This window comes from Dyadobacter frigoris, from assembly GCF_005280585.1.
GTDB classification, from domain to species: Bacteria; Bacteroidota; Bacteroidia; order Cytophagales; family Spirosomataceae; genus Dyadobacter; species Dyadobacter frigoris.
On record NZ_SZVO01000024.1, the window covers coordinates 1 to 57,671 of the forward strand.

Consider the following 57,671-nt stretch of genomic DNA (forward strand, 5'->3'; position numbering starts at 1 on the left):
CCGATGGCTATTGGGGTTACAAAAAATTAAAAGAGGTAATTGCCAAACACAATGTCGTTATTGAGTCCGATAAAAAGAAAGCAGCAAAGCTGTTTCCGTGGGTGAACCGAACCATTAGTAATGCCAAAAGAATGTTAAATGGGGTGCACCATAACTGTATAAATGCCAAATATGTTCAGAACTACCTCGACGAGTTTTGTTATAAGTTTAACCGAAGATATTTTGGCGATAAACTTTCAGATAGACTAATGATAGCGGCAATGGAAAGCACTTGGTATTAATACCGGATAGTCAAATAATCTTATATACCTGGAAAACCGGGTAAATGAATAACAATTCTATTAATCTGTTTCTTAATTGGTATCACTGTTTGGCGGTTGGCCGATTGTGGTCACCGGTTCGTCCGTCATTTTGGCTTTCACCTTTTCGTCGGCAATCGGTCTTTTTTGGATGGTAATCGGCCCCCAAAGCAGCAGCGATGAACCCGATTGAAGCTTTTCGTTACGAATAATAACAACTAAAAACCAAGTAATGAGAACAATCATCCTCGGAGTCCTTTTATTGCTAATCGGAATCATGCTATTTATTTTTAATCATTACGATTTTGTGACTTTCGGCAAGATTATCCATGTTGGTAATCTAAAAATAGCCAGAGAAAATGATCATCTATTAGAATGGTCGCCCTGGTTGGGTATTGCCGTTTCACTCGTGGGTGTATTTACAATGGCTATCGGAATCCTGAATAGAAAATAAAAAACTTCACCATCTAATAAAACCAAAACCATGCTGCGATTAACTATCCCATTTTTTATGATCGGAAGCCTGTTTTCACAAGGTTGCGAACGTAATAATAACACAAAGACTGAAAAAAATACCGACTTATCCATCGGGGAGGAATTAGTTAAAAGGGATACGACGATAAACATCGGTAACGCATATAATGATTTGTTTTTGGATAGCAGTGCTGTTGAGAAATTCATCAAAAGCCAGCAACTCAATGACTCTGTTTCCTTTGTACTTCGTAGTTTTTACAATACCCGTAACTTTGAATATGCCTGGTTTTGCACAGACGGGCTCATTGAGCAGTCGCTCAGCTTCCGGAGTTTGTATAAAACAGAAGACGATCCTGATTCCCTTAATAAGTCGCTTGAGACAAGGCTGGATCGTTTAAGGGTTAGTAAAGATAATTCGGTTAGTGCTAATGACCCCGTAACGATTAAGACAGAATTACAACTGAGCTTGCAATTCATCCGTTATGCACTTGTTCATTTTAGGGACATGGGCATCAGTCCATCTTCCTTAGCTACTTTTATCCCTGTCAGAAAAAAGCAGGTTTTAGAGTTCGCCGACGAAATACTTGATTCGGGCAACACTGACAATAAAAATTACGCGGCCTTCAATAAATCTTACGGTCTGTTGAAAGTTAAACTGGGACAATACAGAGCGATTAAAAACAATGGGGGCTGGCCGGTCTTAGGCAGCGATGTAAAGAAATACCGTTTAGGGACCAATAACGACGAAGTTAGGGTTTTGAAAAAAAGACTTCAATTAACTGGTGAATTGATCGCGACTGACACCAATGGGATATTCAGCACGGAATTAGAAAGTGCTGTTAATATTTACCAGGCAAACCAAGGAGAGAAACCAACCGAGCAAATAAGCTTAAATCTGCTTAAAAATCTGAATATCCCCGTTGAGGCCCGAATTCAGCAAATCATCCTCAATATGCAGCGTATGCGGTGGATGCCAGACCAATCGGAAGCGCTGCTTATCAAAGTGAATATTCCGGAGTTCGTTGTTTATGTGGACAGTGCACAAAAGACTTTGTTTAAGATGGACGTTGTTGTTGGTGTACAAGGTCATAACACGACCATGTTTTCGGGAAATATCAATCAGGTTGTTTTTAGTCCTTATTGGAATATCCCACCCAGCATCGTCCGAAAAGAAATTATACCCGGACTGCGCCGGGACAAGAATTATTTAAAGAATAGAAACATGGAGCGTGTTGGCAGTTCCAGTTTCAGGCAGAAACCAGGGCCAAGGAATGCGCTTGGGAAAGTAAAATTTTTATTCCCCAACAGTTTTAATATTTACATGCACGATACGCCGCAAAAAGGTTTTTTTGACAGGGACAAAAGAAGTCTGAGCCATGGCTGTATACGGCTTAGTGATGCGCGGAAAATGGCCATTTACCTTTTACATAATTACCCGGAATGGACTCCCGAAAAGATAGATAAAGCTATGGATAGCGGGCATGAAAGATTTGTTAAGCTGAAACCGACTGTACCGGTCATTATCACTTACTACACCGCCTGGGTTGATAAAAATGGCTCACTTCATTTTGCCAATGACATTTATCAACATGATAAAACCATGGCTAAAAAGATGTTTACCAATCCACAATAGAAGCGTTATACCTATGGTTTATGCGTGTGTATTTTTCGGTATATATTGTTCCCCTAAGGAGCGGGCTTTGGATGTCGGACCTTGTAATGATAAAAAAACATACTTAGTCTTGCGTAATTAGACACTTTCATAATCATCATTTCCACGGCGCTTTTGTCTTGAATATTAATCTGTGATTCATGCAACTATTCGTATTTGGTTTGTAAATTTTGGTACGCACAGAGGTGCACCTTTGTTGCGTTGAAATAATTCCGTTTCAGTATTAATTTAAATCGAAATGAAAACCAATTCAGAATTACAGACCGACGTTCAGAACGCTATCAAATGGGAGCCTTTAATGAATGCAGCCGAAATTGGCGTTACTGCAAAAGATGGTGTTGTTTCTCTTACAGGAATTGTAGACAGCTATGCTAAAAAGTTGGAAGCTGAAAATGCGGCCAAGAAAGTCATTGGAGTTAAAGCCGTGGCTGAAAATATCGAAGTGCACTTTCCGAATTCATGGTCAAAAACGGATGAGGAGATTGCCACGGAGGTTTTGAGCGCCTTACGATCAAATTGGTCTATCCCTAATGACAAGGTGAGTGTTAGAGTTGAGAAAGGATGGATTACTCTGGATGGAGAATTGCCATGGAACTACCAAAGAGAAGCTGCAAAAACAGCAGTGCATTATCTTAATGGAGTTAAGGGTGTAACCAATAACATCAAAATCAAATCCGAATCTCACAATGCAATTGAGAAAAAAGATGTTGAAGACGCAATTGCAAGAAGCTGGTCAGTGGATGATTCTGACATTAGTGTCTCAGTATCTGGCACCACAGTTACTTTGAGCGGAATCGTTGATTCCTGGTATGAAAAAGAGGAAGCAGGCCGTATCGCCTGGAATACCCCTGGAATCTGGCATGTGAAAAATGATCTGGTAGTGGACTATGATTATGCCATCATTGATTGAAAAAAACATAGCGTTGGCAAGATTCTCGCCAACGCTATGTTAAATATCATAAATATGTTCCAGATTATTCCAAGATGTTTTTGCCGTCCAGAATCCTAAATATTAACTCCTGAATACTTATTTCACATTGCTTATTGGTTTAGAGGGAACTGTAAAATCAAACTTTAGGCTGCATCCTGAATTTTTCTGACCAGTTTGAGAACCCATTCTCTCGGAATAAAACCAACAGCGTCTGCCATAAGATTATTTATAAATCCTGGAATAGCCACGCTTTTGCCTTTTAGCATCGCTTCATATCCATATGCAGCGACTTCTCCGGCAGTGGGCAGTTTGTTATTGTTGAACATTTTACTGTTTTGCATAGACGCCGCTTCCTGGAATCCGCTTTCGGTTGGGCCGGGACAAAGCGCGGTAACGGTTACTCCCTGATGAAGGACTTCATTACCAACCGCTTGTGAAAAACTTAAAACATAGGCTTTAGTTGCGGAATATACCGCCATTTTTGGGCCAGGCTGAAAGGCGGCTATTGAGGCTACATTCATAATTCTGCCGCCTTTTCTGTCAAGCATATCTTTCAGGTATAACTTGGTGAGTAAGGTCAGTGCCATAATGTTCAGATTTATCATGTTCACTTCCTTCTGTAAATCAGTGTCGGAAAAAAATCCAAAATCACCGAAACCTGCATTGTTGATCAGGCAATCGATCTGGATTTTTTCTACTGTCGTCCGGTCATAAATCTTCTTCGCCGAACCTTCAGCGGAAAGATCAATGACAATAATGCTTACGGAAATTCCGTACGTTTGAACCAGTTCGGATTTGAGCTGATCAAGTTTCGCTTTGTTTCTTGCCACCAAAACCAGATCGCCTCCTTTTGAAGCATGGATTTTTGCCAGTTCAAGGCCAATTCCACTGGAAGCGCCTGTGATTAATGCAGTGTAGGGCATTGGTAAACTATAATTTATGATGAATATCAGAAGAACTTGTGCGTATCAGGTTCGGTAAAATGAAATTTAATACCATTGATGTATTTTGTTTGAAAATATTTTCAGCTGTTTGTAACCGCTAGTTCATCCTGCCAAAGATCTAAACTGTGTATCGTTTCTTTGGCTATTTCTTCCAATGCTTCGACAGTTAAAAAAGCCTGATGCGGCGTGATGATTACATTGGGAAAAGTTAATAATTTTAGAAGCAGATCATCTTTGGACTTACCGGAAGGATTTTCACCATAAAAAACCTCCTTTTCAAATTCATAAACGTCCATTCCCAGATAGCCGATCTTTTCCTGAACAAGAGCTTCCGGTAAGTCGGCGGTATTAATTAATGCACCTCTGGCGGTATTGATCAGCATTACTCCGTCTTTCATAAGTGCCATGCTTGAAGCATTTATGATATGTCTGCTTTGAGCTGTTAAGGGCAGATGAAGGGAGATAATATCGGATTGTGCTAACAATGTTTCCAATGAAACCTGCTCTATTTTTTCCAGGTTATCATTGACGAAAATATCTGAACCCAATACACGGCATCCCAAACCGTTAAAAATGGCTGCGGCGGCCTGTCCGGTATTTCCCAGCCCGATTATTCCAACCGTTTTTCCGTAAAAGGTAAATCCGGTCAGTCCGTCTAATTTGAAATTGTAGTGATGGCTGTCTGCGTCGGCTTGTATGAGGTGGCGGTTAAGTGCCATAGCCAATGCAACAGCATGTTCTGCGATTGAAGCAGGGGAATAAGCCGGAACGCTGGCAATTTTTATCCCTCTTCTTTCAGCGGCTTTTTTATCTATCTGGTCTGTTCCTGCTGACCGGGTTGAAATGAATTTTATACCTTTGTCGGATAGTTTGTTGATCACAGTTGCAGAAACATCGTCGCTTGCAGAAACAAGAATGGCTTCTTTTCCTTCTGCAAATCCACAGGTTTTCAAACTTAGTCCATTGGATATGAGTGTGATATCGTGCTTTTTTGCATTGGCCCTAGCCAGAAATTTCTTTTCAAAATTCTTTACACTATATGCGACTACTTTCATTATACGTTTTTTTTCGATTACGCGAATTTACCCGGATCGGTCCGCATTAAGGACAGGCTAAATCATAGAAAAATGTGATGCTCATCAGTTTTTCATTTTTTGCAGCCTTGACATATCCTGAATATAAATCATGCTTCCTTTTTTGTCGATCAAACCTTCGTCTTTAAAATCGGTCAGCGTGCGGCTCACTGTCTCCGAAGCGATACCCGCCATGGCAGCTAGCTCATCGCGCGAAATTTTAAATTCTGTCCGCTGTCCTTGTGTGCTTAACCGGATCAACACATTTGACAAACGTTTCCTGACGGAATGATAGGCAAGAGCCAGTAATTGCTCTTCTTTTTCATGGATGTCGTTTGACAAAATTCTCATAAACTGACTGCCAATGTCCGGAAACCGGTTGAGAAGTGAGATCACAGATTCTTTTTGCAGCATACAAATCGCAGCGTCTTCCAGCGCTTCTGCTGTTTCTGTGAAAGCTTGCTCTAAAAGTAATGCGCTGACGCCCAGATATTCATCCGTTTTGAATAGCCCCGTCATGAGTTCTCTGCCGTCTTCTGATCTTTTCGATGTTTTGATAACGCCATCCAAAACCAGATAAATACCAGTCGGCTGATCACCATCATAATACAGGATCTGCCCTTTTTTAATCTGCCGGATTTTTCGGCCGGAAATCAGTGCTTTCAAATCGGCCGCCCCATTTTCAGAATCCGCTGTAAGGCTTTCCAGTATAATCAGCGTTTTACTATAATGTGCTTTTTGTTTTAGCTCTTTGGCAAGGCGTCCTTCAATTGCTTTCAGGAGCTCCATATCATCAAATGGTTTGGTCAGGTAGTCATCCGCACCCATTTCCATTCCTTTCCTGAAATCAACACGTTCTGCTTTTGCAGTCAGGAAAATAAATGGAATTGAATCAGTCTCATGGTTTTTGCCAAGCATATACAACACACCGTAACCGTCCAGCTCAGGCATCATGATATCGCAAAGAATCAGATCCGGCCTGCTCTGAAACGCAAGTTCAATACCTTTTTTTCCATTATCGGCCTGGGTGACCACATAGCCGGAAAATTCAAGAATTTCAGCCGTGCTTTCCCTGATATCATTATTATCCTCTATAATCAGGATTTTTTCATTCATGGCTCTTTTTGAAATATAGGGTAAATGATGTACCCTGATTTACATTGCTTATAAACTTAACCTCTCCATCCATCAACTGTACATACCGGTTGACGATGTTAAGACCTAAACCTGTTCCGGCAATATTCCCGGTATTATGCGCCCTGAAAAAAGCTTCAAATAAATGTTTCTGGTCTTCTATGGGTATACCAATCCCGTTATCCTGAATACAAATGGTCACCATCGATGGTGTGATTTCTGTATTGAATTCGATGAAAGTATTTTCGCCCGAATATTTGATTGCATTGCTGATCAGGTTGATAATGGCATTTCTCAATAGCGGCTGATCCAAATTTACGGTGGCAGACGTGCCTGTGTGCTGGTAAATAATCTGCTGATTTTGTTTCGCGATCAGCTGCATATCTTCTGTAATTTCTTCGGAGAATTTGACAATATCAAATGCTGTCAAAACCGGTTTGAATTCTCCGGCTTCAAGCCTTTCCAGCGATAGGAAATCATTGAGAACGCCGGTAAGATGAGATACCAGAATTTTGATTTTGGCGGTATGTCTGGAAATGTTGGGACTGATAGCGTCTCCGGAGTATTTTTCAATCAAAATGGAAGAAAGCTGGATTGCACTTAATGGCGTTCGGAATTCATGAGAGGCCATCGATACAAACCGGCTTTTAAGCTGGCCTAGCTCCATTTCTTTTTCCAGTAATTTGCTTACTTTTTCTTTGGCTTCTTCAAGCGCTGTTACCGTTTCATTCAATAAACAAGTGCGCTGCTGTACCTGTTCTTCCAGATGAAAGGCATATTCCTTCAATTTTTCTTCGGCCTGTTTTTCACGGCTCAGATCATGTATGAACCCGGTGTATATTTTGCGTCCGTAAAACTGCACCTCACTGATACCCAGACGAAATGGGAAAACTTCGCCGGATTTGCGAAGACCAGTCACTTCCCGCCCGATCCCGATAATGGATTTTCTGCCAGTCTGGTGGTAATTATGAAGATAACCATCATGCTGGTCGCGGTCGGGAGGTGGCATGAGCATCGATATATTGTTGCCGATCACCTCGCCGGGTTCGTATTCAAACAACTTGCAGGCAGAAGGGTTGATAGTTTCAATAGTTCCCTTACAGTCTATCGTGATGATTCCATCGATCGCATTTTCAATGATTGCTTTGAGCAGTGCTGAATTTTCCATGGATTTACGATAAGTTCAGCGATTGATACGGGGCGCGGAGCAGCTTTGGTCATACCCTTTTTATCTCAATCTATGGGAGTTCATTTTGACTCTGGACATAAACGCCACCAAGTTATTTGACGAACTTTTTGGAACTGTGACCTTCTTCCACCCAAGTCTTGGAAGAAGTTGTTTAAGGAAATGATGGATGTAATATGCAGTCATTTATTTGGTTAAACAATGATTTCATTTTTTTTATCGGTATCTGCCCAATGACGTGTATCAACGTTAACAGGTATCGTTGCTCCGTTTAAGATTCCATCCAATTTTGTTTTCACGTCAGAAACAACCCGGTTATAGCGAATGATTTCGTTTTCCATGAAATCGTCCTTTCTCTGCTTTATTTTTTGTCGTGTACGAGAACCCTTATCTGGAGCGAATAACAACCCTATTGCAAAACCTGCCGAACTGGCGAGAACGAGGCTGCATAATACTTTTCCCATTTTCATAATCCGGTAGTTAAAGTTTACTTAAACAATTCTATCATTAACTATATATAGTATACGTTAATGGGGAATTTGTTATTATTCCTTGTTTAGGCGCTCATTTTTAATTTCATAAAGTTGCACAAATTAAATTCAAGATATGTTACACATAATATTTTAAAAGTTGCAAGTTTTACATGTTTTCGAGCGTATTCCATCGTTTCTGACTTTGTTGCCTGTAAGTCGACGGAGACAAGCCGGTTACTTTTTTGAACTGATTAGAAAGATGGGAAACGCTGCTATAGTGGAGTTTGTAGGAAATTTCGGTCAGGTTCAGTTCTTTGTATTGAATCAGTTCTTTGACCCGTTCAATTTTATGTTTGATTATAAAGTGTTGTATATCAATCCCTTTTGCTTCGGAAAATAGGTTTGATAAATAGGTATAATCATAACCGATCCTTCTGCTGATGTATTCCGAATAATTTGTCTTCGGAAGCTCATCGGTATAATGGACGAGTTCAATGATTACGTTTTTAATTTGTTCAATCAGGATACTTTTTCTGTCATCTAAAAGTTCAAGTCCTGAAGCGCTCAGATTCTCCCTCAGACACCCTCGTTGCGACACAGTTATTTTTGTTATTAATTGAACCATACCCATTTCAACACTGCTGTAGGCAAGTCCCATTTTTGCAAGTTCTTTGGTAACGCTGATCTTGCAGCGCAAACTCACCATGTTTTTAATGTACAGTACCATATCGTCTAAGTTTAAATTATTTTGCTACTGATCTGGCGGAGGTGTCTGATTTAGCCTGATCTTATAACTTAGACGAAAGGTAGGCGCATGAATGCCGCGAATTGGTGATGATCATCATCTTCTGAAATGATTGTAGTTGCAGTACTGGAAATTAAGAATGACTTTTATTTGGATGTATGGTTTCTGAGCGGTAACGCATAAGAAACGAGGTGATGGAAGTCACCTCGTTTCTTTTAATGCTATGAATATCAGTATTATCAAGTCAAAATAAAGAGGTGTAGCTCTTATTACATGGCGTACTCGTTGTGGTAGGTTAAATAGTTTATCACAGCCCTGATCCCAAAAATATCCCTGATACAATTTTGAGCTGATATCCTTTCTTTTTGCAGGTGGACAGTTCCTTCCAAAAATACCAGACGGCCGGTAACGCGTACCCTGATTTTCTCACTGTTAATAAATACATTAGCCTTTAAAGCATTCCATACTTTTATTTCCAGGGTTTTATCGGTTTCAAGTCTGGCAGCTTCGGAATCGTAATCTGGCTCCCAGGATTTTTGGACTTCTGTGATTTTTGACATGATTTAAGATGTAATGCGAAAGAGTTGATTGAAGGGGACAGCTCATTGCTAAAAAAAGTGATTTTGAGAATGGAAATTATAAAACCTTAGGCCTTACTGATCAGGCGAGCGCGATGTTATTTTTAAGCAGGGCAGTTACAGCAAGCGTTCTTTCTGCTCTTCTTGCATTTTTAAGTTGCTTTTTCACTTCCAGGGTAAATAATTTATTTTCCTTCGACAATTTCTTTTTTGCGATGTGCACAAAATCTTCGTAAAGCTTCTTTGCCGCTTTGCTGATCACCTTTTCCTGTTTTGCGGTATCCTTATTGTTTTCATCAATTTTCAGGTTGGCGTTAAGAGCCTGGATGATTTCGGTGACACGTTGTTGTTTTTCTGGTTTCATCTTGTTTCTATAAACTCGGCTTGTCAATGTGGCTGGCGTCCGGTAATACAAAGATGCGCTGATTGTCGGTTTTAAACCTTACACATCAACAACAGGAACTTACACATCTTACATATTTTCAAGATTTTCATTCCGTTTCATTTTGAGCTTTTTGAAATAGGAGGGCGTAAGGCCCGTAATTTTTTTGAACTGGTTGGATAAATGCGATACGCTGCTATAGTGAAGCTTGTAGGCTATTTCGGTTAAATTAAGGTCTTCGTAAAGGAGCAGTTCCTTCACTTTTTCAATTTTATGCAGGATAATGAATTGCTGGATATTCATTCCTTTCACCTCCGAAAAAGTATTAGAAAGGTATGTATAATCAAAACCCAATTTTTCGCTTAGGAAATCAGAAAAGTTGGTTAAGGGTAAATCTTCTTCGTAATGAACCATCTCAATGATTACCGCTTTGATCTTTTCAATCAGGATACCTTTTTTGTCATCAAGCAGTTCAAGTCCTGATCGGAACAGGTTTCTCTTAAGCTCGTCATGTTGCTCCTGAGTCATGTCTTCAAGGATCTCAACAGTTCCCAGTTCGACGATCACATAGTGAAGGCCTAATTGGGACAATTCCTCCTTCACCAGGATCTTGCAACGCAGGCTGACCATGTATTTAATGTATAGTATCATAGGTTATGTGGAGGTGATTTTCGGCAGTTGTGATCAACTTGAGGAATATGCTGAATCTGTGATCAATGCAACTATTGAAAATTGATGTATAACAATTACCCTGTTAAATCCGGCAAGCTTTGTAACAGTAAAGCATTAGCCACTACAACCGTGCCAATACCTTTTTTAAGCATGTCTATTCGCTGATTATAAAGATGGTTAATAGTCTGTAAGAGCTTTTATTTTGCGAAAAAATGTATCTGCTCTTCCTTCCGACAAGGAATGGATGCGGTCGAAAACATAACTACAACTTTAACAAAATTACGCAATGAAAAAATTATCAATTACAATTTTAATGTTCACTTTAAGCACATTCTCATTTGCTCAGACATTTAGTATTGGCCCCAAGGCCGGAGTCAATGTAAGCAATTATTCTGGTGGGGATATCAATTCAGATGCGAAAGTGGGATATCATTTAGGCGGTATGCTCAATTTCGGTTTCGGAGAAATATTCTCTGTTCAGCCGGAGGTATTATTTTCTACCCAAGGCGCCAAGGTTGAAAACGCAGGAAGCAAGAAGGATTTTAAGATCAATTATCTGAATGTACCGATCATGTTGAAATTCAGGATAGCGAACGGATTTTACATAGAGGGCGGTCCGCAGGCTGGTTTCAGACTCTCAGAAAATATCCCGGACCAGACAATCAATAATTTTGCAAAGAACTTGGATCTGTCTGCAGGTGCCGGGTTAGGATACCAATCCGATGCCGGGATTGGGGTAGGGCTTCGTTACATGGCTGGATTGTCGAAGGTAGGGGACTTTTCAGGAAGAGAGATTAGTCCGGACTTCAAAAACAGTGTTATTCAGGCGAGTGTGTTTTGGGTAATCCCGATTGTCAAAAGGTAGGTTATGCTTCGTTGATTGATTGGCGGGAGAAATCATAAAACATGGTTTCTCCCGATTTTTTAGCAAATTATGAAGCTCTCATACTTTTGTAATTTGAGTTCAGTAATATTTAATTTTAGAATTTGTGATACGTTACGATACGACGAAGTGGTTAACGCATTTTATTCACCAAGAAAACAAAGATTTGTCTGGCGATGAATTTTTTGAAGAAATCCTGTCTATTATTAGAAATGGAAATCAAAACACTCCTTTTTTAATTTTAAAGCAAATTTTAACAGATGGGTATCTCAGGTGCAGCTGGTCTGAAAGGAGTGGAAAAAGGACAATTTATGGACTCAGACCTGCAATATGTTTTACAGAAATGCCATTAGGTGCGATTGCAGAATATGTAAAACAGAGAGATAAGAAATATGTCAGTGAATATGGTATTGCATTTTTAAAGGAGGAATTGTTCCGAGCCGGTGCCCGGCCAGTAATTTATGGACTTACTTCCGATCCCAAAGAGGCCAGTGAAGGCGATGAGTTTTTTAGAGATGGTTTTAGAAACTTGTCTAGTGCTTCGGGAATTGGCCCAAGTGAACAATATCGTTATGTCTCAACGAATTTAGGAGGAAATTTAAATCCTATTGATTGGACACATGAAAGAGAGTGGCGGTGGATTGATAATCTGGATTGGCTGGAAGATTTTCTAATCCAAGGACTGCCATTTTCTATCAAGCGCTCTTCTTACACATTCAGTAAAGTTATTATTATGGTAAAAACTTCAAAGGAAAAAGAAGAGCTAACGAATTTACTTAAACAGCTTCCAGACCAGGAATCTGCCGCCGGAGGGCAATTGCAGCATTCGCAAGTGAAATGTGAAAAGATCAAAATTTTGGAATCATCAATATGGGAAAAAGCGCTAAGTGAGAATGAGACAGTTAAACTCGAAGACTTGGAAGAGTTGGGATATGTTTGACAGTAGGATTTGATGCTTGCCGGAATACTTGGTAGTGAAATAAAAGGATGTCTCGACGCTCGATTGACTACGTCGTATCAGGTTGGTGGCAAATAATCCACCAGTTTAACTTTATTCCGTTGAAAAGCTTTTGAAGTAGTTTGATAGTATCGTTTCACATTAACTCTGAATATGTCATATAGTAGTACAAATGTTAAAATGACGACAGGAAAAACGAACGATGTAAATCCGATACGGTGAAACAGAACCGCACCGGCAATCGCCCCTGACATAAAGGAGCAGATAATAAACAGTTTTAGTTTTATTTTCGAACGAATGGCAGACCGGTCTTTGATGTTATTTTTGACCAATTGTGCCAGTTCAATTCCAAGATCCGTAAATGTTCCGGTAAGATGGGTTGTTCTTACCACTGATCCGGAAACCATTGAAACTAGCGCATTTTGCAAACCCATTGCAAACAGTAAACTGCCGGGAAGGGCTACTTTGGAAATTGTTGATCCATCATACTTGTATCCATAAATTGCAGAAAGGACAAGTATTGTTATTTCGATCACTATAGGGATGGAATACGAGAAGCGTTGATGTGCCCCTAAAAGAGATAAGCATGATCCTGACGTAAAAGCTCCCGCAAGAAATAATAGCATCCACAAAATAATAATCTGAGCACTTTGCCAGTTTTGCTGCGCAATTCCTTCGGCTAGTAGTGCAGCATGGCCTGTGATGTTCGTGGTAAGTACAGAGAATCCTAAAAACCCTTCAGCGTTAACAAGCCCCGCCGTAAGACCAAGCAGGGTTGCGAGTTTTAGATTATGATTTGGTGTACGATGAGTACCGGAATGGCTGAACATGATTGAAAGCTCTTATTATTCCCTTATGCTGAGATTTTTAAGTATATCCTCAGAAGCAGGATCAGAAGAAATTCCATAACCCGTCACCAGGATTCCCTTAATTCCATCCTTAGATTCGATCGCATAAACGACCGCTTCATCTGCCGGATCAGAATTACCTTCATAGCGGTATACATCCACAATGGTGAAATCACCAGCTTTTAGAACCCCTTCCGGATGAGTCAAGCTATTATCCTTAAGATTAAAGTCAATCGTAAATCCCTGTTTTCTTAGTTTACTGATTGCAGTGCTTACTGTGTCATAATGTACTTCTGCATCTTTTTCAAAACTTACTTTTTTTATTACTTGGTCCCCTTCAACCGCTGAAACAACCATTTTCCCGATGTTTTCTCCACTAAATAATCCAAGCAAGGCATCCGGCAGCTGTTCAAAACCATGCATGATGGTTTCTTTGAATTTTAATTTTCCCTCTTTTACCCACTGTGATAAATGCTGGATGGCGTCCGGAAATAAATTCTGATAATTACTGACAATAAAGCCCTGCATCAGTATGCTTTTTGTTAATAGGATAGGCTGCACCCTGGGTCCGGAGGAGTTTGCGGTATCGTTGTAAAGAGCAATCTGTCCGCACAGAGGTATGCGCGAGTGTAAGTTCATCTGGCTGATCACCGCATCAGATATCGTTCCGCCAACGTTATCGAAATATATATCAACGCCATCCGGGCATGCTTCGATAATGGCTTTTTCTATATCAGGTGTTGTTTTATAATTAATGGCCTGGTCAAACCCGAATTCTTCTGTCAGCATCTTGGTCTTTTTATCCGAGCCGGCAATACCGATAACCCGGCATCCCTGGATTTTTGCAATCTGTCCAACTACAATGCCAACTGCACCCGCCGCACCGGAGACTACGACCGTTTCGCCGGATTTTGGTTTGCCAATGTGCATAAGTCCGATGTAGGCAGTTAGTCCGGTCATACCGAGCACGCCCAGATAATAACTGGCAGGAGCAATAGTGGCATCGATTTGGTGGATGTCTTTTTGATTGGCAACGCAGTTTTCCCTCCATGGCAAAGAACCCAAAACGTAATCGCCTGTTGTAAATGAATCTGATTTTGTCTCGGTTACTCTCGCTATCACGCCACCTGTCAGAGGCTCGTTCAGCTGAAAAGGCGGCGCGTAAGATTTGGCGTCATTCATTCTGCCACGCATGTATGGATCAACTGAATAGTACAAACCTTGGAGCATTACTTCGCCTTCTTTTATTTGGGGGAGTTCAATACTTTCAAATCTGAAATTATCTTTGGTGGGTACACCTATTGGTCTTGATGCGAGTACGATTTGTCTTGTTTTCATGAATGATTTTAAAAGTCGGAAAGAAAGCACATGACGCCTTCTTTCCGACTTTTCTTTAATGTTAAAAAAATTTCTATTGCTTTAAATCTCGGTGTGATTTAAAAAGGATCGCTTAATTCACTCACCCGAATAAGTTTCTTATTGACAAACTCGTCAATTCCCAATTCGGATAATTCACGGCCATAACCTGATCCTTTTGTTCCTCCAAAAGGCAGGTCCGCCTGAGTCCATGTCGGGTGGTTGATAAAGACCATTCCGGTATCAATCTGATCAGCGATCAACTTTCCTCGTTCAATATCCTGGGTAAAAACAGAACCTCCTAATCCGAAGGGAGAATCATTGGCCAGATCAATAGCAGCCTGATCATCTTTTACCCTGTAAAATGAAGCGACCGGTCCGAATAATTCTTCGTAATAAGCCGGAATCCCCGGGTGTAGATCCGTTAAAATAGTTGGTTCCATAAACGCACCAGGTCTGCTTGGACGTTTTCCACCCAGTAAAACCGTTGCTCCTGCATCCACAGATCTTTGCACCTGGTCTGCCAGCGCAACAGCGGCTTCTTCACTGCTTAATGGTCCCAATTGTGTGGTAGCATCCATCGGATCGCCTACAATCAGATTAGCCATTTTATCTTTGAATTTTGTGATGAATTCATCTGCAATTGATTCGATCGCTATAAAACGTTTTGAAGCAACACAGCATTCGCCGTTGTTATTGATCCGCCCTACAACCGCCCATTCTACCGCTTTATCAATATCGGCATCCTCCAAAATGATAAAGGCGTCACTGCCGCCCAATTCCAGAACGGATTTTTTCAGATTTTTACCTGCTTCGGATGCCACACTCGCACCTGCTGCTTCGCTGCCCGTCAGAGAAACGCCTTTGATACGTGTATCTGATACCAGCCCGGATGCGCGTTTCCCGGAGATCAACAGGTTGGTGTAAATTCCTTTTGGCGCACCGGCTTCTTTAAAAAGGTCTTCGATGGCGATGGCGCACTGCGGAACAATGGAGGCATGTTTTACAAGCACTGTATTGCCTACCATAATATTGGGTGCAGCAAAGCGGGCAACCTGGTAAAATGGGAAATTCCAGGGTTCTACACCCAATAGAACACCTATGGGGCTGTAACGGATGAATGCTTTTCCATATTCAGGAGCAAGCGGTTTGTCTGCCAGGAATTTTGCCCCGTTATCAGCGTAATAATCAAGAATATCTGCGCTCAGCTTAATCTCACCTTCTGCCTGAGCGATAAGTTTGCCCATTTCCATGGTGATCAGCCGAGCAAGATATTGTTTTTGGTCCCGCATCAGGGTGGCTACTTTGTGAAGCAGATCCGCGCGCTGTTCGTAACTTGTTTTTTTCCATGAAGCAAAAGCAGAAACAGCTCCTGAAATGGCTTCATCTACCTGAAAAACACTCATTTCCTCGAATGATTTAAGGAGCTCGTTTGTATTTGGGTCAACTGTTTGAATAGCCATAATTGTGGTTTGTTATATTTATATTGGTTTAGTTTGCTGATGAATTCGGGAAGGAGGAGCAAATGTTTTAGTATTAGTTTTTGTCAAATAATAGGAAGAAATGCGTCCCTGAACCCAGCTGTGATTCCACATGTACCTTTACATGATTTGATTCGAGAATATCGTAAGTAGCCGCCAACCCAATCCCCATGCCGCCTGGCCGGTTTGTGAAATTGGCGTTAAAAATATTTTTAAGATTTTTTTCGCTTATACCGCAGCCGTTGTCCTCGATCTGTACGACGTATTTTCCGGCGATCGACATGGTTACAACTTTCAGTTCCCGATACTGCGAATCCATGGCCTCAATCGCATTGACGATAATATTGGTCAGGGCAATTTTCATTTTCGGACGGTTTAGAGCCACGATGCAGTCTGTGGGATCATATTCTTTGCATACCATGATGTTTTTCAGCAGAATCCTGTCCCTAGCCATTTCAACAACTTCATCCAGAAGGTGGTGAATAGACTGGTTTGCCATCTGCGTTTCATCCAAACTACGGTTTTTGACCATCTCATTGACCAGCTCGTTGATCCTTTCAGAGCTGCGTTTGATGATATCGACATACATTTTCAGCTCATCATCCTGATGCTCTGCAAGCATCAGTGCCAGAGACAGATCAATTGTTGCCAGTGGATTGCGAATTTCATGTGCCAGTGTGGCCGTGAAATCACAAGTCACGGGTACGTCGAATAATGGATTGAATGGATTCATGAGTTGAGATTATTTAGGCAAGATCCTGTCTGCAAAGGTGTTTGTATTCCAACGGGGAAGTTTATACGCAAAGAGGGAATTGTTGCATGAATCACAGATTTAAAAGCGAATGGTTATTCGCTCGTTTTACCATCAAATTTTTCTTCGCTTGATTCAGCCTCTTTCTTCGTGACTTTGACAATTTTGTCCTGGTGATTCGGCGGGCCATAAATGGTGTACATTTTCAGTTCGGTCGCGCTGTCGGTGTTGATGATATTATGCTTTGCCCCGGCGGGCACTACTACCACGTCGCCATCTTTTACTTCGTATTCATTCTCATCAATAATCACTTTACCCGTCCCACTTTCAAACCGGAAAAACTGGTCATTGTTTTCATGAATCTCAGCGCCGATGTCTTCGCCGACCTTTAAAGTCATCAACACCAATTGAAGATGTTTACCGGTGTATAATACCTTTCTGAAATTGGTATTTTCCAGGGTGTCCTTTTCGATATTACTATGAAATCCTTTCATTTGGATATTTAGTTTTAGAATTGAAATTTTAAACAGGGAATTAACCTGGTTTGATAAATCTGTTATTCACCAAGTTCAAGTTCCTGATTTTTCAGCGCGTTTGACATACTCACTGCTGACAAAAGGATTTTGGCTGTCGCTTGCGATGATGCCGGATTTTGCCCGGTGATCAGCAGACCATCCTGCACCGTATGCACGCCCCAATCTGCGCCATTGCTGTAATTTGCACCCAGTCTCTTGAGCTCGGTTTCCAATGAAAACGGGACAATGTCCGCAAGGTTAACTTCTATTTCTTCGGTATTAGAAAAGCCTGTGAGGTTTTTTCCTTGTACCAACGGCAGACCCATGGACGTTTTGACATTTATCAAGGCAGCAGGACCGTGACATACAAAAGCAATAGGTTTTTGATGATTGTAAAAATCTTCGATCAGCTGGATTGAGTTTTTGTCAACCGCTAAATCCCACAGAGGTCCATGACCACCCGGGTAAAACACAGCATCATAGTCAGAATAATTTATGTCGCTGAGCGGTATGGTGTGCGCCACTTTGTCAATCAAATCATTGTCTTTATAAAACCGCAAAGTATCGGGAGTTTGAACATCAGCTGCTTCACTTTTTGGGTCTACAGGTGGTTGTCCACCTTTTGGTGAGGCGATGGTTAGTTCTGCCCCTGCATCAGATAACACATAATAGGGAGCAGCAAATTCTTCTATCCAAAAACCTGTTTTTTCGCTGGTAATGCCCAGTTCACTGTGGGATGTTAGTACGATCAGTATTTTCATTGGTTCTACTTTAGCGTTAATTATTGTCTGCATATAACAATGCAAAGGTTGGGTATTTCAAGCCCCGAACATTATACCTGCCCTGGAAAGAGTTACATATTTCACTGCTTTCGCTAGGCTGTGCTTTGGGTGGTGTATTTAATTTTGCCCGGAAATGAGAAAGCGTGAACTATGTAAGAATTAGACATTTGCATACAATACTTTGTGTTTTGGTATCAGCAACTTTTGAATCCTGTGAAAGCATCATTTCACAATAAAGAAACAGTTATGAAAATCCCGGAAATGAAAAATCATTTATTAATAGCATGTATCCTTTTCCTTTTTGGTAATACAGTAAAGGCGCAGACCGATACCACTGCCGGTACATTCTGGCATCCCAATCCACCCGTTTATGCTGTAAAACACGCCATCGAAGTGGAAAGCCTGGTTCCTATGTTTTTCACAGGCGGATATCATTTCGCTTTGGGGTATCGGTATAAAAAATTCAGGATACGGGCAAGCGTGATCAATGGCGGAACCTATAATGCAGAAACTGCGGGTTTGAAAAATTCGTCATCGGAATTTAAAAGATATTACACCACTTCACCCGGAATTTTCTTTGGCTACAATGTCTGGAAAAACCTGGAAGTCTACAGCTATCTGGAATTTCATACTTTTAAAATCACGCAAAAAAGTACGGGCATAAAAAAGGATCTGAAAAGCGTGGATACCGGCCTGGGCGTGAGCTATCAGTTTTTTATAGGAAAATATTTTTATATACAGCCAGGTTTGCATTTGTATGTAAGGCGAAACAACAGTGTTGATTTCGAAACCGCAACCTATCATATTCCCAATGCGGACATATCACCCGTTATCAGGATCGGAGCCAGGTTATGGAAAAAATATTAATAACCCGAAAACAATTCATATCTATTGCGGCAGGTACCCTTGCGCTGGCGGGGATTACCGGGTATTCCGTGAGTGATAAAAGCAATTATATACGTTCCGAAAGTGAGGCTGATATGGGTAAAACATCGTTGACCGCGGATGAAAGAGCAATTTTATATCTGGCTTCGCTGGCGCCGAGCGGACATAATACGCAGCCCTGGTTTGTGAACTATATCGAACCTTATCACTGGATTATTGGCAACGACAAAAACAAATGGCTGCCCGGCGTTGATCCTACGCAACGTGAGACGATGCTATCCATCGGTGCCTTTTTGCAGAATCTGGAATACGCTGCCGGTAACCTGGGTTATGACTGTGATTTTGTGTTACTGGCTGCGAGTAGCCAGGAAGAAAATGTGATGGAAGTCAGGTTAGTAAGGTCAACTGTACGTGTTTATGATATTGAAAAAATACGGCAGCGCAGAACTGTGCGGTCGCATTACAGGAATGAAGTTTTAAAAAAAGAAGACATCAAATTCTTGATTGGCAATGATGAAGATAATATTCATTTCATACCCAACACTTCAACGCAGTGCCAGTGGCTCAGTGAACAAACTCTTGAAGCAAACCGGATACAATCTTATCGGGATGCAGCACAGAAGGAATTATCAGAATGGATCCGTTTTTCAAGCATAGATGCGGAAAAATACCTTGACGGATTGACTATGGCAGGAATGGAGATCGAGGGGATTTTCGGCTGGTATTTGAGGAATTTTTACGGGAAAGAGGATGTGATGAAAAAAGGGTTCCGGGAGCAGAGCATTGATAAAGTTAGTAAACAAGTGGCGCAGTCTGCGGGATGGATATTGATCACGAGTAAAGATGATTCGGTTGCTTCGCTGCTTGAAACAGGCAAGCGCATGGAGCGGTTGTTTTTGAATGTAAGGGAAAAAAATATAGCACTGCATCCCATGACGCAGGTTTTGGAGGAAGCTTCAACGAATCAGATACTGCCTGGATCCGTGGGATTGAGCCAACCAGTCCAGTTTATTTTAAGAGTCGGATATTTGAAGAATTATCCGGAACCGGTATCACTCAGGCGTCCGGTCGAAAGATTTTTACGCGTTTGAGTTATTATTTCCAATCATGTTCAAATCATTCATACTTATCAAAATGAAACCGTCCACTACCCGAAATCTGCTCATTTTTCTTCTGGCTTTTCTTGGCGTGGGTGCCCTGTTCGGTGGAGGCGTACTGATCATTTCCCCAAGCGGTGAGCTAATTGGAATGCCTCTGTCGATGCTGGATGCTTCTCCGTTTCGTGATTTTCTTATACCGGGAATTTTGTTATTTGTCGTGCTTGGGATCTGTCCTTTGGCGCTGATTTTTGCTTTGTTAAAAAAAGTAGAAAGTCCGTTTGCAGAACAGTTTAATCTTTTTACAGACATGCGCTGGCCATGGAGTTTCTCGATCTATCAGGCCTTTGCGCTGATCATCTGGATTCAGCTTGAAATGGTTTTTCTGCATGCCGTGCACTGGCTGCATACCTTTTACATGTTTTATGCGGTTGCAATGCTGGTTGTGGCGCTGCTGCCGCCTGTGAGGAATTATTATAAAAAATAGATCACATCAAATTGAATGGATGGCATGAAACAATGTCACCATACGCTGAACAACTCCTTTTAACTCAATAAGTGATTGATGCAACTCTTGACTCCTGATGTGTAACTTTTTGTTCTGCCAAATCGCTCCCTTTGTTTAGTTAATTTCTAACCATTAATATTCAAGATTATGAGAACCAACGAAGAATTACAAAAGGATGTGCAGTATGCAATAAAATGGGAACCCTTGCTTCACGCAGCAGAAATAGGCGTCATTGCAGAAGATGGAATCGTTACCCTGACCGGATCAGTCGATACTTACGCCAAAAAGGAGGAAGCGGAAAAAGCAGCGAAGAATGTTGCAGGCGTGAAAGCAGTTATCGAAAAAATTGAAATCAAATATGGCAGTTTCGGTAAAAAAGACGACAGCGATGTTGCCCGGGAAATTATCAATGCTTTCAAATGGAATTGGGAAATTCCTGACGGAAAAGTCAAAGTGAAGGTTGAAGACGGCTGGGTTACCCTGGATGGCCAGGTGGAATGGAACTACCAGAAAGTAGCTGCGAAAAAAGCCGTTACAGGTCTTCTGGGTGTTTTGGGCTTAACGGACAGCCTGATTGTTAAATCCGAAATCAAGGATAGCATTGAAAAGAGAGACATCGAGAAAGCTATTGAGCGCAACGCCACGATTTATGATGAGGAAGTGAAGATCAAAGTCTCCGGTAACATGGTTACTTTGAGCGGAACGGTTCACTCACTTTATCAGAAGGAAGAATGCGGCCGGATGGCATGGAATGCACCGGGTGTAGAGGCGGTTAAAAACGAGCTTGAAATCGACTACGCGTATTGAAATAAGTGAGCGGGGAGATTTTCATCTCCCGCTTTTATTCTGAATTGTCGGCGTAAAATAAATATTGTCTTTACATGGAAAATGAGCAACCGGTTATTTCAATAAAAGGGTTATACAAATCCTTTGGCGATCTGGATGTGCTGAAAGGTGTGGATTTTACATTGCTGAAAGGTGAAAATGTGGCCGTCCTTGGCAGGTCCGGATCGGGTAAATCTGTTTTGATAAAAATAATAATCGGTCTGCTCAAACCGGACCGCGGTGAGGTAATTGTGCTCGGACAGCAGATTGATAAGCTGGCCGGAAAAGAGCTTGACGCTCTTCGGTTAAGGATCGGATTTTCATTTCAGGCAGGCGCCCTGTACGACAGCATGGATATTTACCATAATCTGTCATTTCCGTTAACGATGAATAACAGGAAATTGGGTAAAAAAGATATTGATGCCGCTGTTGAAGAAGCGCTGGAAGCCGTTGGGCTTAAAGAGAAAATGAACCAGCTGCCAACCGATCTTTCGGGAGGGCAACGTAAAAGAATCGGCATTGCCCGGGCACTGATCCTCAAACCGGAGATCATGTTATACGATGAACCCACCTCAGGCTTGGATCCGATTACCAGTACCGAAATTAATGCGCTGATCATGCAGGTACAGCAGCGGTACAACACCAGTTCTATCATCATCACACATGACCTTACTTGTGCAAAAAATACCGGCAACCGTATTGCAATGCTTCTGGATGGTAAGTTTCAAGCGACCGGAAGTTTCGAAGAGGTATTCGGCAGCAAGGATAAGCAGGTTGAAAGTTTCTATGAATATAATTTTATCGATTAAGCGGGTATGAAGCCGGAAACAGGTATGCTAACAAAAGATATCATCAAAAAACTGTTGATACACAGACAGGCTTCGACAAACAAAGGCGATTATGGGCATAGTATCATTTTTGCGGGTAATACAGGCAAAATGGGTGCAGCGGTTATTGCTGCGAGGGCATGTCTGAGATCAGGGACAGGATTATTGACCGTAAATGTTCCAAAAGAAGAAAGGATGATCCTGCAAACGGCGATTCCCGAAGCGATGCTTTCATTCAGAAGTACCTCTGAATATGATTTTAGTAGATTCTCTGCTGCCGGAATAGGGCCTGGCATAGGCACGGATAAAAAATCAGATAAAATGGTTTTCGACCTTCTAGAGCACTTTAATAAACCACTTTTACTGGACGCAGATGCGCTGAATATTGTGGCTGCCCATAGAGAACTTCTAAAAAAAGTAGCTCATTCGACGATCTTTACACCGCATCCGAAGGAATTTGACAGACTTTTCGGGAAACATGACAGTGAGACAGAAAGAAGAAGTGCAGCCATAAACCTGGCAAATGAGCACAATATTGTGATAGTCTTAAAAGGCCATCAAACCTTGATAACCGCCCGGGGAATATCTTGTTTGAATACAACGGGTAACGCAGGACTCGCTAAGGGTGGCTCAGGAGATGCACTAACCGGAATAATTACTGCATTTCTTGCTCAGGGGTACGAGCCATTTATTGCTGCAAAGATCGGTGTATATCTGCACGGACTGGCTGCGGATATTGCGCTAGGCAAGCAAAGTATGGAAAGTATGCTGGTTACTGATGTTATTGATTGTTTGGGAGCAGCTTTTAATCATGTTCAGACTTCCGATTAAAACATAAGATTAATATCTGTGATAGATGCAACTTTTCAGGTTTCATATACAACACTTTCCAAACAGAAGAGGCTCACCTTTGGATTGTTGTGAATAAGGTTAGCCATGAAAAATAAAATGAATACGTCGGGTTCGGAATGAAGTCGATTTTTGAACGTATATAAATAGCAGTTAGTTCTGAAATCGGGTTCCGTCAGTCATTTAATTCTATCTGGCTGCAACTGTAAAGTTGAAAATAATATAATCAAAAAATATGGAAGCGAATATTGAAATTGAACAACAAAACAGCCAAACTGTTGCAACTGAATTGTTAAAACTTTTGGCGGACGAGTATGTCCTGTATACCAAAACCCGAAATGCGTACTGGAATATGGAGGATAATCATTTTTATGAACGCGAAAAACTTTTTGATGAGCAGGCGAATCAGCTGAGCGCGATCATTGACAGCATTGCCAAAAGGATACGCACAATGGAACATTACGCGCCTGCTTCGCTAAAATATTTTCTTGAAATCACGCATTTAGCAGAAGTTGCGCCGGATCAGAATGACAGTATGAGTTATGTAAAACAATTGCTCTCCGATCACGACAGTATGATTATTCATTGCCGGGAAAATACGCATCGTTTTACAAGTGAATTCAAGGACGCATCAGCCAGTGATTTCGCCACTGACTTGCTGGAAAAACATGAGAATATGGCCTTTATTTTAAGATCTCATTTGAAATAGTTCAAGCAGCATCTGATTACAAATTTAGAAAATGAAGAAATTACAAAGTAAAGTAGTTTTTATCACTGGGGGCAACTCAGGTATCGGTAAAGCAGCAGCTATTGAAGCGGCAAAAGAAGGTGCAACGGTCGTGATAGCCGACCTTGCTGGCAGCGACCACAAACAAACCATGCAGGAAATATCGGATCTTGATGCGTCGTGCCTATTTGTGCCTATCGATGTTTCTGATGTAGAAAGTGTCAAATCTGCAATCAATGCAACGGTTGAAAGGTTCGGCAGACTGGATGTGGCCTTCAACAATGCCGGGGTTGGTGCTCCCTATTCGGGAATCCATGATATGCCCGAAGAGGTTTGGGACCGGGTGATTTCTATTAATTTGACAGGGCAGTTCTACTGTGTAAAATATGAGTTGCAGCAGTTTCTAAAACAGGGCGGAGGTGTGATTGTAAACATGTCATCCCTGGGCGGACTGAAAGCTGAGCACGGTTTGGTACCCTATACCGCCGCCAAACATGGGGTGATGGGACTTACCAAAAACATCGCTGTGCAGTATGCCACCCAAAATATAAGGGCCAATGCGATCTGTCCCTATTATATAGAAACACCTTTGTTAAGCGCAGCACCCGCGGAAGTACACGCGGCCTGGATACAGGGATCGCCAGCCAAAAGGCTCGGGAAAGTATCAGAAGTTGCCAAAGCATTTATCTACCTGGCTAGTGATGACTCCAGTTATTGCAACGGAACGCAGATCATCCTGGATGGCGGGGTAATGGCTTAAAAAACAATTGAAACACAAGTTTATAGCTAAGAAAATGTCACAAATAATTGTAGTTTCCTTTACACAGGAAGCAAAAGCGATTCAGGCCCTGGATAGGCTTAGTGAGTTGGAATCCTTCGGGGAGATCACCATGTATGAAAAAACTATGATCCGCAAAAAAGAAAACGGGCAGTATGAGATACTTAGTCAGGATGGTTTCCAGGGATGGCAAACGCTGACGGGTATGGCAGTCGGAAGTTTGTTTGGAATAGTGGCAGGGCCTTTGGGTTTTGTGATCGGCTTGTATACCGGTGGAGCAATCGGTATGGTCTCTGAGATCCGCGAAGACAATTTTGAAGCAGACTTTATATCAAAACTGGAAAGCGGTGTAAGTGCCGGTACGGTTTCCATTATTGCCGAGGTGGACGACGACAGCGAAACTTCTGTCGATCAGGCGATGAAAAAACTGGGTGTTACGGTGATCAGAAGTGATGTTGATTTCGCATTTGGTCATTATGTCAATGAGAAATTAGATGAGCTCGACGATGAGATCGCAGCCGGCAGAGCGGAACTGAAAAAATCGGCAGGGGAAGTAAAGCAAAAAGCCGAAGAAAAAATAGCCTCATTGAAAAAGACAAGAAAGCTCAAAATTGCTGCCTGTGAAAAGAAAGGAAAGAGTACGCTTATTAAAATTGAAGATAAAACACAGGAAATTGCCGGTGATATCAAAACCAATATCGAGGCTTTTGGGGCGCATGTCAGCGAAAGTGTCAGACATGCTGAGGTTAATCTGATCAAAAGACGGATTTCGAGGCATGAAGACAAGCTTACCAAATTAAACCTGCAGCTGATTGAAGCACTGCTTTGAAATCTTTCACAATAAGCCATTTAACATCACATTTTTTAAAATATAACCAAAATGAAAAATTCAAAAAGTATCCTTTTTGCAGCATGTCTGTTTGCCATTACATTTGTTACAAGCTGTGGTGATGCGTCCAAAAAGGACATGAAAGACGCCAATGAAAACCTGAAAGAGGCTAATGAAGATATCAAAGACGCTGCCGTAGATGCCAATGATGCCGCAAAATTAAAAGCCAAATCAGATTGGGAGAATTTTAAAATGGAGTCCGACAGCGAGATTGTTGCGATGAAAAAGCAAACTACGACGTTCAAAGAAAAAATTGAAAAAGCCAACAAAAAGGAAAAGGTGAAGCTCACTGCTGACCTGAAAAAGGTGGAGGGAAAGCTGGACATACAAAAAGAAAAACTGGAAGCAAAAAACAAGGAATTTGAGGCAGGTATTGACAAGTTTGACGCTTCTGTCGAAACTAAAAATGAATCTTTCAAAAGAGAATTCAAACATGATATGAATGAACTTGGCACCGCTGCAAAAGATCTGTTTAAAGATAATGTGAAGTAATTTAAGGGTATAAAAAATCAAAAAATACAACCATGGAAACATCACCCGTTTTTACGCAGGCACCTTACAACATCAAACCCGGCTGGATATCCTTTCTGCTGGGAGCATTATTCATCCTGATCGGGATCTGGGTACTGATTACACCGGCAGAAAGTTACCTGGCATTGTCGGTTATATTCAGCGTTACCTTTATGGCAAACGGGATTTTTGAGATCTTTTCAGCTGCTTCCAGCGAGAAGTCGAGCAGTCGTGGCTGGGTACTGGCCGGAGGTATTTTTGATCTTCTTCTGGTATCATGCTAATCACCAATCCGCTGATAACGGCTCAGGTACTGCCATTTTACGTTGGCTTTGGACTGATGTTCCGTTCGATGATGGCCATTGGCGTTTCCTTTCAATTCAGTGGAATCAAGGGGTGGGGCTGGCTATTATTTTTAGGGATTGGCGGTTTGATTTTTTCATTTATGCTGCTTCGTAATCCTGTGTTCGCAGGCATGACCATCGTAACTTTTACGGGCTTGGCATTTCTTGTCATCGGTATTTTCAGGCTGGTACTGGCATTCAAATTCAAATGATAACCGTGTTATGATTAACCTTCCAAATCCATTCGTTCGCGCCGATCCGGAGCGCAGTGAAACGAGCGATTATAAAGCGTTGTCACTACCAACAACCATGCGCGCAATGGTGATGGAAAAGCAGGGAGAACCACTCGTCAGCAAAACCCTGCCGCTTCCAATGCCTTCCCGGCATCAGGTACTGGTAAAAATTATTGCCTGCGGGGTTTGCCGGACGGATCTGCACATCATGGACAGTGAGCTGCAACATCCGAAGCTGCCATTGATTCCGGGGCATGAAATTATCGGAACCGTTGTGAAAACAGGCAGTGATGTTTCGATGTTAAAACCGGGAGACCTGGTAGGTATTCCCTGGCTGGGTTACACCTGCGGGTACTGCCGGTATTGTTTGAAAGACCAGGAAAACCTTTGTGAAAATGCACTTTTTACGGGTTACACCATGGACGGCGGTTTTGCGGAATATACCGTGGCTTTTGAAAATTTCTGTTTTAAAATCGATCCCGTATATGCCAATGCGTCAGGAGCACCCCTGATGTGTGCAGGACTGATCGGATACCGTTCCTACAATATGACAGGAAAGCACGCTGAAAATATAGGGATCTATGGCTTTGGTGCAGCAGCCCATATACTCACGCAGGTTGCCAATTACCAGGGAAAGAAAATTTATGCTTTCACCAGAGATGGCGATCTAAAAGCGCAATCATTTGCGATGGACCTTGGTGCTGTTTGGTCGGGAAATTCCAGTTCCCTGCTTCCTATACCATTGGATGCATCCATTATTTTTGCCCCGGCAGGTGAGCTGATCCCAAAAGCCCTCCGGGATGTAGACAAGGGTGGGAGCGTGGTTTGCGGCGGAATACACATGAGTGATATTCCTTCATTTCCCTACGAAATTCTTTGGGAAGAAAGGACATTACGCTCCGTTGCCAACCTGACCCGCAAAGATGCCAGTGAATTTTTAGCGCTGGCTTCAAAAGTGAAAATTAAAACCCAGACCACTTTATGTGATCTGGAAAAAGCCAATGAGGCAATTGCTGATCTTCTTAGCGGCAGCATACAGGGAGCGGCGGTATTGGTGATGTAAATTGTTTCATTTGTTTCCCCATTATCATTCTTAAAATAACGCTTTCAAAATATACCCTGATGAACACTTTGTCACTCCATTTACAGATTCTCTGGCTGTTTTTTCTGGCAATACCCATTGCCTGTGTCGCCTGGACAGTAACCCACGAAGAGGTTTTCCGGGAACCCAGGGAATATTGCGTGAAAAGGAGCATTTCTGGTAAAACGATATTGGAACGTAAATTCTTCTATCTGTTTACCTGTGAATATTGTTTCAGTCATTACGTAACACTCTTTTTTATTTTATTAACCGATTATCATTTATTGATGACAGACTGGAAAGGCTACCTGATAGCAGGTTTTTCACTGGTATGGATCGCTAATATTTACATGAGTTTGTTTGGCCTGATCCGTCAGGATATTAAATGGGAAAAGACCGAAATTAAATCGCTGGAACAGCGGCGGGATCACCCACAAACGAATTAATTTAAAACAGTGATTAATACAACTCTTAGCCGGAAGTATGTAAGTTATCGGCCCTGAGTTTACTGACCTTTACCTAAGTATTAACAGAATTAACTAAACTACAAAGATTATGAAAACCAACGAAGATTTGCAGAAAGATGTTCAGGATGCGATCAAATGGGAACCCTTATTGAAAGCTGCCGAAATAGGCGTTACCGTAAAAGATGGCGTTGTGACGCTTTCGGGAACTGTCGATAGTTACGCGAAAAAATTAGAAGCGGAAGCTGCTGCTAAAAAAGTTTCAGGCGTAAAAGTAGTGGTTGAACAAATTGAGATCAAAACATATAGCAACCTTTACGACCGTGATGATAACGATCTGGCCAATGAAGTGTTGAATGCATACAAATGGAACTGGGAAATCCCCAACGACAAAGTAAAGGTAAAAGTTGAAAATGGCTGGATTACCCTGGAGGGCGAACTTAGCTGGAATTATCAGAGAGAAGCTGCTAAAAGACTCATTAAAAACCTTATAGGTATCAAGGGCGTAACCAACCTGATCACGATCAAATCGGAAACGCATGATGAGATCGAGAAAATGGGTATCGAGAGCGCATTAACACGTAACTGGTCGATCAGAGAACAGGATATTCATGTAAAAGTGGATGGCACAAAGGTGACCTTAACCGGAAATGTTGAATCCTGGTATCAGAAAGAAGAAGCCGGCCGTATCGCCTGGAATGCTCCCGGAGTTGTGACCGTAGACAACGAGCTGCTTGTGGAATATGATTATTCGCTTGTGGATTAAGAAACATAAAGCGGAAGGGCAAGCTCTTCCGCTTTTACATATTTAAACCAATAAACATCAGCCATTATGTTTTACAATGAATACAGTTTCTGGGGCATGCACCTATTCTGGTGGATTGTCTGGATGATTATGCTTTTCTGGATTTTTGCCACGCCTTATGATATTCCGGGCCAGAGAAGAACCAAAGATTCTCCGCTTGATATCCTGCAAAAAAGATTTGCAGCCGGGAAAATAACCAATACGGAATATCAGGAAGCAAAAATGATCCTGACAAATGATTTGGTAAGATAAATCCCATTTGAGTCAAAAAAACTTCATTAACTTGAAAATCAGCCCTTTTGCAGGAAAACCTGCCGAGCCCTGGATGTTAACCAACATTGCAGGGCTTGTTGCCGCGTATTATACAGGAATTCCGGACGCGGAAAATCCGGAAGAGAGCGTTGTTTTCGGAACCTCCGGTCACAGGGGAACTTCGCTGAAAAACACGTTTAACGAATGGCATATTCTGGCTATTTGCCAGGCGATTTGTTTGTTCCGTGTCACGCAAAACACGGACGGACCTTTGTTTATGGGCATGGATACCCATGCTTTGTCAGTTCCGGCATTTTCTACGGCTCTGGAAGTTCTGGCGGCCAACGGCGTGCAGGTCATGATTTCGAAGGACGATGAGTTTACACCGACACCAGCCGTTTCACATGCCATTCTCACCTACAATAAAGGGCGCAGTTCGGGTTTTGCAGACGGAATCATTATCACCCCGTCACACAACCCACCTGGTGACGGCGGATTTAAATACAATCCGCCAAGCGGAGGACCGGCACCGGGAACCGCAACGGCATGGATCGAAAATAAGGCAAACGAAATTCTCCGTACTAGACTGACAGGTGTAAAAAGGATCTCTCTTGACCGGGCTCTGCATATTTCTTCCACGCATCGTTATGATTATCTGAACACATACGTAGCTGATTTGCATAACATTATCGACATGAAGTCCATTTCCGGTTCGGGGTTGAAAGTCGGGGTCGATGCGCTGGGTGGGGCCGGTATGCATTACTGGGAACCGATCGCCAAAAGATATGGTCTGGATCTGACAGTGTATCATCAGACGGCAGATCCTACCTTTGCTTTTATGCCTGTCGACTGGGACGGTCAGATCCGCATGGATCCTTCCTCTGCTTACGCCATGCAAAACCTGATCGCATTAAAAGACAAATTCGACATTTCAGTTGCCTGTGATACGGATTACGACCGCCATGGAATTGTTGCCGGCAAGTCGGGACTTTTGCCTCCGAACCATTATTTGTCGGTGATGATCGACTATCTTTTTCAGCACAGACCGCAATGGCCTGCAAAATTTATGGTGGGAAAAACGGTGGTGAGCAGCCAGATGATAGACCGGGTTTCGGCAAGGCTTGGCAGAAAAGTTTACGAAGTCCCGGTTGGTTTTAAATGGTATGCGGATGGGTTGCTGGACGGTTCCCTTGGCTTTTGCGGCGAAGAAAGTGCCGGAGCATCGTTCGCAAGGATGAATGGCGAAGTTTGGACAACCGACAAGGATGGAATGATCGCTGCGCTGTTATCTGCTGAAATTCTGGCCATTACAAAACAAGATCCCGGAGACATTTATGAGAAACTAAGCACAGAACTTGGGACGTCTCATTATGACCGTATCGAAGCAGCCGCGACCACTGCTCAAAAACAGTTGCTGGGTCAGATTTCGGCTGATCAGTTTGAGCAGAAGCAGCTGGCGGGTGAAAGCATCACCTCCATCATTACCCATGCACCGGGCAACGGCGCTTCTATTGGCGGCCTAAAAGTGAGCATAGAAAACGGCTGGTTTGCCGCACGCCCATCAGGAACCGAGGAAATCTATAAAATCTACGCAGAAAGCTTTGCAAGTGAGGCGCATTTGAAGCGGATTATGGTGGAGGCGCAGGGGATGGTGGATGAGAGGATTGGGGATTAAATCTCAACCAACACACGTAGACATCCATTCAGTAGCGTTATCACCTTTTGACCCTTTCATCATTTTTGTTACATCTTCACAATCTTGTAAGTCTGAACATCGTAATTTGTTTCTTTAATTTTCAACAGATACATACCCGGTGTTAAGTGAGAAATATTAACCACGGTCATGTTTTCCTTAATGTCCCCTGCTTGCAGTAATTTTCCATCCATATAAAATAGTTGGTAACCGCAGTTTTTGGAAGGAGCTTTTGTCAGCCTGATCATGATTTGGTCCGTCGCTGGATTGGGGTATGTCGAAACGACATTTGATAAATCATTTAATTTTATGGAAGCAATTTTTGAATAAGCAAAAGTTTGGTCCTTATCTGTTTGTTTCAGTCGGTAATAAGAAATCCCCGCGAGTGGTTCTGCATCTATTACCTGGTAATTTGAGATTTGACTTTTATTTCCATTGCCCGGCACTGTTTTTATGCCGTAAAATTTCTTTGCGTTAGCGGAGCGCTCGACGGTAAAAAAATCATTATTGGTCTCCGAAGCAGTACTCCACGAAAGCTGAACCTGATTTTCGGTTGTCAATGCCGCTTTGAAATAGATCAGCGTAACAGGCAATGGAAGGCTGATTTCAGAGGGCTGTTGAACGCCCTCGATCAGGGAGATACCCGAAACTTTGTTGGCCTGGTCGAACACCTGGCCGATGGAATAACTGACGGTATTACCTTCCGCTGATGAGCCCATTCCACCGGCTGAGTTGATACTATTTTGTGCAAATGCCTGGGAAATAAGAGTGCTTGTTAAAAAAACAGCTGTGAGGGTAAAGGCTTTTTTCATGGATGATTTTTATAAGGGTAGAAATTTTTCTAAAAATAATGTAGAATAATGTGTAAATGTAGATTATAAATGCGAACATTTGCGAAGTAAAATGTATACCTTCTATATTTATCCAATTAAAAATTCTACTCAACTGCATGAAAAATCTTTCCTTATTACTTTTGCTCCTGCTTACCGGTGCGAATCTGTTCGCTCAGGCGCCAGATGCAATTAATTATCAGGCCGTTGTACGCAACAGCACAGATCAGCTCGTGGCAAATACGGCTATGGGTGTGCAAGTCACCATTCTTCAGGGCAGCGCATCTGGAACCGTAACATATAGAGAAACCTTCTCCCTTTCCAGTAACGCAAACGGGCTGATCAGTTTTGCCATTGGTACCGGAACTTCTACGAGCGGAACTTACACCGCTATCGACTGGTCATTAAAACCTTATTATATTCAAATTGCACTGGATTTGCTGGGTGGAACCAGCTATCTGCCTTACAGTACTTCGGAGCTGCACAGCGTCCCTTATGCACTGCAGGCCAAAACAGCAGAATCACTCACGAAGCCATTAACGGGAGGCAGCGGTATCACCATCGAAAACGATCAGGTAAAACTGACCGACGGCCTGGCCGGGCTTAATCATGTAAAAGTATGGGAAGGCACTTCCTGGGTCAATAAGGCAATATCGGTAACTTCCGGGTCATCGGGTGGAAACCAGCCATTTTCGATAAGAAATCCTTTTTTGGCAATGAACTATCAGATTTCGTTATACGGTATTTATCCATCAAGAAATGGAGCCGATCCCTTTTATGGCGAAGTGATGTTGTTTGCAGGTAATTTTGAGGTGAATGGTTTTGCCTTCTGTGATGGAAGATTGCTAAACCTACAACAAAACACTGTCTTATACGCTGTGCTGGGTACTTCCTACGGTGGAAATGGGATTAATACTTTTGCACTTCCCGATCTCCGCGGGCGTTCTGCGATACACTACGGCCAGGGTCCATATTTGAATCGTTACGAAATAGGCGAATCGGGTGGTAAGGAAAATATAACGTTGTTACCAGGAAATATGCCCAGTCACAGTCATTCGGCGGTTGTCACATTTACAGCACCCTGATCATCCGTCAATATTTTATCCTGTCTGTTTAATTTCGCCGGCAGCAAGCATTTTTACATTTTATTCATGTGCAAAAATTTATACCTGCTGGTTCTCCTGCTGGCGTCATCCGTCAGTGCCCAGACCAGCCAACAATATTTTGCTGCGGGCACAAGGGCCTATACACTATTACATCCCAGGATTATCAGCCAGAAAACCACTGCTAAACCTGTACTGGTGGCTGTTATTGATGATGCATTCAGCCTTACGCACAATGCCCTTTCAGGATATTATTTTACCAACGTAAAAGAGATCAGGAATAACCTGCAAGATGATGATCGGAATGGATACACGGATGACTTTCAGGGCTGGGATATGGCAGACGGCGACGGCAAGGTAAGTCTTCCGGCAGATAAAGCCAGTGCCAATTTTCTGCACGGCAGTATGATTGCCGGTGTTATCATCCGTACTGCCGAACAGACCCTGGGGAAAGTACGCGCCAGAAAGAACCTGCGTATTTTACCTATTAAAGTGATTTCAGACGCAGCCAGCATTGGAAACTATGATCTGGGCTATGAAGGAATGAAATATGCGGTTGACATGGGAGCCGATATCATCTGCCTTCCGTGGAGCGGTGGAAGTTTTGATCAAAAATATCTGGCTTATTTTGAGCTGGCCAGGCAAAAAGGTATTCTCATTCTGGCCTCCTCCGGTAATTTTTCCTCTGAAACCGTGCAGAAACCCGGCGGTTTGCCTGGCGTGCACATGGTCTCGGCCATTGATACCATTTTTATAAAATTGCCTTCTGCGAATTATAGCAGAGAAGTTGATCTGTCGGCGGTCGGGCAGACTGTTTTGGCGCCTTATGCTGCTAACGATTCGCTGTATATGTATCTGGAAAAAACTTCCGCTGCGGTAGCTTTGGTAACAGGCTGTGCGGCTGTCATTAAATCATTGAGCCCGAAAATGTCACCGGAAGAAATCATGGCGCTGCTGCAAAATACGGCCACCAATATCGATAAAGCCAACCCGGATTACCTGGGCAAGCTCGGCAGCGGCGTACCTGATATGAGCCGCGTAGTAGATTACTTGTCTGAAAAAAATAAAAAAATGACGGATTATTTTGATCCCGAAAGGGCAAATGGATCTGTGCTGATCAGTAAAAACGAGGGTGCATCAAACTGGAAATTCGACATGGCTAGGAAAGACGTAGAAATGGTTTTCTCGTTGACGGGTGATACCCGAAATCTCACTTCTCAATTTTTGGACTTTACAGACATTGATAAGAAATCGATAAAAAAAATATCGATTATTGAGTTCCCGGATGAACTTCGGATCCAAAGTGGCAATTTCAGTGTCCGTCTGAACGGCAAGTTACCTACCAGTCCGATACTGCTGAATTACTATACGATCCCAAAAGATTCTGCCACGCTCTATTGCCGTGAAATCGTAGCACTCAATGATAGCACCGGAACCTTCGAAGATGGCAGTGGTGAGGCAAATTATACGGGTAATTGCAGCTGTAAGTGGCAGATCACCGTTGCGCAGGGAAAAAATATTAGGCTAGACTTTACTCAGTTTGCGCTGGAGGACATAAAGGACAATGTTCTTATCTTTAAAGGCAACGGAACCCAGCAGGAAAATATGATGGCCCGGTTCAGCGGTGACAAGCTTCCGCCTTCTCTGGTGATTGACGGAAACCAGGTATTGGTCTGGTTTATTACCGATAGGAATCATCATGACAAAGGTTTCAAAATAAATTACCAGGCTACCGATGCCAGCCCGGGTGTGGTGCAATAGGGCTGGCGAAAATTTCTTTTGAATTTTTCGGTGGAAAACTGGTGTGTTGATTTATTCGTTTTGTATCAGGGCGTATGGAATAGGGGCAGCGACAATGCAGGCGGAGGCGCACGCCCATCAGGAACCGAGCAAATCTATAAAATTTATGCAGAAAGCTTTGAAAGTGAGGCGCATTTGATGCAGATTCTGGCGGAGGCACAGGGAATGGTTGATGAGAGGATTGGGGATGGGTGATTTAGATTTTTTGTTTTTATGGATCGTTTACATATTTCTGCAAATGTTTTTTGAAACTGATTGGTGAAGTGAGAGGTTTTTACGATAAAATTTGGTTTTTTGTTGTTGAAATGGGAACTGGGAGGGCCTTGCCAAGAAAGAGAATTGGTAGCACAAAACTTCAATAAATTTTTATTTCCTTCAGTGTTATCAGCCAGATTGAGTTATGTTCAGCTATTTTTCGAAAAATTCTTGTTAGTAGCAGCCAATTTAGGTAATTGTTTTTTTACGTCGTTTAAATAATATTTCCCAATTTCTGCTATAAAATGCCCAAGGTCAGCGTGTTTAATGCTTACTTCAAAATTTTTAGCCTTGCTGTCTTTAAAGTTCCAAAAAGTCCAAAGTCTTCGTCTGAGTCTAAAGAAAAATTGGCGTGTGCTAAAGAATTTCGAAGCAGTCGTAGAAAATTTAAAGTGTCAATACTTTGGTCTGATAGTGGATTGAATTTGAATTTTTGTCTTGTCGAAAACGGAAAGTCTGTTTTACTTTTTTCCCAAATTTCCTTTGGAATAACCATTAGTCCGTACATTAAAAAAATTATTGTACCTTGGTTTTTTGTGTGATAAAAATTAAAGTTGTTAAGCTTTTGATCGACAAGAAAGTCTTTAAAAAATTCCGCGATTGTCTTGTTGGGATTTTTTTCAAGTTGCTCTTCAAATTGAAACAGAAATTGTCCGTTGAACCAAGTCCATAGCGGTATGTCATTTCTTTCTTTTTCCATATTTTTGGATAACTTAGTTTTGGTTTTTACCAACGTTTTGCCGCTTAGTAAAGAAGTGTATTTTGAAGCCGAAACGTTCAAAAATCACTAAATTTTGTAAAAATCGATAACTTTTGATTTATCACTAATTCCACCAACTGCGAACTCGATGTTAGCTGCGTTTCACATTATTTGTAATATTGATTTGAGTTGGTTCAAAATACTTTCAGATAATTCCACATCATCCTTGGAAACAAAAAGTTCGCTTCCGTGAATTATGCTATTTCTAAAAGAAATTAACTTAATGAGATTGTTTCTTAAATTATAGTCAATCTTTTCTTCCTTAAATAAAATGTTTACCAATTTAGATTTTGCTATTCTTCTCCTAAATGTATCATAATCTTGCAGATCATTGTTGGAAAATGCTGTTCCGTATTTTTCGAGTATATATTCAATTTGATTATAGTTTTTAAGGAAATCTTCCAAACTTCCCTTTTTATCAGATTCGTTTTTTGAAGTAAGTTCTCTTAACCTGTTACTTGCTAATTCTAAACTATTAGGATTGAGTATTTTAATTACAAAAGTGATTATTAGAATTAAATTTGTAATAATTGTCGGCAAACTTAGAGTATGTTTTGAATCAGTTGGCTTGTGTGTCGGGCAAAACCAAATGTGCTAAATGTGCGGTTGGTTTTTCTGTCTTGTCTGTATTTCTGTTCATTTTATTCTGTCGGTTAATGTTAGTATTGTCTATAGTCATAGGGTGACGCATAACAGTGTAATATGCGAAAGTTTTGTAGTACTTTTTGTGATTATTTAGATCTTACGTATAATTAAACTAAAAATACCAATAATCCCACATCATCATTTTCTTCGCCATAATCCCAAAAGGCCGGATTCCACAATTATCTACCCAACTTCCCGCAGCCACATCCAACCAGTGATTTATACAACTTATCCCACCCGGCATATAACACTCCCTGTGCTTGGGATTTCCATCTTTGTAGCGTAAATAGAGTTGTTCAATGCTGAAAAAATGGTTTTACAAGAGGCTTGCAGAGGGGAAGATTGGGCGAAAGCTTTCGCAGGTCACCCTGTTTACAGGAAAATTTCCCTTCCGGTTTCGAAACAAAAGAATTTCTGGCTACTTTCATTCCAAAGGAAAATTTGAATCGTTATGAGCCTTACCCGATTTTTTGAATCACAATCTTTTGCACCTGAGGACGCTGCGTGCCTGGCTTCCATCTTTAAATTGGAGCAGGTTTTTAAAGGACAAAAAATTCTTGAACCGGACAATCATGGTAAAAAAGTTTACTATGTTGAGACGGGGCTTTTGCGTACCTATTATTTGAAAGACGGAAAGGATATTACCCACTACTTTTTTGAGGAAAATACCTTCACGTTGCCGCTGGAAAGCATTTTCTACAACCGCCCTTCGCCTTACGGACTGGAAGCGCTGGAACCCGGCACTGTACTTTCCGTATCATATCATGAAATCGAAAAAATGGCTGAAACGTATCCGGCTTTGCAGAAAGTGATCAGTTTTCTGCTGATCGATGTGCTGCGGTCATTTTCCGACAGGTTGCATTCTATTCAGTTTCAGTCGGCCCAGGAGCGGTACAAAACGATTGAAGTGCATCAGTCTGGCTTGTTGTTACGTGCCAATCTGGGCCATATTGCCTCTTATATTGGCATCACACAGCAGACATTGAGTGTTTTGAGGGCGCAGCGCTGAGAAAAAAATATTTTACCCTTTTTTCATTTTTTAATCTAGCTTAAAAGAAAACTCCTTCGTTGCCCCGAGCTTTGCATGGTTATTGAAAAAATCGTTCTAACAGCCCGGATTATGGATCATACACAGCATCATATTTTTGTAACCGACGAAACGGGGATTGCCGAATCTTACCAGAACGCAAAAAATCGCCTGGTTCAGCATCCGGACGATCATGTTTCGCTGCTCTTTTTTGCTGAAAATAACGACGCGCTTTTTTCAAGAGAAATGACGATTTTACATAACCATTTCCCTGAACGCTTTCTTGTATACGACGAGTTGCTGAGCACATTACATCCGGGTGTGCTGCCACAGGAAACGCTGGAATCGGTGATCAATGAAAATACGAGAGACGAAATGTCTTTTTTCATAACAGGAGAAACCGGGTTTAGAGATTTGATCCGCCGGTCCCTGGTTTTTCTGGGCATAGATACGCAGCGGATCGCCAGTCGGGATAATCAATCGTTGACATTATAAGAATCAGCCAGATACTTAATTTATCCATATTATGAAACATATTCAGCTTTATACATTTGCGCTGGCTGCGCTTACGGTTGCTTCCTGCAACAAGGGGCCAAAGGATGGCTCGGAAGCACCTGTTAATTCCATTGCCGTCGTGACGTCTACTGTCGAAAACCGGAAATCCGACCGCGAGATATCGATCAGCGGAAACATCGAAGGCGAAAAAACGGTCCGCCTGGGTTTTATGGTCGCAGGAAAGATCAGTTACATCGCTGCCAACGAAGGCCAGAAAATAAACAAAGGGCAATTGATTTCCAGTCTGGAACCTACCAATTATGCAATTGGAAAAGAAATTGCCGATGTGCAGGTGGCGCAGGTGGCGGATGAATACGAGCGGCTGAAAATCATGTACGACCGCAAAAGCATCAGCGAAAGTGACTTTACGAAAATCAGCCACGGGCTCGATCAGGCAAAAGCACAGCAGAAATTACAGGCAAAAAATCTGTCGGATACCAAATTGTACAGTCCCATCAGCGGGGTTTTGTTAAAGAGAAATGCCGAGGTAGGGGAGATCACCGGAAGCGGTACTCCGCTGTTTGTCGTGTCTGATATCCGTACGGTGAAGGCTAATGCGTATATCCCGGAAAGTGAATTGCAGAATATCAAGATCGGTCAGGAAGCGACGGTGCTGGTGTCGTCCCTGAATGAAACATTTAAAGGAAAAATAACCGAAGTAGGCTCAGCTGCCGATCCTTCGTCAAGGGCCTTTACGGTGAAAATTACGATCAACAATCCCAAACTGATTATCAGGCCGGGAATGATTGCAGAAGCCAGGATCAATTCCGGTGCGAAAAGCGAGTTTCTGGCCATACCCACCGAAGCGGTATTGAGAAATCTCAACAATGAAAACATCGTGTACGTGGTGGATAAGACTAAAAATAAGGCTTTTGAAAGAAAAGTAAGTTTGGGGCAGCTGACCGACAACTACATCGAAATTCTGTCCGGGCTCAGTCCGGGCGATGTGATCGTAACCGCAGGACAAAATAAACTGACCGACGGCGCAGACATAACGGTAACCAAATAAATGAAACGGTACCCAATCACCCAAAACCTGCAAACTGAAATCGCATGAATTTTGTAGAAGCATCATTAAAATACAAACAGGTCACCCTTTCGGTGCTGCTGTTGTTGTTCGCGGTTGGCGTCAATTCGCTGTTGAATATGCCGCGGCGCGAGGACCCTAAAATCACGATCCGGCAGGGTCTGGTTATCGCCTATTTTCCCGGAGCCAATTCGGCCCAGGTGGAAGATCAGGTGACCAAAAAACTGGAACAATATCTGTTTCAATATTCAGAAGTTAACAAGGCCAAAACCTATTCTACCACGTCCGACGGCATGGTGGTGGTGAATGTAGAACTTGGCGAGCAGGTAAAAGAGCCGGATATTTTCTGGAGTAAACTGCGGCATCAGTTACTGATCTCAAAACAAATGGACCTTCCGGCTGGTGTAAAAGGGCCGGTTGTCAACTCGGATTTTGGCGATACGGAGGCGCTGGTGATCGGCGTGGAAAGTAATGCATCCAGTTATCTTCAGTTGAAAGATTATACCAAAAAACTCGAAGACGCGATACGAACCGTTCCTGCCACCTCCAAGGTGAAAAGAATCGGCGAGCAGAAAGAACAGATCGTGATCAGCTCCAATTCGGAGAAACTTTCGCAATATGGTCTGAGTCTGAGCCAGGTGATCAAAGTGCTGCAAAGCCAGAACGCCATTAACGCAACAGGTGATATTAAAACCGAGAACAGCCAGACGCCGCTGTACACCGACGGATATTACAATTCGGAAAGTGAAATTGCCAACCAGATCGTGGGCAGTTCCAAAACAGGACAGACGATCCGCCTGGGGGATGTGGCCACTTTGACAAGAACCTACAATGACCCCACCAGCAAAACGACCGTCAACGGCAACAAGGCCATGATCCTGTCGGTGCAGATGCAGGAAGGAAACAACATTGTACAGTTTGGCGATGAAGTACAGAAGAAGGTGGCCGAGGTTAAAAAACTGCTGCCGGATGATGTCAAACTGACCACCATCGTCAACCAGCCGCAAATGGTGGATTCGAATATCACCCACTTTATAAGGGAATTTTTTCTGGCTATCATTTCAGTGGTAGTGGTCGTGATTTTGCTGCTGCCATTCCGGATCGCAGCCGTTGCCGCCATGGCCATACCGATGACGGTCGCCATTACTTTTGCGCTGATGAATGCCTTTGGCATTGAACTACACCAGGTTTCGCTGGCCGCACTGATCGTCGTTCTGGGTATGGTCGTGGATGATGCCATTGTCATTGCCGACAATTACGTGGAGCTTTTGGATGAAGGTATAGACCGGTGGACGGCGGCCTGGCGCAGTGCGAGCGACCTGGTTATTCCTGTGCTTGCTGCCACCGTGACGATCATCGCCTCTTTTGCGCCGATGGTTTTGCTTACCGGGACAGTCGGTGAATTTATTCATGCTTTGCCCGTGACCGTTGCCATTGCGCTGAGTTCGTCTTTTATCGTTGCGATGGTGCTCACCCCGCTTTTGTGTTACACATTTATAAAAAAAGGATTGCATGATCACAGCGACGCAGCGGCTGATAAAAAGAAAAAGGAAAGTTTGCTGGATAAAATGCAGACAGGTTATAATGCCGCGCTGGGCTGGTGTGTACGACATCCGAAAACAACGGTGATCGCCAGTTTGAGCACGATACTTGTTGCAGGGCTACTTTATACCAAAGGTATTAAACAACAATTTTTCCCGGCAGCAGAACGAAACCAGCTTGTGGTAGAACTCTGGATGCCGACCGGAACAAAGATGAACCGTACCGGTCAGTCTATTGCCAAGGTGGAAAAAATGGTAAAGGCCGATAAACGGGTGACTTCCTATGCAACATTTGTCGGGACCAGTGCCCCGCGTTTTTATTACAATTTTTCACCCGAGGTACCGGTTCAGAATTACGCCCAGATCCTGATTAATACCGAAACGGAAGAAACGACTGATGAGCTGGCTGAGGAGCTTTCGCACGTGGTGGATAACCTCGTTCCGGAAGGGGTAGTACAGGTAAAACTCATGCAGCAGGGGCAGTCGCTGAAAGCACCGGTGGAGGTGAGGATTATCGGGGAAGATATCAACCGGCTGAAACAGATCGCGGCACAGGTGGCGGAGGTTATTAAAAAAGCCAAAGGAAACCGGCTGGTCCGCAATGATTTCCGTGAAGATTATTATGGTATCGCCATCCAGCTGAAAAACGACGCGAGCCGTCTTGGTTTTACCACCACCAGCATCGCAAGTTCGGTGTATGTGGGTTTTGCCGGTGCGCCGGTGGCGACCATGTACGAAGGAAACGAGCCGGTGGATATTGTTTTGAGACTGGATGAAAAAAACCGCCGTTCTACCGACGATCTTGAAAATACGTATCTCGAATCTCCCGTGACCGGCGCCAGTGTGCCGCTCAGGCAGGTAGCCGATATTGTGCCGCAATGGTTTACCGGAAAGATCATGCACAGAAACGGTGTCCGTACGCTGACGGTCCAGTCCGAAACACAGCCCGGCACGCTGCCTTCTCAGCTGCTGAAAGAAATTCAGCCCGAAATTGCCAAACTCACACTTCCGGCGGGATACCAGATCCAGTACGGCGGGGAGTATGCCAACAAACAGGAAACGTTCAGTCAGATGATCAAGGTTTTGGGCGTGAGCCTGGTGCTGATATTTCTGGTGCTTCTGCTGCAATTCCGGAATCTGAAAGAAGTCGCCATTATCATGCTGACGATCCCGCTGAGCCTTTTTGGCGCCTTGTTCGGCCTGTATATTACGGGAAACAATTTCAGCTTTACGGCCTTTGTCGGGCTGATCAGCCTGTCGGGGATCGTCGTGCGGAATGCCATCATCCTGATCGACCACACCAACGAACTGATCAGGCACCACGGCATGGATATACCCACTGCCGCAGTGGAATCCGGTAAAAGACGTCTTCGTCCGATCTTCCTGACCGCCATGGCAGCGGCAATCGGTGTGCTTCCGATGATCATTTCCGGCTCGCCCATGTGGAGCCCGCTTGCGAGCGTGATTGCCGTGGGGGTGATATGGAGTATGGTGATGGCACTGCTGACCGTGCCAGTACTTTACATCGGCTGGATGAAACCGTCGGACAAGGAGGGATTAGTGAAAAATAGCTTAATGACAGAGCAACATGAAATTTAAGAACATACATTTATCTGGCTTTCTGGCTGGGGCACTGCTTCTTTTTGCCGGAAATATAATGGCTCAGCAAACACCGTTGAGTCTGGATCAGGCCATTGATAAAGCCCTGCAAAACAATAAATTATACAGTGTAAAATCCTTGCAGCTGGACGAAAAGCGGTCCAGGGTCAAGGAGGACCGGATCAAGGCTTACCCGGCAGTTTCTGTCAGCTCGACCTACCAGTACAATGCTAGTATCGGCCAGCTTTCCATTCCGCAGGGGGCACTGGGCGTAATCCCGTTGCCGGCAGGAAATGTGGCCTTACCGAACAATGAACTGAATTTTGATCTCGGACAGCATCAGACTTTCAATGCGGGCGCGACGATCTATCAGCCGATCTCCCAGCTGAGCAAGATCCGCACCGGCGTGGAAGTTGCGAAAACGGATGTGGAAATTGCTGACCGTGAGAAAATCAAGGTGTCGCTGCAAATTCGCCAGGCGGTGGAAAAGCTGTATTACGGCATACTGATCACACAGAAACAGCAGGAAGAGGCACGTGCCAAAATGGAGCTGGCCAGGATGAAATTTTACGATGTGGAAAGCGGTAAATTATCAGGTAAAACCATTGAATCCAACGAGTCCGGTTTGCAGGCCAATATTGCCGACGAAGAACAGAATCTTCTGAAACTGGAAATCCAGCAGGAGGACTACCTGGCCGATCTGAGCCGGCTGACCGGTTTGGAACCGGGGCAGATTAGTCTTGAAAATGTATCACTCACGCCCGTAGAAGCGACCAGAACACTGGAAGATTACAAAACCGGAGCGATGGAAAATAACGTGGATATCCAGCTGGCCGAGCTTGGTAAATCAAAAAGTGAACTTGGCGTGAAAGCAGGGAAATTGAGCTACCGGCCGGATATTGGCGTATTTGCCGGCTATAACTTCCAAAAGGGAAATATTATTTTTCCGCAGAACAACCCCTTCGTCGGCGCCAGTCTGAAATGGAATGTGCAGGATATTTTCAGTAACAAAGAGGTGATCCGGCAGCGGTACCTGGTTTCGCAGCAGGAGCAGGTACTTTTGTCCGATAAAAAAGATGAAGTAAACAACAGCGTAGAAAAGGCCTACCGAAAGATCCGCCAGGCACAGTCGCTCATCGCGGTTGCCGAACGTGCCTATACGTACCGCCAGCAGGAACTGAAAGTGCAGCTCGACAGAAAGTTCGCCGGCCTGAACACCGAATCCGATGTACTGAACACGAAATCGCTGCTGGCCAAATCTGAAGCTGATCTGTTCGCCGCTCAACTGGGTTACCGGCTGGCCGTTTCGGATCTGAGGATATTGACGGAGCGGTTTTGAGGGGGTTGGGATTGGAAGGCAGGAAGTCGGAAGTGGCTTCCTGTTTTTGTATCATTTATCAATCTTTGAATACTGCCTTTTTCTACCAATCAGTCGTCCATTCTTTTTCATAAATTCAGCATTGATTTTGCTCGCTTCACTTTTAGTTAGCCAGGAACAATTCTCTGGATAGAATCCTTTACTCTTATCCAGCCGACTAAATGTCATATTAGGATCCATTTGCTCTCCTACATCATTTCTGAATTTTTTGAAATCACGCCAGGATTCGCACATTGTGATATTTGGAATATGGTCTTTGGAGCGAGGATTCAAGGCAGTCTTAATATTACTCCAAGCTCTGTATACCTTAGTCTTGACATAGCTTTCACCAGGTTTTGATGGAGTTTGTACATCGATTCTTCCCGACAGTATCCTCCTAGCAGCAGCAAAAACTGAAATATTTCTCGATTTTGCCAAATACTCTGAGGCTTCCTTTACACTTACAAATCGAAAATCGTCTACGATTGTAGGTCTTTTATTTGAACCACCACTTACACCGCCTTTCGAAATATTGTAACCGTATGGAATTAAGGTGTTGAGTTTACTAATCCATTCAATTTCTCGTTTTTCTAAATCTTTTTTTGTTGTTCCAAAATCAATTTCTTCAATAGAGAAATTTTCTGAGCCGAATTTTCTTATAGCTGCGTGGAGTGAATCAGTATTTAACCTGTTGGGTGAAATTAAGTGATTTGAATTTTGATGTTATTTGTGCTTCTATTCATTACGTATTTAACGTGAATTCGGTTTAAGCAATAGTTAAAGAAAGTTGATTTACTTTAACTTCTTCAATATTAAGTGAAGGCTTTTTAGGAAAGAAGCAATAGGCAATCAGGGCACCAAGTATGTTCATAATGAAGTTATTAACAGATCTATGCCGGGTATGTTCTATCTGGCATAGGTTCTTTAATTCATCGTTTATGGTTTCAATAATAGCTCGTTTTCTAAGTAAAAGCTTGTCTTTCAGCTCCATAATATGACCTTTCATGTTCTTACGAACCTTCGTAATTAGCTGCATTCCGTCAGCAAATAACATCTCCCATAGCGCCTTTGACAAATAACCCTTGTCAGCATAAATTTTGCCAAAAAGTTGCTCAGTAAGCTTTTTAATGTGCTTTGGGTTCCGGTCATCGACATTACCTTTGGTCAAATAGAAAGAAAGTAATTCTCCCTTTTCATTGCAAACCAAATGCAGCTTGAAACCAAAAAACCACCCCATTGAGGACTTACCTCTTGCAGCTAAGGTTTTAAATACTTTATGGTTATGAATTCTCTGATTTCTGCAAACTTTTAATGTGGTACTGTCCATAAAGCTTATTCCTGTACATTTACCAAGGCCTTTCTCTTTCAAAAATAAAGCCATCACGACAAAATAACGACTTTGCACCTCAACAAAACGATTATAAGACAAGTTGTTAGGAAATAAATCTGCCCAATGATCTTGTACAATTTGTTGGTAATAATGTTTAAATGTTTTGTGTGCTCCCAAGTGAAAACAAATCAAAATGGTTAGAATTTCTGAATCAGACATGGATAAACACCTGTTTCTATATCGTTTTTCTCCACTTACTTGAACTTGCTTTAATTCTTTAATGCGCAGATCAAATTCCTTGCAAAAATCGTCTACGGTACAAAATATTTCAGTAACTTTATCCTTTGAAAACATGGGAATATATAGGTTAAATATTTGAATGTCAGATACTTAAATATACAAATATTTTCCCTGTTTTCATAACATATAAACCAAATTCTTATCCCGAATTCAGGTTATTTATTAATATATTGAATCGAATTCAAAGCAGTAATTTTTGCAATAATTCTTGTTCTAAAACCATCAAAACTTTTAGCGTAATTTCTCCTGATCATAAACTGATCACATAATTGAGAAAAAAGCGTTTCTATTCTTTTTCTGGTTTTTCTGAAGACATATGCCTGTTTTTTATATTTCTTCTGATTACTTCTCATTGGTGTTTCCAGGCGAATATTAACTGATTCAAATAAGTCTAATTGCTGTTGATTTGATATGTATCCACGATCACCAAGTATCACTGCATCAGACAGTTGCAGTTTAACATCTTTTAAATATGCTATGTCATGAACATTGGCTTTGGTAATGTCAATTGAGCTAAAAACACCCGACATTGTGCATACTGCATGCAGTTTGTATCCATAGAACCAGGTATTTTGAGATGCACAAAACCCCTTTTCAGGAGCAGTTTCAAAATTTTCTTTACAAATTTTAACTCTTTTATGCCTTGCTATTTTGCAAATTTCTAATGGCATTGAATCAATTATAAAATAATCCTCAAATTCAATAAAATTACGGCTTAAACCTGTTCGTAGTCGCTCAGTAAAATCCAACAATTTTCGACGGCGCTTATTAAATTGGCTTCTTTCCAAAAGATTGTCAATCGAACCCAAAGGAATCATTTGAAAAAGTAGATTTTCGCTGTCTATGGACATATACTCAGCTGTCAAACTTAATGCAACTACTTGCAAATCAGTCATCTTTGGCTTCCTTCCAGTTTTACGTACAATTGAAGCAATATTCAAAGACTCAAGTGTTTCAAGAATTTTGTGGTAATTATTTACTAATTTTGACATGCATATTGGGGTTTGTTTGGCGACTTTAATATACTGAAATTCAGTATATTAACCCAATATACATTCTTCTTTTTTATGTCTATTCTATTTCACCCAACGGGTTAATTTATACTTGCCGGTGTAGTTAATTTTAAATAAACATTGATAGTCATAATGACTGGTTAAAAAAAAGTGCCACTGTGATTATATTAATTTGCGTATATTTTTGTATATGAATAAATTGGATCCGTTTTATACGTATTACGGCCTACTTTATAGCTGGCAATGGGATGCTTTTAAAACAAGGGCATTTATAAAAGTGTTTACACTTAAAATACGGTTCAAAAAGTGTTGGGAAGTAGAATATGTTAAGCCACCGCTTTGTTCAGGAATCTATAGCTATACGGAGCAGAAAATCTACAATCAATGAAACGTGACTGATTACAAATTACACGTTCACTTTTGAAGGGTGCACGAACCTTAATTTATGCCAGCCTTTTCATGTCTAAAAAATGCATAAGAGTAAGATAGCCAAAAACTATCACTTATTTCAGTAGCATACGGTATCTGAAAGTTATCAAATTGATCAAGAATAAAATAGCAGAATTGTCAGCCATTTTTGCCAAATTGCGTGCTCTCAACTTTTTTTATTATCACTCTGAATAATTCTCATAAGGCAGATGAAGAGTTATTTTCCGGCCTGAAGCTGGGAGACAGGGATGCATTTGCCCAGTTATATAAGAAATACTGGCGACGGTTGTTCGACTCGGCTTACAAGCGCCTTCTTTTACGGGAAGAATGTGAAGAAATGATACAGGAATTGTTTGTGGATCTGTGGACCAGACGAAACACGTTAATTTTAAGTGTTTCACTGGAAGCTTATCTTTTTGGCGCACTCCGGTATAGCATTTACAATCTGATCCGTTCGCGCAAAATAAAAGAGGCTTATCTTGATCATCTTCTGCATACACCTGCTGTCGGGCATAATTACATTGAAGATCAGCTTTACTATGAAGAACTGGCAGAAGCGTTGCAAAAAAGTATAGAAAAGCTTCCTGAAAAATTTCGCAGAGTATATATCCTTAGCCGACGCGAAAACCTGTGTTACAAAGAAATAGCTGTACAATTGAACATTCCCATAGACACCGTGGAGAAACACATGGGAAAGGCCTTGAAAATACTGAGGGAAGATCTGAAAGATTTTGCATTAGTTCTTTTGATACTGGCAAATCTCCACTGAAATGGTCAGTTACTAAAATATTTAAAGAAAATTCCGGCGGAATAGAGTCCGCAATGTTACTGTTAATTAGAAAGAGAAGTTAGACGAACAAATGGAAAAGGACCGATTGCTGTATTTGCTGGAACAAGAAAAGAAGGGTCGTTGCTCGGCTGAGGAAGCGGAAGAGCTGGAAAGCTGGTATAACTCCGGTGATCAGCGATCTGATTTCACATCTATACTTTCAGAAAATGCTTTGAACGCAATGGAAACCAGAGTTTTTGCTAAAATCCAGGACGAAATTGAGCAGGAAAAGAAGGTTGAAATTTCTTTTGGCAGACGCTTTTATTTAGGATATACGAGAATTGCTGCATCTGTTTTGGTTTTGCTCATTGCCGGACTTGGTATATACTACTTTCTCAATCCTTCGACCCAAACGGAAAGAACCGCTTATGGGGAAACCAGGAAGGTATTTTTACCCGACGGATCAGAAGTGACTTTGAATGGAAATTCTCAGATAACATATCAAACCGACTGGCAGAAAAAAGGAATAAGGGAAGTTAATCTTTCCGGCGAGGCTTATTTTAAAGTAATCCATACCAAAGATCACAGGAAATTCCGGGTCCGGACAAACCCTGATTTTAGTCTGGATGTGTTGGGAACGCAGTTTAATGTGGCATCCAGAAAAAGCGGAACGCGCGTGGTATTGAACGAAGGAAGAGTGCGGTGTAATCTGAGTGATGCAGGGGGCGATACGCTGATTCTGAAACCGGGGGAAATGATGCAATTCACTGAAAAACCGGTACAATTTGTGCGTAAAAAAGTTGAAATCTCAACGTATTCGGCCTGGAAGGACCACAAACTTATTTTTAAAAATTCTTCTTTAAAGGAAATTTCAGTCATGCTGGAAGAAACCTATGGCCTCAAAATGAAGACCGGAAATCCGGAGTTACTGGAAAGGCAGATCTCCGGGTCGGTACCCACAGCTAACATGGAAGTTCTTCTGCTGGGAATTGCCGAGGCTTCATCGGTTACAATTCAAAAGGACGGCGACCAGCTTATCATTGCTGACAGAATAAAGTAAAAGAACCTGTTTATGTTATCAACTAAGCATTATAAATAGTTGAAATGCGAAATTTAACTTAATAATTTAAATTATTAAGTTAAATAAAATTTTTTTATTTAACTTAAAGTATTGATTATTACTTCATATTTTGGTAATTAATATTACTCTATAAAAATAAATTGTAAAATTTAATGGAAACAATGGCGGAAGGCCGAAGGAAAAGTTACTATAAGGGTAGAATGCGAAATTATATAATATCAGCTTTCATTTTTACAAATTAATACTAACCTATTCCAACCTTTTGCCTATGAAACCATTGATCATTACCCTTAATCTGATTGGCTTTTGCTGCTGCATTTTTCTGCAGGCAAATGCGCAGGAAATTACACTGTCAAGGCTCGATAAAACCAGTCCGGGTTTTAAGAGGAACCATCAGCAGGTGGTAACCCTTGAAAACAAACTGAGAGAACTGGAAAAACAGTTTAATGTTTCCTTTTTATATAACTCCGGTTATGTGAACGGAAAAACAGTGAAAGAATCCGGTAAGAATCTGACTCTGGAACATTACCTGAAAAAAATACTGGAACCTAATAATCTTTCATTCAAAAAGTTAAGAGAAAAATTTTACGTGATTTATTCCAATGAAAGCGGGGATAGGCCACAGCCAGCTTCGGAATCAGAACCAAAAACTTCATTGCAACCGCTGCCGGTCATGCAGTATAGTTCTGCGCAATCCACAAATATGCTCGCCTCCCTATATGCCCAGGGTACTTCACAGAAAACCATTCGTTCAGCTGCGTCGGTTTCAGGTATTGTAACGGATGTGGCCACCGGTGAGCCTTTGCCGGGTGCTAGTGTGATTGTGAAGAATTCAAGTATCGGGACTACTACCAACAATGAAGGCCGTTATGAGCTCTCAAATGTTGCCGGGGATGCAACACTTGTATTTTCTTTTATCGGATATCTTTCTACCGAATTGCTGGTAGACAACCGTTCGGTAATCGATATAAAACTTACTGCCGATTTGAAAGCCCTTTCTGAGGTAGTCGTAGTGGGTTATGGCTCAGTTTCCAAAAAGGACGTGACCGGAGCGGTGTCTTCGGTAGGAGGAGATGAAATCCGGAATATGCCGGTCAGGACGGCTACGGATGCTTTACAGGGAAAAGCTGCCGGTATCATGGTAACACAAAGCAGCGGAAGTCCGGGTTCTGCCGGGGTGGTAAGGATTCGCGGGATCGGCTCCATCAATAATTCCAATGAGCCTCTGTACATTGTCGACGGACTGCCTCAAAGCGGAATCGGCTGGCTGAACCCAAGCGATATTGAAACCATGGATATTCATAAGGATGCTTCGGCTGCGGCCATTTATGGTTCCCGCGCATCCAACGGGCTTGTGATCATCACCACGAGAAAGGGCACCAAATCGGAATCGATGAGTGTTACTTTTGACAGTTATTATGGCCTGCAGTCACCGTGGAAACGTCCGCACATGCTCAATGCAGAGGAATTTATCAATTATAAAAACCGTGCTGCCGAGGCTGTGGGTGTAACGCCGCCTATTTCAGCTGCTAATAAAGTGGAAGCACTGAATTTTGTCCGGGCCAATACGGGCGCTCAGGGAACCGACTGGTGGAATTACATTACACAGAAAAACGCCCCGGTTCAAAGTTATAATGTAACCGTTTCAGGGGGCAGCAAAAAAGTTGATTTTGCTTCTTCCGTAGGTTATATGGATCAGAAAGGGATCGTACGTGGTTCAGATTACCGCCGGATCTCATGGCGTAACAATGTAAATGCTCAATTGAATGACCGCGTAAAACTGGGAAGCAATATCGCTGTTGTGTACGAGAGCCGCCGCAATATTGATGAAAACAATCCTTATTCCGGAACCATATTCAGTGCCATGACGGCCGATCCGATCACGCCGGTTTACAGGGATAACCTTACGGCTGTTCCTTCTTTTTATCCAACTATAATGCAGGGGTATGATGCGAGCAATCCTTTTTCAAGATATGCCGGCGTACTTTATTCCAACAAACCCAATCCGGTTGCACAGATTGAAAGAATGCGGCAGAGTATATGGGAAGGGATCAGCCTGAAAGGTGGTGCCAATCTGGAAGTAAAGATTCTGGAGCCGCTTAAATTCAGGAGCAATTTCGGAATGGATATTCAGCGCGGGCTTTCCAAAGGCTTTACACCGCAGTATTTCCTGAACGGATATGATTACAGCACATACAATACCGTAAGCAATTATTCGACCTGGTCCAATTACTTTGTCTGGGAAAATACCCTTGCGTATGACCAGGTATGGGGCCAGCACCGTCTGAATGCACTGGCTGGAACTTCGGCGGAGCTCACAAGAGGACTGGAATACGGCGCTTCGAAACAAGGAATTGTCAACAATAATGAGGATATGCGTCTTATCAATTCGGCTACCATTAATCCCGCTGTATCCGGTTATACGTATTCCAATGCGCTGAATTCTTATTTTGGCCGGGTAAGTTACTCGTATGGAGGCCGGTATGTCATTACCGGAAATGTGCGCCGCGATGGTACCTCCCGGTTTGACCAGGATTACAGATGGGGGACATTTCCTTCTGTGTCGGCGGCCTGGAATTTTACACAGGAAAATTTCCTTAAAGATGCCGGGTTGAAATGGCTTAGTGATGGAAAGCTGCGTGCAAGTTATGGCCTGATCGGAAATCAGAATATTGGCAACGGAGCCTATCTATCGACGTATGGCAACAATGGACGCTATCTTCTCGGAAACAATACCACTTCGTATCTAGGAGCGGGAAGGTCAAGTATCGGAAATCCAATGCTGCAATGGGAAACCTCCACACAAACCGATATCGGCCTGGATCTAACTTTCCTGCATCGTAAACTGAGTTTCACGGCTGACTATTTTAACAAAGCGGTTGATAATATGCTGCTGATCGTTCCCTTGCCGACGACTTTGGGGTATCCGAATTCACCCTGGTCCAATGCGGGTAAAATGGTGAACAAAGGCTGGGAATTTGCAGTAGGTTACGACGGGGCAGCTGGTGGTTTTCAATATGGTGTCAAAGCAACTCTATCCACTTTTACCAATAAAGTAACGACTCTGGGAGGCGGTGAGCCCATTTACGCAACGGCGCATTTAGGAGAAACGATCACAAAAACGCAGGAAGGAATGCCGGTCGGCTATTACTATGGCTACCAGACTGACGGTATTTTTCAGACACAGGATGAAGTGAACAGCAGTCCGCAAAAAGGCCTTTCCTCGCCGGGCGATATCCGTTTTCGCAATATCAACGGAGATCAGATCCTGAATGCGGACGATCGTACAAAAATCGGCAATCCATGGCCGGACTTTATTTACGGGTTCACCCTGAATGCCTCTTACAAAGGCTTTGACGTGAGTGCTTTTATCCAGGGTTCGCAGGGTAACGACGTAATGAACATTCTTCGCTATGATACAGAAGCAGGAACAGGCTGGTACAACGCACCCAAAGGCTTTCTGGAAAAAGCATGGAATGGTGCCGGAAGTACCAATGAATACTACAAGATTTCACAGAATGCAGGGTTGAACACCAATGTATCCCAATATTTTGTAGAGGATGGTTCTTATATGCGCATGAAAAATATGCAGGTTGGTTACAGTCTCCCGACACCGCTTTTACAAAAAGCAAAGATTAAACAGATCAGGTTTTATGTAGGTGCACAGAATCTTTTCACCATTACCAAATACAGCGGTCTTGACCCGGAAATGGGCTCCGCAGATCCCAAGCTGACCGGAATTGACCAGGGATATTTTCCTCAGGCCCGTACCTGGATGTTTGGTATCAATGCGAAATTTTAATCATCCATTACAACAACTGATATTCTTAACTGGAATTGAAATATGAAAAAAATATCATTTATTCTGCTTGTATGGTGCCTGGTTTTTACCGGTACTTCCTGTTCGGATGAATTTCTGGACCGAACCCCTCCGGGAAACCTGACTGACGAAACCTTTTACAAATCACCTGATGCCGCATTTAAGTCGCTGATTACCTGTTACCGTGGCTTTTATGATTTCTGGGGGTATGAAGCCGCCCGGGCCGAACTGGGTAATATGACCACCGACGATAGCGATAAAGGCGGGTCCGACGCCGGTGACCGGCCGTTTGTAACAGATCTTGGGTTTGGCCGTTCCATTTCTTCCAACGAAACGCTAACCGGTTACTGGACTGCACGTTATAATGCTATCGGGAATTGTAATGTAGCTTTGGAAAAACTTCCGGATGCACAGCTCATAGATGCGACGGGCGCTCCTCTGGACGCCACTTTAAAAAGTCGTTACCTGGATGAGATCCGTTTTCTGAGAGCTATGTTTTATCTGGAACTTTCAGAGGTTTTTGGCGGAGTTCCATTGGTTACCAAAACACTCACCGTGGAGGACCGTACCAAGCTGGACCGGGCGACGTCCAAGGAAATTTACGCGTTTATCGAAGCAGAACTTACTGCTGTTGCTGCTGACCCGGCTATGCTGTCTGCAACGACCCTTCAGCCCGCAGAAATCGGAAGAGCAACCAGGGAAGCTTCACTGGCCTTGCTAGCCCGTACCTATCTGTTTTTTGCCAAAGATGATGTTTCATTATTTGCCAAAGCCCGTGATGCGGCTAAAAAAGTGATCGATTCAAAGGCATTTGCGCTTCATCCGGAGTTCCAGGAGATATTTCTGGAAAATGGTTATAAGACCAAGGAGGCGGTTTTTTCAATCATTATGGGTGATGATCCTGCCATTCCGATCATAGGAAGCACAACGCCGGTATATTGCTCGCCGCGCGGTGCCACGGGTGGCTGGGGCTTTGATCTGCCTACCAGAAATCTGGTGGAAGAATTTGAAGAAGGCGACCCTCGTTTGCTGTTTTCGGTCATACAGCAGGGCGATGTTTTTCCCAAGCTGAACGGGACCTCGGAAGTTCTCGATTTGTCGACTTATCCTAACAATGGCTATCACAACAGGAAAGTCTATTTGCCGGAATCCCGCCGGGGACAGGGTTGGGGAAATGATGCCTGGACATACCATCCAATCCGTTATGCTGATGTGCTGCTGATGTATGCCGAGGCACTTATTGAAAGCGGAGGAGATAAAGCAGAAGCGGCCAGTTACATCAATCAGGTTCGTCAGCGCGCTTCCAACAGTACCCGTAAAGACGTAGAAGCAACTTCCAGAGTGTTGAAAATTGCTCAAAAGCCTCTTGCCGATGTGAAAGCGACCGACGATCTGCGCAAGGCTGTACGCCACGAGCGTAGGGTAGAGCTGGCACTCGAATACCACCGTCTCTTTGATCTGATCCGCTGGAATTCTCTTGTAGAAACAATGAAATCCTATTCCCTTAAACCTTTTTCAAATGGCAAAGGAGCCAATTTCACCGCCGGTAAAAATGAAGTCTTTCCTGTGCCACAGGTAGAAATCGACCGTTCGGGTGGTTCCATTACCCAGAATCCAAATTACTGAGCAGGCCATTGCTGCACTTGCTTACTTGCCGGGTTTTATAAACCTGGCAAGTTTTCATTCAAATAACTTTATAAAATTTAACGTTATAAATTGTTAATTAAGTAAAATAAAATATTAAGTTTGGAAGTGAAAAAACTCAGATATTATATTGGGCTACTGGCGGTCGGTACGGCCTGTCTTGCCTCCGTATCCAGGCCGGAATTGCCGCTGTTCAGAGCTGTGACCGATTCGGTATCTATTAAAATTCCTGATTCCAGCCGGTTCACTGCAATGACGTTGATTTCCGGACTGGATGAGCCGATGGGAATGACGATTTTGCCAAATTATGATATAGTAGTAGCCGAGAGAAAAGGTGCCGTCCGTTATTTTAATAACACTACTAAAGAACTTTCCACGATCGCTCAGTTTAATGTTTTCAGTGGAATTGAAGATGGCCTGCTCGGTGTAGCTACTGACCCGGATTTTAAAAACAATAACTGGATATACTTTTACTACGGTGTTGCCGGGGATAAAAATATAAGCAACTTGGCACGCTTCGAACTGAAAGACCATAATCTGATACAGTCGTCGAAGAAGGTATTGCTGGAAGTGCCGACACAGCGTAAATACTGCTGTCACTCTGCGGGTTATATTACATTTGATCCTGATGGATTGTTGTATTTATCGATTGGCGACAATACAAATGCCGAAGAAATTGAAGGTCATAATCCAACTGACGAGAGGCCGGGCCATGAACTGGCAGACGACCAGGGTGCGACGGCTAACAGCAATGATTTCCGGGGAAAAATACTGCGCATCAGACCGCTAGCGGATGGGACGTACAGTATTCCGGACGGCAATCTATTTCCGAAAGACGGATCTTTGGGGAAACCTGAAATTTATGTAATGGGTTTAAGAAACCCGTTCAGAATGTCCGTGGACCCCAAAACGAAATATGTGTATTGGGGGGATGTCGGGCCGGATACCGAAATTAAAGCGAGTGAAGGGAAACTGAGCTATGACGAGATCAATCAGGCGCGTAAACCCGGATTTTTCGGTTATCCTTATTTTTTGGGTGATAACGAGGTTTTTCCTGATTATAATTTTGAAACAAAACAGGAAGGTCCCGGAAAAGATCCCCTGCATCCAATCAATGATTCGCCCAATAATACCGGTCTGAAAAACCTGCCACCTGCCCAGCCTGCATTTATCTGGTATGGAAAAGGCCCGTCCAAAAAATGGCCGGAAGTAGGTAAGGGAGCCGCAAGTGCCATGGCAGGACCGGTTTATTACAGTGATCTGTATCGGAAAGCACCTTATAAACTGCCTGATTATTACAACGGAAAGCTGTTTATTTTTGAGTGGGTCAGAAAATGGATTATGGCTGTTACCATGGACAGCGAAGGTAATTATGTGAGCATGGAACCCTTTATGCCGCAGCTGAAAGTAGTGGCGCCGATGGATATGCAGATCGCTCCGGACGGTGCAGTATATCTGCTTGCTTATGGTACAAACTGGTTTGCCAGAAACACAGATTCAGGCATCATCCGGATAGAATATTCAGAAGGGAACCGCAATCCGGTGGCTGCATTGAAAGTGGGGAAAACAATGGGCGCAGCGCCGTTTACAGTGGAGCTATCCGCCAATGCGTCAAAGGACTATGATGCCGATGACAGGCTTTCTTATGAATGGAAAATAGGTGATAAAAAAGCAGCTGGCCAGGATATTCGTCATACATTTACCAAACCCGGCATCTATAATGTTGTACTGACGGTATCGGATCAAAATGGCGGAAAAGGAACGGCCACCACTCAGATAAAAGTAGGCAACACACCACCCGATCTGACCATTGTAACAAAGGCTAACCGCAGCTTTTACTGGGATAATTCTGAATTTGATTACCAGATAAAAATCAGTGACAAAGAAGATGGGAAAATAGATCCGCAGAAAGTAAATGTCAGTTTCAATTACCTGACTTTTGGAAAAGATCTGGCAGGTGCCCTGAGCTCCGGTGGAGAAAATGACCTGCGGTTTTCAGGTACTGAAAAGCTGTATGCTTCTCTGGATTGCAAATCCTGCCATACAATGGAAACAAAATCAGTAGGCCCGGCTTTGAAAGAAATTGCAAAAAAATACAAGGACCGGGAAGGATCGGATATATTGCTTGCCCGCAAAATAATTACCGGCGGAAGCGGCAACTGGGGAACGTATCCCATGCCGCCGCATGCTGATCTGCCGGAAAAGGATGCGAAGGAAATAGCCGGATATATTTTGTCAATGGGTCAAAAAGCAGGAAAAATGCCACTTTCCAGCGTCATGAAGCTAACTGAACATGAAGGAAAAGGAAATGAAGGAGCCTATGTACTTCAGGCATCGTATATGGATAAGGGTGCCAATGGAATTGAGCCGCTGAAAGCCAGCAGCTACGTGGTCCTTCGAAACCCTTTAATACAGCTTGAAGACTATCAGGAAGGAAATGTGGGCGTGGTGATCGCTACGCAAAACACCGGGTTCATCTCACATATTGCAAACATTACCGACGGGAAATATACCCGTTTCAATGCAATCGACCTGAATCATATCAAGTCAGTCAGGTTAAGAATACAGGAGCAGGGCGCTGGCGGAACTGTGGAATTGAGAAACGGGGCAAAAGACGGACCTCTGCTTGGGAAAACAGAAATTGCCGCCGGGCAGACAGAAGATCCAAAAACAGGCTGGAAAGAAATTGATTTGCCTGTCAGCCCCACAACCGGTATGCACGACTTGTATTTTGTATTTAAAAATCCAAATTCAAAAAGAGCCTTATTTCATATTGACTGGATGTATTTTGAAAAATAACGAAATGATGAACCGACGAAATTTTATATACAACACGGCTCTTGGTGTGATGGCCGCCGAAGGGAATATTGGCTGGGGCAAAAACTACACTGCCGAAATAGGTAAAAGAATTGGAATTATCGGGCTGGATACGAGCCACAGTGAAGTATTTACCAAAATGATCAATGCTGGTAATGCGGATATGAAAGGCTACAAAGTAGTGGCGGCTTATCCGCATGGAAGCAAAGATATCGCCTCTGCTTTGAAAATGAAACCTGAAATCATAAAAGCTGTGCAGAGCCTGGGCGTAGAGATCGTGGATTCCATTGAAGAGCTGTTGAGCAAAGTCGATGTGGTTTTACTCGAATCCAACGATGGAAGGCCTCATCTTGAACAGGCGCTGCCGGTTTTCAAAGCGGGAAAAAGAATGTTCATCGACAAACCCGTGGCACCGGATCTGAAAGGAGCAACAGCGATTTTTGATGCTGCAAAGCAATACAATACGTCCTTTTTTACATCTTCGGCTTTACGGTTTGATGTAAGCGTCCAAAAAGTAGCTGGCGGCTCTATCGGTAAAGTTATCGGGGCCGATGTGTACACGCCTGCCGAAATTGATAAAAATCACAGCGATCTGGCCTGGTATGCCATTCATGGTGTAGAAATGCTTTTTACCGTAATGGGTCCGGGCTGCAAGAGGGTTAGCAGGACGTATCAGGAAGGAACGGATCTGGTAACCGGTGTATGGGATGACGGGAGAATTGGAACATTAAGAGGTATTAGGACAGGGGCTGCAAATATTGCCGGAACTGCTTTTGGAGAGAAAGGAATTGCTCCGCTAGGGCCTTTTGCTTCTTATGAACCACTGGTCAATGAGATTTTAACGTTTTTTGATTCAGGAAAACCACCGGTAACTCCAGGCGAAACCATCGAAATTTTCAGGTTTATCGATGCGGCTGACCGAAGCAGAAAACAAGGTGGGATTGCAGCGTCTTTGAGTTAAATGAAACAATTGTAAGACTATCCTGAATCCTTAAATATTAGCTGAATGCAAAAATATATTGATCTGTACCGCAGCACACTTTTAAATGACATCATACCTTTCTG

60 protein-coding genes (1 of these 60 running past the window's edge) are annotated in these 57,671 nt (G+C 42.7%); 38 read left to right on the forward strand and 22 right to left on the reverse strand.

Features of this window, described 5'->3' with window-relative positions:
* The coding region (locus FDK13_RS31970) for a transposase (protein ID WP_137341878.1) at positions 1-281 on the forward strand (281 nt) is incomplete at its 5' end.
* Between the two features lie 72 nt (positions 282-353).
* On the opposite strand, the gene FDK13_RS31975 is transcribed toward FDK13_RS31970, so the two are convergent.
* Complete coding sequence (locus FDK13_RS31975; RefSeq protein ID WP_137344095.1) at positions 354-545, reverse strand: hypothetical protein; 192 nt, start codon at positions 543-545, stop codon at positions 354-356.
* On the opposite strand from FDK13_RS31975, the gene FDK13_RS31980 reads away from it, so the two are divergent.
* The 3 genes from FDK13_RS31980 (at position 532) to FDK13_RS31990 (ending at position 3,355) form a co-directional block, all read left to right on the forward strand.
* Positions 532-753: a hypothetical protein gene (locus tag FDK13_RS31980; protein ID WP_137344096.1), complete on the forward strand. Its 222-nt coding sequence runs from the start codon at positions 532-534 to the stop codon at positions 751-753. The two genes, FDK13_RS31975 and FDK13_RS31980, sit on opposite strands and share 14 nt — an antisense overlap.
* A gap of 30 nt (positions 754-783) precedes the next feature.
* Entirely contained in the window at positions 784-2,406 is a 1,623-nt protein-coding gene (locus FDK13_RS31985) for a L,D-transpeptidase family protein (protein WP_137344097.1), read from the forward strand.
* Positions 2,407-2,683: 277 nt separating this feature from the next.
* Complete coding sequence (locus tag FDK13_RS31990; RefSeq protein WP_137344098.1) at positions 2,684-3,355, forward strand: BON domain-containing protein; 672 nt, start codon at positions 2,684-2,686, stop codon at positions 3,353-3,355.
* A gap of 164 nt (positions 3,356-3,519) precedes the next feature.
* Here FDK13_RS31990 and FDK13_RS31995 read toward each other — a convergent pair whose 3' ends face one another.
* From FDK13_RS31995 to FDK13_RS32035, 9 genes are all read right to left on the reverse strand, one after another.
* Positions 3,520-4,299 carry an SDR family NAD(P)-dependent oxidoreductase gene (locus FDK13_RS31995; protein ID WP_137344099.1) on the reverse strand — a complete coding sequence of 260 codons (780 nt, stop codon included), beginning with the start codon at positions 4,297-4,299 and terminating at the stop codon, positions 3,520-3,522.
* Between the two features lie 101 nt (positions 4,300-4,400).
* Entirely contained in the window at positions 4,401-5,375 is a 975-nt protein-coding gene (locus tag FDK13_RS32000; protein ID WP_137344100.1) for an NAD(P)-dependent oxidoreductase, read from the reverse strand.
* An 84-nt stretch (positions 5,376-5,459) separates the two neighbouring features.
* Entirely contained in the window at positions 5,460-6,509 is a 1,050-nt protein-coding gene (locus FDK13_RS32005) for a response regulator (RefSeq protein WP_137344101.1), read from the reverse strand.
* Positions 6,502-7,695, reverse strand: coding sequence for a PAS domain-containing sensor histidine kinase (locus FDK13_RS32010; RefSeq protein ID WP_137344102.1), 1,194 nt, complete (start codon positions 7,693-7,695; stop codon positions 6,502-6,504). The genes FDK13_RS32005 and FDK13_RS32010 overlap by 8 nt, the downstream gene beginning before the upstream one ends.
* 212 nt (positions 7,696-7,907) lie before the next feature.
* Entirely contained in the window at positions 7,908-8,183 is a 276-nt protein-coding gene (locus FDK13_RS32015) for a YtxH domain-containing protein (RefSeq protein ID WP_137344103.1), read from the reverse strand.
* 169 nt (positions 8,184-8,352) lie between these two features.
* Positions 8,353-8,913 carry a helix-turn-helix domain-containing protein gene (locus tag FDK13_RS32020; protein ID WP_137344104.1) on the reverse strand — a complete coding sequence of 187 codons (561 nt, stop codon included), beginning with the start codon at positions 8,911-8,913 and terminating at the stop codon, positions 8,353-8,355.
* Between the two features lie 287 nt (positions 8,914-9,200).
* A complete protein-coding gene (locus FDK13_RS32025) occupies positions 9,201-9,491 on the reverse strand; it encodes a BON domain-containing protein (RefSeq protein ID WP_137344105.1) in 291 nt (96 codons plus the stop codon).
* Between the two features lie 100 nt (positions 9,492-9,591).
* Positions 9,592-9,873: a hypothetical protein gene (locus tag FDK13_RS32030; RefSeq protein ID WP_137344106.1), complete on the reverse strand. Its 282-nt coding sequence runs from the start codon at positions 9,871-9,873 to the stop codon at positions 9,592-9,594.
* A 108-nt stretch (positions 9,874-9,981) separates the two neighbouring features.
* Entirely contained in the window at positions 9,982-10,542 is a 561-nt protein-coding gene (locus FDK13_RS32035; protein WP_137344107.1) for a helix-turn-helix domain-containing protein, read from the reverse strand.
* 307 nt (positions 10,543-10,849) lie between these two features.
* Here FDK13_RS32035 and FDK13_RS32040 point away from each other — a divergent pair, with 307 nt between their 5' ends.
* A complete protein-coding gene (locus tag FDK13_RS32040; RefSeq protein WP_137344108.1) occupies positions 10,850-11,428 on the forward strand; it encodes a porin family protein in 579 nt (192 codons plus the stop codon).
* A 124-nt stretch (positions 11,429-11,552) separates the two neighbouring features.
* Positions 11,553-12,386: a hypothetical protein gene (locus FDK13_RS32045; RefSeq protein WP_137344109.1), complete on the forward strand. Its 834-nt coding sequence runs from the start codon at positions 11,553-11,555 to the stop codon at positions 12,384-12,386.
* A 77-nt stretch (positions 12,387-12,463) separates the two neighbouring features.
* Here the strand turns inward: FDK13_RS32045 and FDK13_RS32050 are convergent, their stop codons facing one another.
* The 6 genes from FDK13_RS32050 to FDK13_RS32075 form a co-directional block, all read right to left on the reverse strand.
* Positions 12,464-13,234 carry a YoaK family protein gene (locus tag FDK13_RS32050; protein ID WP_137344110.1) on the reverse strand — a complete coding sequence of 257 codons (771 nt, stop codon included), beginning with the start codon at positions 13,232-13,234 and terminating at the stop codon, positions 12,464-12,466.
* Positions 13,235-13,249: 15 nt separating this feature from the next.
* Complete coding sequence (locus FDK13_RS32055) at positions 13,250-14,590, reverse strand: NADP-dependent oxidoreductase (protein ID WP_137344111.1); 1,341 nt, start codon at positions 14,588-14,590, stop codon at positions 13,250-13,252.
* A gap of 98 nt (positions 14,591-14,688) precedes the next feature.
* Positions 14,689-16,071 (reverse strand): NAD-dependent succinate-semialdehyde dehydrogenase, encoded by a 1,383-nt coding sequence (locus FDK13_RS32060; protein ID WP_137344112.1) that lies wholly within the window; start codon positions 16,069-16,071, stop codon positions 14,689-14,691.
* A 73-nt stretch (positions 16,072-16,144) separates the two neighbouring features.
* Positions 16,145-16,822, reverse strand: a complete 678-nt coding sequence (locus FDK13_RS32065) for a two-component system sensor histidine kinase NtrB (RefSeq protein ID WP_137344113.1) — start codon at positions 16,820-16,822, stop codon at positions 16,145-16,147.
* A gap of 113 nt (positions 16,823-16,935) precedes the next feature.
* Positions 16,936-17,334, reverse strand: coding sequence for a cupin domain-containing protein (locus FDK13_RS32070; protein ID WP_137344114.1), 399 nt, complete (start codon positions 17,332-17,334; stop codon positions 16,936-16,938).
* A 62-nt stretch (positions 17,335-17,396) separates the two neighbouring features.
* Positions 17,397-18,116 (reverse strand): type 1 glutamine amidotransferase domain-containing protein, encoded by a 720-nt coding sequence (locus FDK13_RS32075; protein WP_137344115.1) that lies wholly within the window; start codon positions 18,114-18,116, stop codon positions 17,397-17,399.
* 282 nt (positions 18,117-18,398) lie between these two features.
* Here FDK13_RS32075 and FDK13_RS32080 point away from each other — a divergent pair, with 282 nt between their 5' ends.
* The 17 genes from FDK13_RS32080 to pgm all read left to right on the forward strand — a co-directional run bounded on the left by FDK13_RS32080 (position 18,399) and on the right by pgm (position 30,886).
* Entirely contained in the window at positions 18,399-19,004 is a 606-nt protein-coding gene (locus FDK13_RS32080) for a hypothetical protein (RefSeq protein WP_137344116.1), read from the forward strand.
* The gene (locus tag FDK13_RS32085) at positions 18,989-20,113 is read left to right on the forward strand and encodes an Acg family FMN-binding oxidoreductase (protein WP_220417478.1); all 1,125 of its coding nucleotides are present in this window, start codon (positions 18,989-18,991) and stop codon (positions 20,111-20,113) included. Before FDK13_RS32080 ends, FDK13_RS32085 begins: the two co-directional genes overlap by 16 nt.
* Before the next feature lie 43 nt (positions 20,114-20,156).
* Positions 20,157-20,606 (forward strand): hypothetical protein, encoded by a 450-nt coding sequence (locus tag FDK13_RS32090; protein WP_137344117.1) that lies wholly within the window; start codon positions 20,157-20,159, stop codon positions 20,604-20,606.
* Between the two features lie 168 nt (positions 20,607-20,774).
* A complete protein-coding gene (locus tag FDK13_RS32095) occupies positions 20,775-21,434 on the forward strand; it encodes a BON domain-containing protein (RefSeq protein WP_137344118.1) in 660 nt (219 codons plus the stop codon).
* 74 nt (positions 21,435-21,508) lie between these two features.
* A complete protein-coding gene (locus tag FDK13_RS32100; protein ID WP_137344119.1) occupies positions 21,509-22,261 on the forward strand; it encodes an ABC transporter ATP-binding protein in 753 nt (250 codons plus the stop codon).
* A gap of 6 nt (positions 22,262-22,267) precedes the next feature.
* On the forward strand, positions 22,268-23,110 hold the full coding sequence (locus tag FDK13_RS32105) for an NAD(P)H-hydrate dehydratase (protein WP_137344120.1): 843 nt from the start codon (positions 22,268-22,270) through the stop codon (positions 23,108-23,110).
* Positions 23,111-23,363: 253 nt separating this feature from the next.
* The gene (locus tag FDK13_RS32110) at positions 23,364-23,837 is read left to right on the forward strand and encodes a Dps family protein (RefSeq protein WP_137344121.1); all 474 of its coding nucleotides are present in this window, start codon (positions 23,364-23,366) and stop codon (positions 23,835-23,837) included.
* 31 nt (positions 23,838-23,868) lie between these two features.
* Entirely contained in the window at positions 23,869-24,615 is a 747-nt protein-coding gene (locus tag FDK13_RS32115) for an SDR family NAD(P)-dependent oxidoreductase (protein ID WP_137344122.1), read from the forward strand.
* 34 nt (positions 24,616-24,649) lie between these two features.
* Entirely contained in the window at positions 24,650-25,462 is an 813-nt protein-coding gene (locus tag FDK13_RS32120) for a DUF1269 domain-containing protein (protein ID WP_137344123.1), read from the forward strand.
* 51 nt (positions 25,463-25,513) lie between these two features.
* Positions 25,514-26,014 carry a hypothetical protein gene (locus FDK13_RS35750; RefSeq protein ID WP_181956157.1) on the forward strand — a complete coding sequence of 167 codons (501 nt, stop codon included), beginning with the start codon at positions 25,514-25,516 and terminating at the stop codon, positions 26,012-26,014.
* Positions 26,015-26,046: 32 nt separating this feature from the next.
* Positions 26,047-26,316, forward strand: coding sequence for a DUF308 domain-containing protein (locus tag FDK13_RS32130; protein WP_137344124.1), 270 nt, complete (start codon positions 26,047-26,049; stop codon positions 26,314-26,316).
* Positions 26,310-26,588: a DUF308 domain-containing protein gene (locus FDK13_RS32135; RefSeq protein WP_137344125.1), complete on the forward strand. Its 279-nt coding sequence runs from the start codon at positions 26,310-26,312 to the stop codon at positions 26,586-26,588. Before FDK13_RS32130 ends, FDK13_RS32135 begins: the two co-directional genes overlap by 7 nt.
* Positions 26,589-26,598: 10 nt before the next feature.
* The gene (locus FDK13_RS32140) at positions 26,599-27,672 is read left to right on the forward strand and encodes a zinc-dependent alcohol dehydrogenase family protein (RefSeq protein WP_220417479.1); all 1,074 of its coding nucleotides are present in this window, start codon (positions 26,599-26,601) and stop codon (positions 27,670-27,672) included.
* A gap of 59 nt (positions 27,673-27,731) precedes the next feature.
* On the forward strand, positions 27,732-28,136 hold the full coding sequence (locus tag FDK13_RS32145) for a hypothetical protein (protein WP_229216310.1): 405 nt from the start codon (positions 27,732-27,734) through the stop codon (positions 28,134-28,136).
* 109 nt (positions 28,137-28,245) lie between these two features.
* Positions 28,246-28,920, forward strand: coding sequence for a BON domain-containing protein (locus tag FDK13_RS32150; RefSeq protein ID WP_137344126.1), 675 nt, complete (start codon positions 28,246-28,248; stop codon positions 28,918-28,920).
* 66 nt (positions 28,921-28,986) lie between these two features.
* Positions 28,987-29,211, forward strand: a complete 225-nt coding sequence (locus tag FDK13_RS32155; protein WP_137344127.1) for an SHOCT domain-containing protein — start codon at positions 28,987-28,989, stop codon at positions 29,209-29,211.
* 31 nt (positions 29,212-29,242) lie between these two features.
* Complete coding sequence (gene pgm / locus FDK13_RS32160; protein ID WP_137344128.1) at positions 29,243-30,886, forward strand: phosphoglucomutase (alpha-D-glucose-1,6-bisphosphate-dependent); 1,644 nt, start codon at positions 29,243-29,245, stop codon at positions 30,884-30,886.
* Positions 30,887-30,954: 68 nt separating this feature from the next.
* Here pgm and FDK13_RS32165 read toward each other — a convergent pair whose 3' ends face one another.
* Positions 30,955-31,716 carry a T9SS type A sorting domain-containing protein gene (locus tag FDK13_RS32165; RefSeq protein WP_137344129.1) on the reverse strand — a complete coding sequence of 254 codons (762 nt, stop codon included), beginning with the start codon at positions 31,714-31,716 and terminating at the stop codon, positions 30,955-30,957.
* A 137-nt stretch (positions 31,717-31,853) separates the two neighbouring features.
* Here FDK13_RS32165 and FDK13_RS35755 point away from each other — a divergent pair, with 137 nt between their 5' ends.
* The 3 genes from FDK13_RS35755 to FDK13_RS32180 all read left to right on the forward strand — a co-directional run bounded on the left by FDK13_RS35755 (position 31,854) and on the right by FDK13_RS32180 (position 34,832).
* Positions 31,854-32,819, forward strand: a complete 966-nt coding sequence (locus FDK13_RS35755) for a phage tail protein (RefSeq protein WP_137344130.1) — start codon at positions 31,854-31,856, stop codon at positions 32,817-32,819.
* A 66-nt stretch (positions 32,820-32,885) separates the two neighbouring features.
* Positions 32,886-34,598 carry a S8 family serine peptidase gene (locus FDK13_RS32175; RefSeq protein WP_137344131.1) on the forward strand — a complete coding sequence of 571 codons (1,713 nt, stop codon included), beginning with the start codon at positions 32,886-32,888 and terminating at the stop codon, positions 34,596-34,598.
* 18 nt (positions 34,599-34,616) lie between these two features.
* On the forward strand, positions 34,617-34,832 hold the full coding sequence (locus FDK13_RS32180) for a hypothetical protein (protein WP_137344132.1): 216 nt from the start codon (positions 34,617-34,619) through the stop codon (positions 34,830-34,832).
* A gap of 331 nt (positions 34,833-35,163) precedes the next feature.
* Here the strand turns inward: FDK13_RS32180 and FDK13_RS32185 are convergent, their stop codons facing one another.
* Both FDK13_RS32185 and FDK13_RS32190 read right to left on the reverse strand, forming a co-directional pair.
* Entirely contained in the window at positions 35,164-35,592 is a 429-nt protein-coding gene (locus tag FDK13_RS32185) for a HEPN family nuclease (RefSeq protein ID WP_137344133.1), read from the reverse strand.
* Between the two features lie 162 nt (positions 35,593-35,754).
* Complete coding sequence (locus tag FDK13_RS32190) at positions 35,755-36,192, reverse strand: hypothetical protein (protein ID WP_137344134.1); 438 nt, start codon at positions 36,190-36,192, stop codon at positions 35,755-35,757.
* Positions 36,193-36,748: 556 nt separating this feature from the next.
* On the opposite strand from FDK13_RS32190, the gene FDK13_RS32195 reads away from it, so the two are divergent.
* From FDK13_RS32195 to FDK13_RS32215, 5 genes are all read left to right on the forward strand, one after another.
* The gene (locus FDK13_RS32195; protein WP_137344135.1) at positions 36,749-37,306 is read left to right on the forward strand and encodes a Crp/Fnr family transcriptional regulator; all 558 of its coding nucleotides are present in this window, start codon (positions 36,749-36,751) and stop codon (positions 37,304-37,306) included.
* 111 nt (positions 37,307-37,417) lie between these two features.
* On the forward strand, positions 37,418-37,819 hold the full coding sequence (locus FDK13_RS32200; RefSeq protein WP_137344136.1) for a hypothetical protein: 402 nt from the start codon (positions 37,418-37,420) through the stop codon (positions 37,817-37,819).
* Between the two features lie 31 nt (positions 37,820-37,850).
* Positions 37,851-38,888 carry an efflux RND transporter periplasmic adaptor subunit gene (locus FDK13_RS32205; protein WP_137344137.1) on the forward strand — a complete coding sequence of 346 codons (1,038 nt, stop codon included), beginning with the start codon at positions 37,851-37,853 and terminating at the stop codon, positions 38,886-38,888.
* A gap of 44 nt (positions 38,889-38,932) precedes the next feature.
* A complete protein-coding gene (locus tag FDK13_RS32210) occupies positions 38,933-42,046 on the forward strand; it encodes an efflux RND transporter permease subunit (RefSeq protein ID WP_137344138.1) in 3,114 nt (1,037 codons plus the stop codon).
* Positions 42,036-43,385 carry a TolC family protein gene (locus FDK13_RS32215; RefSeq protein ID WP_137344139.1) on the forward strand — a complete coding sequence of 450 codons (1,350 nt, stop codon included), beginning with the start codon at positions 42,036-42,038 and terminating at the stop codon, positions 43,383-43,385. Before FDK13_RS32210 ends, FDK13_RS32215 begins: the two co-directional genes overlap by 11 nt.
* 51 nt (positions 43,386-43,436) lie before the next feature.
* Here the strand turns inward: FDK13_RS32215 and FDK13_RS32220 are convergent, their stop codons facing one another.
* The 3 genes from FDK13_RS32220 to FDK13_RS32230 all read right to left on the reverse strand — a co-directional run bounded on the left by FDK13_RS32220 (position 43,437) and on the right by FDK13_RS32230 (position 46,025).
* The gene (locus FDK13_RS32220; RefSeq protein WP_137344140.1) at positions 43,437-43,841 is read right to left on the reverse strand and encodes a hypothetical protein; all 405 of its coding nucleotides are present in this window, start codon (positions 43,839-43,841) and stop codon (positions 43,437-43,439) included.
* Positions 43,842-44,169: 328 nt separating this feature from the next.
* Positions 44,170-45,087, reverse strand: coding sequence for an IS982 family transposase (locus FDK13_RS32225; RefSeq protein ID WP_137344141.1), 918 nt, complete (start codon positions 45,085-45,087; stop codon positions 44,170-44,172).
* Positions 45,088-45,188: 101 nt separating this feature from the next.
* Positions 45,189-46,025 carry an IS982 family transposase gene (locus FDK13_RS32230; protein WP_137344142.1) on the reverse strand — a complete coding sequence of 279 codons (837 nt, stop codon included), beginning with the start codon at positions 46,023-46,025 and terminating at the stop codon, positions 45,189-45,191.
* Between the two features lie 610 nt (positions 46,026-46,635).
* Between FDK13_RS32230 and FDK13_RS32235 the strand changes: the two genes are divergently transcribed.
* From FDK13_RS32235 to FDK13_RS32265, 7 genes are all read left to right on the forward strand, one after another.
* Entirely contained in the window at positions 46,636-47,244 is a 609-nt protein-coding gene (locus FDK13_RS32235) for an RNA polymerase sigma-70 factor (protein ID WP_170982972.1), read from the forward strand.
* A gap of 91 nt (positions 47,245-47,335) precedes the next feature.
* Positions 47,336-48,304, forward strand: a complete 969-nt coding sequence (locus FDK13_RS32240; protein WP_137344144.1) for a FecR family protein — start codon at positions 47,336-47,338, stop codon at positions 48,302-48,304.
* Positions 48,305-48,593: 289 nt separating this feature from the next.
* On the forward strand, positions 48,594-52,127 hold the full coding sequence (locus FDK13_RS32245) for a SusC/RagA family TonB-linked outer membrane protein (RefSeq protein ID WP_137344145.1): 3,534 nt from the start codon (positions 48,594-48,596) through the stop codon (positions 52,125-52,127).
* A 42-nt stretch (positions 52,128-52,169) separates the two neighbouring features.
* On the forward strand, positions 52,170-53,771 hold the full coding sequence (locus FDK13_RS32250) for a RagB/SusD family nutrient uptake outer membrane protein (RefSeq protein ID WP_137344146.1): 1,602 nt from the start codon (positions 52,170-52,172) through the stop codon (positions 53,769-53,771).
* A gap of 126 nt (positions 53,772-53,897) precedes the next feature.
* Positions 53,898-56,588, forward strand: a complete 2,691-nt coding sequence (locus FDK13_RS32255) for a PQQ-dependent sugar dehydrogenase (RefSeq protein WP_229216311.1) — start codon at positions 53,898-53,900, stop codon at positions 56,586-56,588.
* 4 nt (positions 56,589-56,592) lie between these two features.
* A complete protein-coding gene (locus FDK13_RS32260; protein ID WP_137344147.1) occupies positions 56,593-57,567 on the forward strand; it encodes a Gfo/Idh/MocA family protein in 975 nt (324 codons plus the stop codon).
* Positions 57,568-57,612: 45 nt separating this feature from the next.
* Positions 57,613-57,671, forward strand: partial view of a n-acyl-d-glucosamine 2-epimerase gene (locus tag FDK13_RS32265; RefSeq protein WP_137344148.1) — the beginning only. 1,120 nt of this gene lie beyond the right edge of the window; 59 of the gene's 1,179 nt are visible here — the first part of the coding sequence; its start codon is at positions 57,613-57,615; its stop codon lies off the right edge, out of view.

What these genes read in the sequence shown, in the direction of transcription:
- FDK13_RS31995 (WP_137344099.1), bottom strand. Translation starts at nt 4,299, where the DNA reads ATGCCCTACACTGCATTAATCACAGGCGCTTCCAGTGGAATTGGCCTT.
- FDK13_RS31990 (WP_137344098.1), top strand. Translation starts at nt 2,684, where the DNA reads ATGAAAACCAATTCAGAATTACAGACCGACGTTCAGAACGCTATCAAA.
- FDK13_RS32080 (WP_137344116.1), top strand. Translation starts at nt 18,399, where the DNA reads ATGAAAAATCATTTATTAATAGCATGTATCCTTTTCCTTTTTGGTAAT.
- FDK13_RS32120 (WP_137344123.1), top strand. Translation starts at nt 24,650, where the DNA reads ATGTCACAAATAATTGTAGTTTCCTTTACACAGGAAGCAAAAGCGATT.
- FDK13_RS32060 (WP_137344112.1), bottom strand. Translation starts at nt 16,071, where the DNA reads ATGGCTATTCAAACAGTTGACCCAAATACAAACGAGCTCCTTAAATCA.
- FDK13_RS32020 (WP_137344104.1), bottom strand. Translation starts at nt 8,913, where the DNA reads ATGGTACTGTACATTAAAAACATGGTGAGTTTGCGCTGCAAGATCAGC.
- FDK13_RS31985 (WP_137344097.1), top strand. Translation starts at nt 784, where the DNA reads ATGCTGCGATTAACTATCCCATTTTTTATGATCGGAAGCCTGTTTTCA.
- FDK13_RS32090 (WP_137344117.1), top strand. Translation starts at nt 20,157, where the DNA reads ATGAAACCGTCCACTACCCGAAATCTGCTCATTTTTCTTCTGGCTTTT.
- FDK13_RS32085 (WP_220417478.1), top strand. Translation starts at nt 18,989, where the DNA reads ATGGAAAAAATATTAATAACCCGAAAACAATTCATATCTATTGCGGCA.
- FDK13_RS35750 (WP_181956157.1), top strand. Translation starts at nt 25,514, where the DNA reads ATGAAAAATTCAAAAAGTATCCTTTTTGCAGCATGTCTGTTTGCCATT.
- FDK13_RS32075 (WP_137344115.1), bottom strand. Translation starts at nt 18,116, where the DNA reads ATGAAAATACTGATCGTACTAACATCCCACAGTGAACTGGGCATTACC.
- FDK13_RS32010 (WP_137344102.1), bottom strand. Translation starts at nt 7,695, where the DNA reads ATGGAAAATTCAGCACTGCTCAAAGCAATCATTGAAAATGCGATCGAT.
- FDK13_RS32185 (WP_137344133.1), bottom strand. Translation starts at nt 35,592, where the DNA reads ATGGAAAAAGAAAGAAATGACATACCGCTATGGACTTGGTTCAACGGA.
- FDK13_RS32230 (WP_137344142.1), bottom strand. Translation starts at nt 46,025, where the DNA reads ATGTCAAAATTAGTAAATAATTACCACAAAATTCTTGAAACACTTGAG.
- FDK13_RS32050 (WP_137344110.1), bottom strand. Translation starts at nt 13,234, where the DNA reads ATGTTCAGCCATTCCGGTACTCATCGTACACCAAATCATAATCTAAAA.
- FDK13_RS32140 (WP_220417479.1), top strand. Translation starts at nt 26,599, where the DNA reads ATGATTAACCTTCCAAATCCATTCGTTCGCGCCGATCCGGAGCGCAGT.
- FDK13_RS32000 (WP_137344100.1), bottom strand. Translation starts at nt 5,375, where the DNA reads ATGAAAGTAGTCGCATATAGTGTAAAGAATTTTGAAAAGAAATTTCTG.
- FDK13_RS32155 (WP_137344127.1), top strand. Translation starts at nt 28,987, where the DNA reads ATGTTTTACAATGAATACAGTTTCTGGGGCATGCACCTATTCTGGTGG.
- FDK13_RS32240 (WP_137344144.1), top strand. Translation starts at nt 47,336, where the DNA reads ATGGAAAAGGACCGATTGCTGTATTTGCTGGAACAAGAAAAGAAGGGT.
- FDK13_RS32055 (WP_137344111.1), bottom strand. Translation starts at nt 14,590, where the DNA reads ATGAAAACAAGACAAATCGTACTCGCATCAAGACCAATAGGTGTACCC.
- FDK13_RS32150 (WP_137344126.1), top strand. Translation starts at nt 28,246, where the DNA reads ATGAAAACCAACGAAGATTTGCAGAAAGATGTTCAGGATGCGATCAAA.
- FDK13_RS32165 (WP_137344129.1), bottom strand. Translation starts at nt 31,716, where the DNA reads ATGAAAAAAGCCTTTACCCTCACAGCTGTTTTTTTAACAAGCACTCTT.
- FDK13_RS32215 (WP_137344139.1), top strand. Translation starts at nt 42,036, where the DNA reads ATGAAATTTAAGAACATACATTTATCTGGCTTTCTGGCTGGGGCACTG.
- FDK13_RS32210 (WP_137344138.1), top strand. Translation starts at nt 38,933, where the DNA reads ATGAATTTTGTAGAAGCATCATTAAAATACAAACAGGTCACCCTTTCG.
- FDK13_RS32030 (WP_137344106.1), bottom strand. Translation starts at nt 9,873, where the DNA reads ATGAAACCAGAAAAACAACAACGTGTCACCGAAATCATCCAGGCTCTT.
- FDK13_RS31975 (WP_137344095.1), bottom strand. Translation starts at nt 545, where the DNA reads ATGATTGTTCTCATTACTTGGTTTTTAGTTGTTATTATTCGTAACGAA.
- FDK13_RS32100 (WP_137344119.1), top strand. Translation starts at nt 21,509, where the DNA reads ATGGAAAATGAGCAACCGGTTATTTCAATAAAAGGGTTATACAAATCC.
- FDK13_RS32200 (WP_137344136.1), top strand. Translation starts at nt 37,418, where the DNA reads ATGGATCATACACAGCATCATATTTTTGTAACCGACGAAACGGGGATT.
- FDK13_RS32025 (WP_137344105.1), bottom strand. Translation starts at nt 9,491, where the DNA reads ATGTCAAAAATCACAGAAGTCCAAAAATCCTGGGAGCCAGATTACGAT.
- FDK13_RS32260 (WP_137344147.1), top strand. Translation starts at nt 56,593, where the DNA reads ATGATGAACCGACGAAATTTTATATACAACACGGCTCTTGGTGTGATG.
- FDK13_RS32145 (WP_229216310.1), top strand. Translation starts at nt 27,732, where the DNA reads ATGAACACTTTGTCACTCCATTTACAGATTCTCTGGCTGTTTTTTCTG.
- FDK13_RS32110 (WP_137344121.1), top strand. Translation starts at nt 23,364, where the DNA reads ATGGAAGCGAATATTGAAATTGAACAACAAAACAGCCAAACTGTTGCA.
- FDK13_RS32005 (WP_137344101.1), bottom strand. Translation starts at nt 6,509, where the DNA reads ATGAATGAAAAAATCCTGATTATAGAGGATAATAATGATATCAGGGAA.
- FDK13_RS32040 (WP_137344108.1), top strand. Translation starts at nt 10,850, where the DNA reads ATGAAAAAATTATCAATTACAATTTTAATGTTCACTTTAAGCACATTC.
- FDK13_RS32195 (WP_137344135.1), top strand. Translation starts at nt 36,749, where the DNA reads ATGAGCCTTACCCGATTTTTTGAATCACAATCTTTTGCACCTGAGGAC.
- FDK13_RS32035 (WP_137344107.1), bottom strand. Translation starts at nt 10,542, where the DNA reads ATGATACTATACATTAAATACATGGTCAGCCTGCGTTGCAAGATCCTG.
- FDK13_RS32070 (WP_137344114.1), bottom strand. Translation starts at nt 17,334, where the DNA reads ATGAAAGGATTTCATAGTAATATCGAAAAGGACACCCTGGAAAATACC.
- FDK13_RS32115 (WP_137344122.1), top strand. Translation starts at nt 23,869, where the DNA reads ATGAAGAAATTACAAAGTAAAGTAGTTTTTATCACTGGGGGCAACTCA.
- FDK13_RS32225 (WP_137344141.1), bottom strand. Translation starts at nt 45,087, where the DNA reads ATGTTTTCAAAGGATAAAGTTACTGAAATATTTTGTACCGTAGACGAT.
- FDK13_RS32105 (WP_137344120.1), top strand. Translation starts at nt 22,268, where the DNA reads ATGAAGCCGGAAACAGGTATGCTAACAAAAGATATCATCAAAAAACTG.
- FDK13_RS31980 (WP_137344096.1), top strand. Translation starts at nt 532, where the DNA reads ATGAGAACAATCATCCTCGGAGTCCTTTTATTGCTAATCGGAATCATG.
- FDK13_RS32135 (WP_137344125.1), top strand. Translation starts at nt 26,310, where the DNA reads ATGCTAATCACCAATCCGCTGATAACGGCTCAGGTACTGCCATTTTAC.
- FDK13_RS32245 (WP_137344145.1), top strand. Translation starts at nt 48,594, where the DNA reads ATGAAACCATTGATCATTACCCTTAATCTGATTGGCTTTTGCTGCTGC.
- FDK13_RS32095 (WP_137344118.1), top strand. Translation starts at nt 20,775, where the DNA reads ATGAGAACCAACGAAGAATTACAAAAGGATGTGCAGTATGCAATAAAA.
- FDK13_RS32250 (WP_137344146.1), top strand. Translation starts at nt 52,170, where the DNA reads ATGAAAAAAATATCATTTATTCTGCTTGTATGGTGCCTGGTTTTTACC.
- FDK13_RS32015 (WP_137344103.1), bottom strand. Translation starts at nt 8,183, where the DNA reads ATGAAAATGGGAAAAGTATTATGCAGCCTCGTTCTCGCCAGTTCGGCA.
- FDK13_RS32205 (WP_137344137.1), top strand. Translation starts at nt 37,851, where the DNA reads ATGAAACATATTCAGCTTTATACATTTGCGCTGGCTGCGCTTACGGTT.
- FDK13_RS32130 (WP_137344124.1), top strand. Translation starts at nt 26,047, where the DNA reads ATGGAAACATCACCCGTTTTTACGCAGGCACCTTACAACATCAAACCC.
- FDK13_RS32175 (WP_137344131.1), top strand. Translation starts at nt 32,886, where the DNA reads ATGTGCAAAAATTTATACCTGCTGGTTCTCCTGCTGGCGTCATCCGTC.
- FDK13_RS35755 (WP_137344130.1), top strand. Translation starts at nt 31,854, where the DNA reads ATGAAAAATCTTTCCTTATTACTTTTGCTCCTGCTTACCGGTGCGAAT.
- FDK13_RS32065 (WP_137344113.1), bottom strand. Translation starts at nt 16,822, where the DNA reads ATGAATCCATTCAATCCATTATTCGACGTACCCGTGACTTGTGATTTC.